54 protein-coding genes (2 of these 54 only partly in view) are annotated in these 56,274 nt (G+C 68.7%); 19 read left to right on the forward strand and 35 right to left on the reverse strand.

Features of this window, described 5'->3' with window-relative positions; genetic code table 11:
- The 11 genes from flgL to flgB form a co-directional block, all read right to left on the reverse strand.
- Positions 1–638, reverse strand: partial view of a flagellar hook-associated protein FlgL gene (flgL, locus tag TMZ1T_RS13890; protein WP_004305545.1) — the 5' portion only. 271 nt of this gene lie to the left of the window's left edge; only the first 638 of its 909 coding nucleotides appear in the window; its start codon is at positions 636–638; the stop codon falls past the left edge of the window.
- Positions 639–652: 14 nt separating this feature from the next.
- Positions 653–2,635, reverse strand: a complete 1,983-nt coding sequence (flgK, locus tag TMZ1T_RS13895; RefSeq protein ID WP_004305542.1) for a flagellar hook-associated protein FlgK — start codon at positions 2,633–2,635, stop codon at positions 653–655.
- An 81-nt stretch (positions 2,636–2,716) separates the two neighbouring features.
- The gene (gene flgJ, locus TMZ1T_RS13900; RefSeq protein WP_012585743.1) at positions 2,717–3,775 is read right to left on the reverse strand and encodes a flagellar assembly peptidoglycan hydrolase FlgJ; all 1,059 of its coding nucleotides are present in this window, start codon (positions 3,773–3,775) and stop codon (positions 2,717–2,719) included.
- Between the two features lie 10 nt (positions 3,776–3,785).
- The gene (locus TMZ1T_RS13905) at positions 3,786–4,910 is read right to left on the reverse strand and encodes a flagellar basal body P-ring protein FlgI (protein WP_004305536.1); all 1,125 of its coding nucleotides are present in this window, start codon (positions 4,908–4,910) and stop codon (positions 3,786–3,788) included.
- 10 nt (positions 4,911–4,920) lie between these two features.
- Positions 4,921–5,598: a flagellar basal body L-ring protein FlgH gene (locus TMZ1T_RS13910; protein WP_012585744.1), complete on the reverse strand. Its 678-nt coding sequence runs from the start codon at positions 5,596–5,598 to the stop codon at positions 4,921–4,923.
- Positions 5,599–5,606: 8 nt separating this feature from the next.
- A complete protein-coding gene (gene flgG / locus TMZ1T_RS13915) occupies positions 5,607–6,389 on the reverse strand; it encodes a flagellar basal-body rod protein FlgG (protein ID WP_004305533.1) in 783 nt (260 codons plus the stop codon).
- Positions 6,390–6,637: 248 nt separating this feature from the next.
- On the reverse strand, positions 6,638–7,378 hold the full coding sequence (gene flgF, locus TMZ1T_RS13920) for a flagellar basal-body rod protein FlgF (RefSeq protein WP_004305532.1): 741 nt from the start codon (positions 7,376–7,378) through the stop codon (positions 6,638–6,640).
- 32 nt (positions 7,379–7,410) lie between these two features.
- Entirely contained in the window at positions 7,411–8,763 is a 1,353-nt protein-coding gene (flgE, locus tag TMZ1T_RS13925) for a flagellar hook protein FlgE (RefSeq protein WP_004305529.1), read from the reverse strand.
- 15 nt (positions 8,764–8,778) lie between these two features.
- On the reverse strand, positions 8,779–9,453 hold the full coding sequence (locus tag TMZ1T_RS13930; RefSeq protein WP_004305526.1) for a flagellar hook assembly protein FlgD: 675 nt from the start codon (positions 9,451–9,453) through the stop codon (positions 8,779–8,781).
- A 50-nt stretch (positions 9,454–9,503) separates the two neighbouring features.
- Complete coding sequence (flgC, locus tag TMZ1T_RS13935) at positions 9,504–9,908, reverse strand: flagellar basal body rod protein FlgC (protein WP_012585745.1); 405 nt, start codon at positions 9,906–9,908, stop codon at positions 9,504–9,506.
- A gap of 11 nt (positions 9,909–9,919) precedes the next feature.
- Positions 9,920–10,324, reverse strand: coding sequence for a flagellar basal body rod protein FlgB (gene flgB, locus TMZ1T_RS13940; protein ID WP_004305521.1), 405 nt, complete (start codon positions 10,322–10,324; stop codon positions 9,920–9,922).
- A gap of 196 nt (positions 10,325–10,520) precedes the next feature.
- Here flgB and flgA point away from each other — a divergent pair, with 196 nt between their 5' ends.
- The 7 genes from flgA to parC all read left to right on the forward strand — a co-directional run bounded on the left by flgA (position 10,521) and on the right by parC (position 17,470).
- The gene (gene flgA, locus TMZ1T_RS13945; protein WP_012585746.1) at positions 10,521–11,249 is read left to right on the forward strand and encodes a flagellar basal body P-ring formation chaperone FlgA; all 729 of its coding nucleotides are present in this window, start codon (positions 10,521–10,523) and stop codon (positions 11,247–11,249) included.
- A 132-nt stretch (positions 11,250–11,381) separates the two neighbouring features.
- The gene (gene flgM / locus TMZ1T_RS13950) at positions 11,382–11,681 is read left to right on the forward strand and encodes a flagellar biosynthesis anti-sigma factor FlgM (RefSeq protein ID WP_004305515.1); all 300 of its coding nucleotides are present in this window, start codon (positions 11,382–11,384) and stop codon (positions 11,679–11,681) included.
- A gap of 14 nt (positions 11,682–11,695) precedes the next feature.
- Positions 11,696–12,187 (forward strand): flagella synthesis protein FlgN, encoded by a 492-nt coding sequence (locus TMZ1T_RS13955; protein WP_004305513.1) that lies wholly within the window; start codon positions 11,696–11,698, stop codon positions 12,185–12,187.
- 64 nt (positions 12,188–12,251) lie between these two features.
- Positions 12,252–14,240, forward strand: coding sequence for a DNA topoisomerase IV subunit B (locus TMZ1T_RS13960; protein WP_004305510.1), 1,989 nt, complete (start codon positions 12,252–12,254; stop codon positions 14,238–14,240).
- A gap of 88 nt (positions 14,241–14,328) precedes the next feature.
- Positions 14,329–14,580 (forward strand): type II toxin-antitoxin system Phd/YefM family antitoxin, encoded by a 252-nt coding sequence (locus TMZ1T_RS13965; protein WP_004305508.1) that lies wholly within the window; start codon positions 14,329–14,331, stop codon positions 14,578–14,580.
- Positions 14,577–15,029 (forward strand): PIN domain-containing protein, encoded by a 453-nt coding sequence (locus TMZ1T_RS13970; protein WP_012585747.1) that lies wholly within the window; start codon positions 14,577–14,579, stop codon positions 15,027–15,029. The genes TMZ1T_RS13965 and TMZ1T_RS13970 overlap by 4 nt, the downstream gene beginning before the upstream one ends.
- A complete protein-coding gene (gene parC / locus TMZ1T_RS13975; protein WP_012585748.1) occupies positions 15,026–17,470 on the forward strand; it encodes a DNA topoisomerase IV subunit A in 2,445 nt (814 codons plus the stop codon). The genes TMZ1T_RS13970 and parC overlap by 4 nt, the downstream gene beginning before the upstream one ends.
- Before the next feature lie 343 nt (positions 17,471–17,813).
- On the opposite strand, the gene motD is transcribed toward parC, so the two are convergent.
- The 23 genes from motD to had all read right to left on the reverse strand — a co-directional run bounded on the left by motD (position 17,814) and on the right by had (position 42,098).
- Positions 17,814–18,653, reverse strand: coding sequence for a flagellar motor protein MotD (gene motD / locus TMZ1T_RS13980; RefSeq protein WP_004305503.1), 840 nt, complete (start codon positions 18,651–18,653; stop codon positions 17,814–17,816).
- A 15-nt stretch (positions 18,654–18,668) separates the two neighbouring features.
- Positions 18,669–19,409, reverse strand: a complete 741-nt coding sequence (locus tag TMZ1T_RS13985) for a flagellar motor protein (protein WP_004305500.1) — start codon at positions 19,407–19,409, stop codon at positions 18,669–18,671.
- Between the two features lie 30 nt (positions 19,410–19,439).
- Positions 19,440–20,213, reverse strand: a complete 774-nt coding sequence (locus TMZ1T_RS13990) for an RNA polymerase sigma factor FliA (protein ID WP_004305488.1) — start codon at positions 20,211–20,213, stop codon at positions 19,440–19,442.
- 124 nt (positions 20,214–20,337) lie between these two features.
- Positions 20,338–21,123: a MinD/ParA family ATP-binding protein gene (locus TMZ1T_RS13995; protein ID WP_012585749.1), complete on the reverse strand. Its 786-nt coding sequence runs from the start codon at positions 21,121–21,123 to the stop codon at positions 20,338–20,340.
- A 2-nt stretch (positions 21,124–21,125) separates the two neighbouring features.
- Positions 21,126–22,595, reverse strand: a complete 1,470-nt coding sequence (flhF, locus tag TMZ1T_RS14000) for a flagellar biosynthesis protein FlhF (RefSeq protein WP_012585750.1) — start codon at positions 22,593–22,595, stop codon at positions 21,126–21,128.
- Between the two features lie 521 nt (positions 22,596–23,116).
- The gene (flhA, locus tag TMZ1T_RS14005; protein ID WP_004303043.1) at positions 23,117–25,219 is read right to left on the reverse strand and encodes a flagellar biosynthesis protein FlhA; all 2,103 of its coding nucleotides are present in this window, start codon (positions 25,217–25,219) and stop codon (positions 23,117–23,119) included.
- Between the two features lie 10 nt (positions 25,220–25,229).
- Positions 25,230–26,372, reverse strand: coding sequence for a flagellar biosynthesis protein FlhB (flhB, locus tag TMZ1T_RS14010; RefSeq protein ID WP_004303041.1), 1,143 nt, complete (start codon positions 26,370–26,372; stop codon positions 25,230–25,232).
- A gap of 207 nt (positions 26,373–26,579) precedes the next feature.
- Complete coding sequence (locus TMZ1T_RS14015; protein ID WP_012585751.1) at positions 26,580–27,047, reverse strand: DUF192 domain-containing protein; 468 nt, start codon at positions 27,045–27,047, stop codon at positions 26,580–26,582.
- 155 nt (positions 27,048–27,202) lie between these two features.
- On the reverse strand, positions 27,203–27,970 hold the full coding sequence (locus TMZ1T_RS14020; protein ID WP_004303038.1) for an ABC transporter ATP-binding protein: 768 nt from the start codon (positions 27,968–27,970) through the stop codon (positions 27,203–27,205).
- Positions 27,970–29,784, reverse strand: a complete 1,815-nt coding sequence (locus TMZ1T_RS14025) for a branched-chain amino acid ABC transporter ATP-binding protein/permease (RefSeq protein ID WP_004303036.1) — start codon at positions 29,782–29,784, stop codon at positions 27,970–27,972. The genes TMZ1T_RS14020 and TMZ1T_RS14025 overlap by 1 nt, the downstream gene beginning before the upstream one ends.
- Positions 29,781–30,818: a branched-chain amino acid ABC transporter permease gene (locus TMZ1T_RS14030; RefSeq protein ID WP_012585752.1), complete on the reverse strand. Its 1,038-nt coding sequence runs from the start codon at positions 30,816–30,818 to the stop codon at positions 29,781–29,783. Before TMZ1T_RS14030 ends, TMZ1T_RS14025 begins: the two co-directional genes overlap by 4 nt.
- Positions 30,819–30,932: 114 nt before the next feature.
- Entirely contained in the window at positions 30,933–32,081 is a 1,149-nt protein-coding gene (locus TMZ1T_RS14035; RefSeq protein WP_004303034.1) for an ABC transporter substrate-binding protein, read from the reverse strand.
- A gap of 186 nt (positions 32,082–32,267) precedes the next feature.
- Positions 32,268–32,978, reverse strand: a complete 711-nt coding sequence (gene fabG, locus TMZ1T_RS14040; RefSeq protein ID WP_012585753.1) for a 3-oxoacyl-ACP reductase FabG — start codon at positions 32,976–32,978, stop codon at positions 32,268–32,270.
- 75 nt (positions 32,979–33,053) lie between these two features.
- Positions 33,054–33,599: a GNAT family N-acetyltransferase gene (locus tag TMZ1T_RS14045; RefSeq protein WP_004303032.1), complete on the reverse strand. Its 546-nt coding sequence runs from the start codon at positions 33,597–33,599 to the stop codon at positions 33,054–33,056.
- A gap of 35 nt (positions 33,600–33,634) precedes the next feature.
- Positions 33,635–34,099, reverse strand: a complete 465-nt coding sequence (locus TMZ1T_RS14050; RefSeq protein WP_004303031.1) for a GNAT family N-acetyltransferase — start codon at positions 34,097–34,099, stop codon at positions 33,635–33,637.
- Between the two features lie 59 nt (positions 34,100–34,158).
- A complete protein-coding gene (locus TMZ1T_RS14055; protein WP_004303030.1) occupies positions 34,159–34,401 on the reverse strand; it encodes a YfhL family 4Fe-4S dicluster ferredoxin in 243 nt (80 codons plus the stop codon).
- Positions 34,402–34,426: 25 nt separating this feature from the next.
- Complete coding sequence (gene bcrD / locus TMZ1T_RS14060; RefSeq protein WP_004303029.1) at positions 34,427–35,275, reverse strand: benzoyl-CoA reductase subunit D; 849 nt, start codon at positions 35,273–35,275, stop codon at positions 34,427–34,429.
- 2 nt (positions 35,276–35,277) lie between these two features.
- Entirely contained in the window at positions 35,278–36,594 is a 1,317-nt protein-coding gene (gene bcrA, locus TMZ1T_RS14065; RefSeq protein ID WP_004303028.1) for a benzoyl-CoA reductase subunit A, read from the reverse strand.
- Between the two features lie 10 nt (positions 36,595–36,604).
- Positions 36,605–37,903 carry a benzoyl-CoA reductase subunit B gene (bcrB, locus tag TMZ1T_RS14070; RefSeq protein ID WP_004303027.1) on the reverse strand — a complete coding sequence of 433 codons (1,299 nt, stop codon included), beginning with the start codon at positions 37,901–37,903 and terminating at the stop codon, positions 36,605–36,607.
- 2 nt (positions 37,904–37,905) lie between these two features.
- Entirely contained in the window at positions 37,906–39,066 is a 1,161-nt protein-coding gene (bcrC, locus tag TMZ1T_RS14075) for a benzoyl-CoA reductase subunit C (RefSeq protein ID WP_004303026.1), read from the reverse strand.
- A 2-nt stretch (positions 39,067–39,068) separates the two neighbouring features.
- Positions 39,069–39,845: a cyclohexa-1,5-dienecarbonyl-CoA hydratase gene (locus TMZ1T_RS14080; protein WP_012585755.1), complete on the reverse strand. Its 777-nt coding sequence runs from the start codon at positions 39,843–39,845 to the stop codon at positions 39,069–39,071.
- Positions 39,845–40,978 (reverse strand): 6-oxocyclohex-1-ene-1-carbonyl-CoA hydratase, encoded by a 1,134-nt coding sequence (gene oah, locus TMZ1T_RS14085; RefSeq protein ID WP_004303024.1) that lies wholly within the window; start codon positions 40,976–40,978, stop codon positions 39,845–39,847. The genes TMZ1T_RS14080 and oah overlap by 1 nt, the downstream gene beginning before the upstream one ends.
- A gap of 52 nt (positions 40,979–41,030) precedes the next feature.
- Positions 41,031–42,098: a 6-hydroxycyclohex-1-ene-1-carbonyl-CoA dehydrogenase gene (gene had / locus TMZ1T_RS14090; protein ID WP_004303023.1), complete on the reverse strand. Its 1,068-nt coding sequence runs from the start codon at positions 42,096–42,098 to the stop codon at positions 41,031–41,033.
- A 318-nt stretch (positions 42,099–42,416) separates the two neighbouring features.
- Here had and TMZ1T_RS14095 point away from each other — a divergent pair, with 318 nt between their 5' ends.
- From TMZ1T_RS14095 to TMZ1T_RS14105, 3 genes are read left to right on the forward strand one after another with little or no spacing between them, the layout of a single operon-like run.
- A complete protein-coding gene (locus tag TMZ1T_RS14095; RefSeq protein WP_012585756.1) occupies positions 42,417–44,135 on the forward strand; it encodes a 2-oxoacid:acceptor oxidoreductase subunit alpha in 1,719 nt (572 codons plus the stop codon).
- A 2-nt stretch (positions 44,136–44,137) separates the two neighbouring features.
- Positions 44,138–44,977: a 2-oxoacid:ferredoxin oxidoreductase subunit beta gene (locus TMZ1T_RS14100; protein WP_004303021.1), complete on the forward strand. Its 840-nt coding sequence runs from the start codon at positions 44,138–44,140 to the stop codon at positions 44,975–44,977.
- Positions 44,974–45,513 carry a ferritin-like domain-containing protein gene (locus TMZ1T_RS14105; protein ID WP_004303020.1) on the forward strand — a complete coding sequence of 180 codons (540 nt, stop codon included), beginning with the start codon at positions 44,974–44,976 and terminating at the stop codon, positions 45,511–45,513. Before TMZ1T_RS14100 ends, TMZ1T_RS14105 begins: the two co-directional genes overlap by 4 nt.
- Before the next feature lie 239 nt (positions 45,514–45,752).
- Here TMZ1T_RS14105 and TMZ1T_RS14110 read toward each other — a convergent pair whose 3' ends face one another.
- Positions 45,753–46,406 (reverse strand): CBS and ACT domain-containing protein, encoded by a 654-nt coding sequence (locus tag TMZ1T_RS14110; RefSeq protein ID WP_004303019.1) that lies wholly within the window; start codon positions 46,404–46,406, stop codon positions 45,753–45,755.
- A gap of 345 nt (positions 46,407–46,751) precedes the next feature.
- Between TMZ1T_RS14110 and TMZ1T_RS14115 the strand changes: the two genes are divergently transcribed.
- The 9 genes from TMZ1T_RS14115 to paaK all read left to right on the forward strand — a co-directional run.
- Entirely contained in the window at positions 46,752–49,493 is a 2,742-nt protein-coding gene (locus tag TMZ1T_RS14115) for a molybdopterin-dependent oxidoreductase (protein ID WP_012585757.1), read from the forward strand.
- The gene (locus TMZ1T_RS14120; protein ID WP_004303017.1) at positions 49,490–50,140 is read left to right on the forward strand and encodes a 4Fe-4S dicluster domain-containing protein; all 651 of its coding nucleotides are present in this window, start codon (positions 49,490–49,492) and stop codon (positions 50,138–50,140) included. Before TMZ1T_RS14115 ends, TMZ1T_RS14120 begins: the two co-directional genes overlap by 4 nt.
- Positions 50,137–51,018, forward strand: coding sequence for a DmsC/YnfH family molybdoenzyme membrane anchor subunit (locus TMZ1T_RS14125; protein ID WP_012585758.1), 882 nt, complete (start codon positions 50,137–50,139; stop codon positions 51,016–51,018). The genes TMZ1T_RS14120 and TMZ1T_RS14125 overlap by 4 nt, the downstream gene beginning before the upstream one ends.
- A gap of 65 nt (positions 51,019–51,083) precedes the next feature.
- Positions 51,084–51,656 carry an NADH-dependent phenylglyoxylate dehydrogenase subunit gamma gene (gene padE / locus TMZ1T_RS14130; RefSeq protein WP_004303015.1) on the forward strand — a complete coding sequence of 191 codons (573 nt, stop codon included), beginning with the start codon at positions 51,084–51,086 and terminating at the stop codon, positions 51,654–51,656.
- The gene (padF, locus tag TMZ1T_RS14135) at positions 51,653–51,955 is read left to right on the forward strand and encodes an NADH-dependent phenylglyoxylate dehydrogenase subunit delta (RefSeq protein ID WP_004303014.1); all 303 of its coding nucleotides are present in this window, start codon (positions 51,653–51,655) and stop codon (positions 51,953–51,955) included. The genes padE and padF overlap by 4 nt, the downstream gene beginning before the upstream one ends.
- Positions 51,952–53,208 (forward strand): NADH-dependent phenylglyoxylate dehydrogenase subunit alpha, encoded by a 1,257-nt coding sequence (padG, locus tag TMZ1T_RS14140; RefSeq protein ID WP_012585759.1) that lies wholly within the window; start codon positions 51,952–51,954, stop codon positions 53,206–53,208. The genes padF and padG overlap by 4 nt, the downstream gene beginning before the upstream one ends.
- A 24-nt stretch (positions 53,209–53,232) precedes the next feature.
- Positions 53,233–54,489 (forward strand): NADH-dependent phenylglyoxylate dehydrogenase subunit epsilon, encoded by a 1,257-nt coding sequence (padH, locus tag TMZ1T_RS14145; protein WP_004303012.1) that lies wholly within the window; start codon positions 53,233–53,235, stop codon positions 54,487–54,489.
- 10 nt (positions 54,490–54,499) lie between these two features.
- Entirely contained in the window at positions 54,500–55,855 is a 1,356-nt protein-coding gene (padI, locus tag TMZ1T_RS14150; protein ID WP_012585760.1) for an NADH-dependent phenylglyoxylate dehydrogenase subunit beta, read from the forward strand.
- Positions 55,845–56,274: the beginning of a phenylacetate--CoA ligase PaaK gene (paaK, locus tag TMZ1T_RS14155; RefSeq protein ID WP_012585761.1), read on the forward strand. 890 nt of this gene lie beyond the right edge of the window; the window shows 430 of its 1,320 coding nt (coding positions 1–430); it begins with the start codon at positions 55,845–55,847; its stop codon lies beyond the right edge, outside the window. The genes padI and paaK overlap by 11 nt, the downstream gene beginning before the upstream one ends.

Genomic DNA, 56,274 nt, shown 5'->3' on the forward strand with positions numbered 1-56,274 from the left:
GCGCCGCTCACATCGCCTCCGCCTTCGAGGGCGGAGATGAACTCGCCCAGCACCTTGAACACCCCGTCGCCCTCGCTCCCGAACACCGACTCGCCACCAAAGCTGATCGGCATGAAGCGGGAGGACGAAACCTGCATGGTGCGCGAACCCTGATCGCCCTTGTAGTCGCTGCCGAGCGTGCCGGCAGTGACCGTCTTCTCGAACGGCGGCGTGTTCGACCGGTAGCCGGCGAACAGGTAGTCGCCGTTGGCGTCGCGCGTGTTGGCGATCGCCAGCATGGCATCGAACTGGCTGCGCAGGTCGGAGGCGATCGACTGGCGGTCGGACGGCGACAGTGCGGGATTGCCAGCCGCGAGCACGCGCTCGCGCGCGTACTGGATGATCTCGCCGGCTCCGTCGAGTTGGCCGTCGACCAGCTTGAGCGCATCGTCGGCATAGCCCTGGTTGGTGATGAACTGCTGGTTGACGCTCTTCGACTGGCTGACATCGAGCGCGCGCGCGGAGGCCACCGGATCGTCCGAAGGGGTGAGGATCTTGCGGCCGGTGGCGATCTGCTGGCCGGTGTGCAACAGCGCGGCGGACTGCTTTTGCAGGGCGATGACGCCCTGGTCGTAGATCATGTTGGTCGATACGCGCATGGTGTGCTCTCTCCTCAGCGGGCGATCGCCAGTATTTCGTCGAACAGGCGCTGCGCCACGCCCATCACCTTGGCCGCAGCCTGGTAGCTCTGCTGGAAGCGCACCAGGTTGGCCGCCTCCTCGTCCAGGTTCACGCCCGAGACCGCGTCGCGCGAAGCCTTGGCCTGGTCGAGCAGCGAGGTCTGGGTGCGTTCGCCGGCCTGCACCTCGCGCGTCTTGCTGCCGACCTTGGCCACCAGCTGCGCATAGGCGTTGTTGAGCGTGGCGGTGGCCTGGCCGCCGCTGCCGAACAAGAGCTTGTCGGTCTGCAGCGCGCCGAGCAGCGCAGCGTTGCGGTTGTCGGCGACGCCGCCCTTGTTGTCGGCGAGCGCGATGACATCGTTAGCGGCAGGGGTGCCGGAGATCTTGAGCTCGAGCCGGACGCCTCCGGGCCCCTCCAGCGTGAAGGACTCACCCGCGGCGCTGGTCGCCGGGTCGTAGGCCAGGGTCGCAGGCCAGCCGGCCGCCCCCGGCGCAGCCGCGTCGAGTTCGAAGCGCTTGTCCACCGCGTTGAAGGTGTACTTCAGGGCGGGCAGGCCGAGCTCGGTGCCGGCCGCCGCACTGCCGCGGCTGAGCAGCCCGGATTGCTCGATCCGCAGCGAGCTGCCGTCGCCCCTGGTCGGACTGGCCAGCACCGGCGCCGCGGCCGCGACGGCGCGCGGGTCCCGGTTCGCCACCTCGATCGCCCCCGCGGTGTAACGGGTGGGATAGACGAAGGCCGGCTCGGTCAGGGTGCTCCGCGCGCCGGTAAAGACGAGCCCCTGCGCCCGGATGGTGGTCGAACCGTCCGCCTCGGTCACGAGCTGCATCTGCGCGGCGGGCACGGCGTTGCCCGTGGCGAGGTCGGTGAGCTGGAAGGCCGCGCCGTCGTAGCGCAGCGAGTAGTCGCTGCCGGTGAGCGAGGAGACCTGCCCGGGGTCGATCCGGACGCTCAGGCCGCTGTCCGACGGATCGACGCGCACCCCGCCGATCCTGAAGAAATCTCCCCCCAGCCGGCCTTCCAGGTCGAGGCCGAGCGCGTGCTGGCTATTGAACTCGGTCGCCAGCGTGGTCGCCAGCAAGCCGAGGCTGCGCTGCGCCGAGGCCGTGCCCTCGCGGCGCGCCGCCAGCAGGCCGCCGAGCGTGCCACCACCGACGAGGCTCTCGGCGAGCGGCTCCACCACCCCCGAGTTGGCGCGCACCGTGATCATCGAGCGCCCGTTCTCGTCGAGCTGGTCGCCCAGTTCGAGCTGCTTGGCGCGATTGCCCATGACCAGGCTCTGCCCCGAACCGATGAAGACCGACGTCGAACCGTCGCGCTGCTCCACCGTGCTCACCTTGACCAGGCGGTTGAGCTCGGCGATCGCCTGGTCGCGCTGGTCGAGCAGGTCGTTGGCGGCCGAACCGGCGCCGCCGGTGCGCGAGATCACCATGCGCTCGTTGAGCTCGGCGATCGCGGCGGCGTAGCCGTTGATGCTCTCCAGCGTGCTGCGCATCTCGGTCTCGACGCCTTCCGCGATCTCCGAGATACGCCCGTCCAGGGTGCGGAAGCGCGCCGACAGGGTATCGCCGCTGGAGAGCAGCGCCTGGCGCGCGGCCACGTTGGTCGGGTTGGAGGTGACGTTCTGCAGCGCACCGAAGAATTCGTTGAGCGCGGGCGTGAGGCCGGTGTCGGCGTCGGCGAGCACGTTGTCGAGCTGGCTGATGAACTGGCTGTAGGCGGCGTATTCCGCACGCCGGCTGTCGGCGCTCAGCACCTGGCCCTCGAGCAGCTGGCTGTAACTGCGCGCCACGCCGGTGACGCCGGTACCGGTGCCGAAGAAGGCGCCGCCGCTGTATTGCGGGTCGCGCGCTTCCTGGGTGACGGTCTGGCGATGGAAGCCCGGCGTCGCCGCGTTGGCGATGTTGTGGCTGGTGGTGTTGAGGTAGGCCTGGGAGGCGCTGAGCCCGGTCAGTCCGATATTGAGCAAGGACGCCATGATGTTTCCCTGATGCGCTGGTTCGAGCCTCTACACGCAAGATCCTTGCCAGCGCTCGATACGCACCTCGACCGCCGGTCCTCAGCCCGCCATTGCCAGTGCACTGCGCAAGGTATTGCCGCCGATGATGCGGGTGAGCTTGTCGGCATACATCGGGTCGGTGGCGTAGCCGGCGTCCTGCAGGCCGCGCGCGAAGGCCGCCGCGTCGGTCTGGCCGAGCACGCCGGCGTAGCGCGGGCTGCGCGTCATCAGCTGGGCATAGTCGCGGAAGGACTCGGCATACGAGCCGTAGGAACGGAAGTGCGCAGCCTCGATGTAGGCCTGGCCGTCGGCGTACTCGGTGACCTCGCGCGCGACGGTACGCCCCGGCCACGCACTGCCGGCCTTGATGTTGAAGAGGTTGTGGCTCGGGCTGCCGTCCTCGTGACGCAACTGCTTCTGTCCCCAGCCGGTCTCGAGCGCCGCCTGGGCGACCATGAATTCAGCCGGGATGCCGGTGCGGCGGCTGGCTTCCTGCGCGTGCGGCCACACCTCGGTGACGAAGTCCTGCGCGGACTTCGATACCGCCCCGCCGGCATCGCGCGCGCTGCGCACCGCGGCGTCGAGGCGGGTCTGCAGCGCAGCACGCTCGTACACCGACAGCGCGGAGAACTCCCCTGCGGTCGCGGCGGCGCCCAGCGCGGGCACGCGCGCCTCGGCCGGCAAGGCGGCAAGGCGCGGGGCGGCAGCACTTTCCGCATCGCGCGCGAGCACGGCAGGAATTGCCGGGCGGCGACGCACGTCGGCAAGGTCGAAGCCGGTCTTGCCGGCCTCGCCTGCCGCGTCGGGCCGCACCGCAGCCTTGCCGCCAAGCTGGCGGTAGAGCATCTCGGACAGGCCGGTGCCGCCCGACTGCGACATCTCCAGTGCCATCTGCTGGTCGAGCATGCCCTGCCAGGAGCGCGTCTGCTCGCTGTCCATCATGCCGTTCTGGCCGGTGGTCGCACGCATGGACTTCATGACCATCTGCAGGAAGAGCCCCTCGAACTGCCTGGCCGCGGCGCGCAGGGCCGCGTCCGAGCCGCCCTCGCTGCGCGCCAGGCGCTTCAGGTCGCCGAGCGAATTGGGATCGAGCGCGTTGAGCTGGACGCCCTTGTTCATGGCAACTTCCTCAGATGACCTCGAGTTCGGCGCGCAGCGCGCCGGCCGCCTTCATGGCCTGCAGGATGCTGACCAGGTCCATCGGCTTGGCGCCCAGGGTGTTGAGCGCCTTCACCACGTCGGCGAGGTTGGCGCCGCCGCGCACGTTGAAGAGCGCACCGCCCTCCTGGGCGACGTCGACCTGGCCGCGCTGGGTGACCACCGTCTGTCCGCCCGAGAGCGGCGGCGGCTGGCTGACCTGGGTCTCGATATTGACCGTGACCGTGAGGTTGCCGTGGGCGACCGCACAGTTCTGCAGCGTCACGCGCTGGTTCATGACCACCGAGCCGGTGCGCGAGTTGACGATGACCTTGGCGGCCTGCTGCACCGGCGTGACCTCGAGGTTCTCGATGTGGCCGAGGAAGGCGACGCGCGCGCTGGAGTCGGTCGGCGCGCGCACCTGGATGCTGCGCCCGTCGAGCGCGCTCGCCGCGCCCGGATAGACCAGGTTGATCGCATCGACGACCCGGCGCGCGGTGCCGAAGTCGGCGTCGTTGAGTTCGAACAGCACCGCGTCGCCCTGGCCGAGTGCGGTCGGGACCGCGCGCTCGACGGTCGCGCCGCCCGGGATGCGTCCGGCCGACAGGTGATTGATGACCAGCGAGGCGCCCCCGCCTTGCGCGCCCGCGCCGCCGACCGCCATGTTGCCCTGGGCAATGGCATAGACCTGGCCGTCGGCACCCTTGAGCGGCGTCATCACCAGAGTGCCGCCGCGCAGGCTCTTGGCGTTGCCGATCGAGGACACGGTGACGTCGATCGCCTGCCCGGGACGGGCGAAGGCCGGCAGGTTGGCGGTGACCATCACCGCGGCCACGTTCTTCAACTGCAGGTTGGTCCCGGGCGGCAGGCTCACGCCGAGGTTGCCGAGCATGTTGACGATGCTCTGCACGGTGAAGGGAGTCTGCGTGGTCTGGTCGCCCGAACCGTCCAGGCCGACGACCAGCCCGTAGCCGACGAGCTGGTTGTCGCGCACGCCGGCCACCGAGGCGAGGTCCTTGATGCGCTCGGCCGCGGCGTACGCCTGCGCCGGATGCAAGATCAGCACGGCGAGGGAGACGACCGCGGCGCGCAGCAGAAGGGAGGCGAGACAGGACATGGCGCGGCCCTCAGAACGGCATGATCGCCACGAAGAAGCGCTGCAGCCAGCCCATGGTGTTGGACTCGTCGATGAAGCCGCTGCCGCGGTACTCGATGCGCGCATCCGCCACCTGGGTCGACTGCACGGTGTTGGCGGTGGTGACGGTGTTCGGGTTGATCACGCCCGAGAAGCGGATGAACTCGTTGCCCTGGTTGATCGCCACCATCTTCTCGCCCGACACCAGCAGGTTGCCGTTGGGGTAGACGTCGATCACGGTGACCGTGATCGTGCCGTTGAAGACGTTGTTGGCCGCGGCCGCGCCCTTGCCGTTGAAGTCGGACTCGGCATCGGCCTCGAGCTCCAGGCCGTTCAGGCCGCTCAAGGGCAGGCGGTTGATGGGGCCGATGCCGGCGCTCATGTTGCCGTTGCGGGTGGCGTTGGCGTTGGCGCTCTTCTCCGCGGTGTTGCGCTCGACCAGGTTGATCGTGATCGTGTCGCCGATGCGGCGCGCGCGCCGGTCCTCGAACAAGGGGCGTGCCTGCACGGTCTGGTAGATCGCGCCATTGCCGGGCAGCGCGGTTGCCATCGCCTCGGGGCGCACGCTCATCGGCTGATGCACCGCAGACGGCGGGGTGGTCTGGATCGCGGCGCAGCCCGACAGCAGCGCGAGCAGGCCGACGGCGATCGAATGGCTGGCGAGCTTCATCGTGCGCCTCACAGCTGGGTCAGCCGGCCGAGCATCTGGTCGGAGGTCGAGATCGCGCGCGAGTTGAGCTCGTAGGCGCGCTGGGTCACGATCATGCTCACGAGCTCCTCGGCGACGTTGACGTTGGAGACCTCGACATAGCCCTGGTTGAGCACGCCCGCGCCGTTGGTGCCCGGCTGGGTGGGCGTGGCCACGCCGCTCGAGGCGGTCTCGTAGAACAGGTTCTCGCCCGCGGCCTGCAGGCCGCCCGAGTTGATGAAGGTGGCGAGCTGGATGGCGCCGATTTCCACCGGCGCGGTCTGCCCGGCCTGCAGCACGCTGACCGTGCCGTCCTTGCCGATGGTGATCGAGAGCGCGTCGGCGGGGATGTTGATGTTGTCGGCCAGGGTGTAACCGCTGGCGGTGACGACGTTGCCCTGACTGTCGAGCTGGAAAGCGCCGTCACGGGTGTAGGCGGTGGTGCCATCGGGCATGGCGACCTGGAAAAAGCCGTTGCCCTGCACCGCGACGTCGAGCGAGCCACCGGTCTGCTGCAACGTGCCCTGGGTGAAGATGCGCTCGGTCGCCACCGGCTTGACGCCGGTACCGATCTGCAGGCCGCTGGAGATCTGCGTCTGCTGGGTCGACTGTGCGCCAGGCTGGCGGATGGTCTGGTAGAGCAGGTCCTCGAAGATCGCACGCTGACGCTTGAAGCCGTTCGTGGAGACGTTGGCCAGGTTGTTGGAGATCACGTCCAGCGAGGTTTGCTGGGCATCCAGCCCGGTACGGGCGGTCCACAGGGAGCGGATCATGATGGGTTCCTTTGCCTTGCGTTGCCGGGGCGGCAGGATTTGCCGTGCGGGGTTGGAATACCCAGCTGAAATTGCCGCCGTGCTGCCGCTTTTTCGATGGGATCAGTCTAGGCCGGTGCCGTCACCGACCATCCTGCGATAAGCAACGCAAAAACCGTGCTAATCGAAGCGGCCGGGTGCGCAAAAAAGGCCGGGCGCCCCACGCTACCCGGCCCGCGCAGCCCGGCTCGGCGGGGAGCGCGCCTCGATCAGCCCTGGCCGCCGATGACCCGCGCGGCCGAGCGGTCGTTCTGCTCGGCGGTCGACAGCATGCGGGTCTGCATCTCGAACTGACGGGCGAGCGAGATCATCTGCACCATCTGGTCGACCACGTTGACGTTGCTGCCCTCGAGATAGCCCCCGGCGACGCGCACATTGGGATCGACCGGCGCGGGCGCCCCGCCCTGCAGGCGGAAGAGGCCGTCGTCGCCACGCACCAGCTGCGCCTCGGGCGGATTCACCAGCTTGAGCTGCGCGACCACGTTGACCACACCCGGCTGATCGGGCTGCAAGGCCGAGACCGAACCGTCGGCACCGATGGTGATCTCGTTGTCGGGCGGGATCGTGACCGGCCCGCCGTCGCCCAGCACCGGCCTGCCGTCGCGCGTCTGCAGGACGCCGTTGGCGCTCACCGCGAGGCTGCCGTTGCGGGTGTAGGCCTCGCTGCCGTCCGGCATCTGCACCGCCAGCCAGCCTTTGCCGGCGAGCGCGACGTCGAAGGGCCGGCCGGTGAACTGCAGCGGCCCCTCGGTGAAGTCGTTGGCGACGCTGGCGTCGACCGTGAAGGCGCGCGTGCGCAGCGCCTCGGTCTGCACCTCGACCGCGCGCAGCTTGTGCAACTCTGCGCGGAAACCCGTGGCGTCGACGTTGGCGAGGTTGTGCGCGACCGCCGCCTGCTGGTCCATGGTGCCCTTGGCGCCGGTCATCGCGGTGTAGATCAGGCGGTCCATCGCTGGCCTCTCGTGTCAGGCGGGTTTCAGGATCAGCGCAGGTTCACCAGGGTCTGCAGGACCTGGTCCTGCGCCTTGATGGATTGCGCGTTGGCCTGGTAGTTGCGCTGCTGCACGATCATCTGCACCAGCTCGTTGGTGAGCTCCACGTTGGCGTCCTCGATCATGCCCGCCGAGACCACGCCCGCGACCCCTTCGCCGGCCTTGGACGGCGCAGTGAGGCCGGATTCGGTGGTCGCTTCCCAGAAGTTGTTGCCGATCGACAGCAGCGCGTTCGGATTGCGGAAGGTCTGCAGCGCGAGCTGGGCGAGTTCGCGCGTCTCGCCATTGGTGTAGCGACCGGTCACGATGCCGTCCCGTCCCACGCTGACTCCGGCGAGCTCGCCGCCGGTGTAGCCGTCCTGGGTGAGCTCGGTGATCAGGTAGGAGCCACCGATCTGGCGCATGTCGCTGAAATCGACGTGGAAACGGATGCGGTCCGCACCCGGCGTGTAGGAAGCCGGGATCGCCAGCGGATTCGCAGCCGTCGGCCCGACGATGGGCGTGTTCACCGTACCCTTCTCGTTGAAGGTCAGGCTCCAGATCACGCTCGGGTCCTCGATCGAGCCATCGGTCCCGACCCCCAAGGGATAGCCGCCGTCCACGCTGGTGAAGACCTTCCAGGTGTTCTCGTTCGTGTTGACCGGATCGTTCGGGGTCGGGGTCACCTTGGCGAAGTAGTAGGTGAGCTCGTGCGACTTCCCGAGGCTGTCGTACGCCTTGATCGAGGTCGAGAAATTGTAGGTGCGCGCGTCCTGCCAGTTCTCGCCCGCAGGGAGCGGAAACGTGAAGGTCGAGCCGAACAGCTGTGGGTAGCGCTGGGCTGCGCTCAGGTCGTTCGCATCGAGGTTTCCGCCGATCTCCACCCGGCTGGTCGGCATGGGCTGGGAACCGACGATCGGCACCTGGACGTCCTTGAGGCCGCCGATCGGCGTGGGCAGGGCGCCCGGGGTGACCGGACTCTGGAAGCCCTTGAGCCTTTCGCCGGTGGGGGTGCGGATGAAACCCTCCTTGTCGAGCTCGAACTGGCCGTTGCGGGTATACACGTCCGGGCCGTTCTCGCGGCTGACCACGAAGAAGCCGTCGCCGTTGATCGCCAGGTCGAGCGGGTTGTTGGTGGTGGTGAGGTTGCCCTGGGTGAAGGTCTGCCGCACCGCACCGAGCGTGGCGCCCACACCCACCTGCTTGCCCGAGATCGAGCCGGTCAGCGAGGCCGCAAAGACGTCCGAGAAGATCGCGGAGCCGGTCTTGAAGCCGATCGTGTTGGTGTTGGCGACGTTGTTGGAGATGATGTCCAGGGCCTTGGAGGAAACGCTCAGGCCGCTCAAACCTTGCTGGAAAGACATGATCGGGGCTCCGGATCAGAGAATCTGCTTGATGTCGTCGTACTTGAAGATGCCGAGCGAGCCGACCTGGAAGTCGGTACCCGAGGCGCCGCGGATCACGCTGGTGACCGGGCCGAACTCGAGCGTCCGACCCGTGACCTTCTTGCCCTCGGCGAGCGCGCTCAGCTCGACCGTGTAGGCGCCGTCGACGGCACGCGAACCGTCGCTGGCGGTACCGTCCCAGATGAAGTTCTGGCTGCCCGCCTTGACGTCCGCGAGCTCGATCTTCTTGATCTCGAGGCCGGCGGCGTCCTTGATCGACAGCACCACGCTGTCGGCCGCGGCATCGAGCTCGAAACCGCCTACCGCGCCGGCCTCGGTGAGGGTCAGCTTCTTCCCCTCCACCAGCACGCCGCGCCCGACGAGCGCGGCAGCCTGCATCGAGTCGTAGGCGCTCTGGCCATCGACGAAGCTCTGGAACATCTTGTTCAGGCGCTCGATGCCGTCGACCGTGCTCATCTGTGCGAGCTGCGAGGTGACCTCCGCATTCTCCATCGGGTTGAGCGGATCCTGATTCTTCAGCTGGGTGGTGAGCAGGGTGAGGAAGCGCGAGTTCATGTCGCCGGAGGCCGAAGCCTTCGACTCCTCGCGCGTGTTGATCTTGGCGAGCACGCTCGCCGCGATGTCCTGGTTGTTCGTTACGCTGCTCATTCCTCTCTCCTGCTGTCGGCGTTTTCCGCGTCACGGCGCCTGCGGGGTGCTTACTGGCCGATCTGCAATGTACGCTGAAGCAAGGTTCGTGCCGTGCTCATCACCTCGGCGTTGTTCTGGTAGGAACGCGAGGCGGAGATCATGTTCACCATTTCCTCGACCACGTTGACGTTGGGCATCTCGACGTAGCCGTCGGGGTTGGCGGCAGGGTTGTTGGGCTCGAAGACCAGCCGCAGGGGCGCGGCGCTCTCGACCACCTGGGTCACCTGCACGCCGACCGCCGCCGGGCCGGCGACCGGGCGCGCGGCGAACACCACCTGCTTGGCGCGGTAGGGCTGGCCGTCCTCGGAGATGACGCTGTCGGCGTTGGCAAGGTTGGAGGCCGTGGCATTGAGGCGCAGCGACTGCGCATTGAGCGCCGAGCCGGCGATCTGGAAGACGTTCAGCATGCTCATGGCGGCTCTCCTTACTGGCCGGTGATCGCGGTGTTCATCGAGCGCAGCATGCCGTTGATGAAGGTCACGCTGGCCTCGTAGTGCAAGGCGTTCTCGGCGAAGGCGGCGCGCTCGACGTCCATGTTCACCGTGTTGCCGTCCACCGCGGACTGCAGCTCGCTGCGGTAGCCGGTCAGGCTTTCGAGCGCAGGCGCGGGTGCGCTGCCGATGTGGCCCGCCTGCGTTGTCGCCATCTGCACACCCTCCCGCGAGGCATTGAGCGCGCCCTGCAGCGCGGCGCGGAAATCCACGTCGCGCGCCTTGTAGTGCGGCGTGTCGGCGTTGGCGATGTTCGAGGCGATCAGCTGCTGGCGGTGCGCCTGCAGGTTCAGCGCGGTCTGGTGGAACTGGATCTGCCGGTCGAAAAGGGTCTTCATCGCTGTGCTCCCGGGACGGTGCGCCCGGACGTTCCGGACGCAGTTTCCATGCCAGCGATGGTAGGCGCGGGCCGGCAAGACCCTGGCGCCGATAAGGGGGGCAAAGCCCGGCCAATTTCGCCGCCACCCGCCGGCAAGGATTGCCGGCGGACGCTGCCGGTTGCCAGGCCGGCGGGGGTCATGGTGCAATCCCGCCATGACGACTCCCCTCCACCGCAGGCTCGCCGCAGGGCGACTGCGCGGCCCGGCCGCAGCGCTGTGCGCGGCCCTCGTGCTGCTTCCCTCCCCCGCCGCGATCGCCCAGCACGCCGAGGGGGCGGTCGAGGCCCGCGTGCGCCAGTTCCTGCAGCGCCAGGTCGCCGGCCTGCCCGGCGAGGTGTCGATCGAGCTCGCGCCGCTCGATCCCAACAGCCAGTTGCCCGCCTGCGCCGCGCTCGAACCCTTCCTGCCCGCGGGCACGCGCGCGTGGGGACGCTTCAGCGTCGGTGTGCGCTGCGACTCACCGGTGACGTGGACCGCCTACCTGCAGGCGCGCGTCGCCGTGGTCGCCGACTACCTGATCGCCGCCCGCCCGCTGCGCGCCGGCCAGGTGCTCGGCCCCGCCGACCTCGGGCAGCGCAGGGGCGACCTCACCGCGCTCCCCGACAATCTCCTCACCGACCCCACCCAGGCCAGCGGCCACCACACCCGCATCGCGGTCGCCGCCGGCAGCCCCTTGCGCGGCGACATGCTGCGCGTACCCCACGCGGTGCGCCAGGGCCAGACCGTGAGCGTGCTCGGCGTGGGCGCGGGCTTCCGGGTGGCGAGCGAAGGCCGTGCGATGAACAACGCCGCCCCGGGTGAGAAGGTGAGGGTGCGCCTGGCCGACGGCCAGGTCGTCACCGGGACCGCACAGGCGGGCGGCGCAGTGGCGCTGGAGTTCTGAGGCGGCTGCGTGCCGAACGGAGACGGCCGCGAGCGGATGGCCGAGCGTGAAAGATTTCATGCTTTAATCGCTCAAGTTCCACGCCATCGCGCCGAAGAGAACGTCAGAGTCACTCTGTATGGGAACTGCGCCATGAAAATCGAAAGCTCGGGCAAGGCGATTGCCCCCTCCACCGCAGCGGAGGCCCGCCCACGCAGCCCCGCGAGCCCCGGCGCCACGGTCTCCGCCGGCAGCGAAAAGGTCCAGCTCTCCTCGCTGTCGTCCAGCCTCGCCAAGGCCGAGGCGAGCATCGCCCAGACCCCGGTCGTCGACGCGCAGCGCGTCGAGGAGATCAAGCAGGCGATCGCCAACGGCGAATTCAGGATCGACGCCGGACGCATCGCCGACGGGCTGATCGACAGCGTGCGCGAGATGCTCGCAGGCCAGCGCTGAACGCTTCACCGCGCATGAACCGTCCTGCCGTCCCGCCCTCCTCCGCCGACCGCCAGCGCCTCGCGCTGCTGATCGAAGCGGAAGCGATCCAGCTCGGAGAGTTCGTCGAGCTGCTCGCGCGCGAGGAGGCGCTGCTGATCGCCGGGGAGGTCGATGCACTGGTGGTGCTCTGCCAGGACAAGAACGAACGCTACCGCCGCCTGCAACGGCTCTCCGACGACCGCAGCCTGCTGCTCGGCCGCTTCGGCCAGGCGGTCTCCGACACCGTGATCCGCGACTGGCTCGCCGGCTTGCCGCGCGTGCTGGCGCGCTGGGACGAGGTCCTCGGCTTGGCCCGCACGACGCGCGAGCGCAACGCCCTCAACGGCAAGCTCATCACCGAGCGCATGGCGCACAATCAGGCCGCGCTCAGCCTGCTGCTCTCGGCCGCCGACCAGCCGCCGCTCTACGACGCCGAAGGCCATACCCGCGCCATTGGCGGCGGGCGCATGCTCGGCAGCGCCTGAACATACATACAGCCCTTCGCTCTGCTATCCTTGCGCCCTTCGCAAGTTCGAACGGGCAGTCAGCATGGCCGGCACGCAAGGCACTCCAAAGCAGTACGACGAATCCTCCTTCCGCGTCCTGAAAGGGCTCGAGCCGGTGCGCGAACGCCCCGGCATGTACACCCGCACCGACAGCCCGGCGCACATCATCCAGGAGGTGATCGACAACGCCGCCGACGAGGCGCTCGGCGGCTTCGCGAAAAAGATCCACGTCACGCTCCATGTCGACGGCTCGGTCACCGTGGCCGACGATGGCCGCGGCATCCCGGTCGGACTGCACCCCGAGGAAGGCGTCCCGGTGGTGGTGCTGGCCTACACCCGGCTGCACGCCGGCGGCAAGTTCGACAAGCGCGAGGGCAACTCGGCCTATGCCTTCTCGGGCGGCCTGCACGGCGTCGGCGTGTCGGTGACCAACGCGCTGTCGACCCGGATCGAGGTCGAGGTCAGGCGCGAGGGCAAGATCCACCGCATCGACTTCTCCGACGGCGGCGAGACGATCGGCCCGGTGCGCGTCGAGGGCGACTGCGGACGCCAGACCGGCACCCGGGTGCGGGTGTGGCCGGACGGCAAGTACTTCGAATCTCCGCGCGTGCCGATGAACGAGCTCGAGCGCCTGCTGCGCTCGAAAGCGGTGCTGCTGTCGGGGGTCGCGGTGCGGCTCGACATCGAGCAGGCGAACGGCCCGGCGCTGACCAAGACGTGGTCCTACCCCGACGGCCTCGCCGGTTATCTGAAAGAGCTCGCGGGCGATGTCGAGCCGGTGGCGCCGATCTTCACCGCCGAGAAATACGCCGCCAAGGACGATCCGACCTTCGCCGCCGGTGAAGGCGCGGCGTGGGCGCTGGCATGGTTCGAATCCCCGGTGCCGAGCGAGTCCTACGTCAACCTGATCCCGACCGTGAACGGCGGCACCCACGAATCCGGCCTGCGCGCCGGCGTGTTCGAGGCGATGAAGTCCTTCATCGACCACCACACCCTGCTGCCGCGCGGCGTGAAGCTGCAGCAGGAGGACGTGTGCGGGCGCATGAGCTTCGTGCTCTCGGCGCGCCTGCTCGACCCGCAGTTCCAGGGCCAGGTGAAGGAAAAGCTCAACTCGCGCGAGGCGGTCAAGCTCGTCTCCAGCCAGCTGCGCGACCCCTTCGAGATCTGGCTCAACAACCACGTCGAGGCCGGCCGCGCGATCGCCGAGCTTTCCATCAAGCAGGCGCTTGCGCGCCAGAAGAGCGCGCAGAAGGTCGAGAAGAAGAAGACCTCGGGCGTGGCGGTGCTGCCCGGCAAGCTGTCGGACTGCGAGTCCGAGGACCTCGCCGACAACGAGCTCTTCCTGGTCGAGGGCGACTCCGCCGGCGGCTCGGCCAAGATGGCGCGCAACAAGGAGACCCAGGCCATCCTGCCCTTGCGCGGCAAGGTGCAGAACGCCTGGGAGATCGACCCGGATCGCCTCTTCGCCAACGCCGAGATCCACGACATCGCGGTGGCCCTCGGCGTGGACGCGCACACCGCCGACAGCCCGATCGACCTCTCCGGGCTGCGCTACGGCAAGGTCGTCATCATGTCCGACGCCGACGTCGACGGCGCCCACATCCAGACCCTGCTGCTGACGCTGTTCTTCCGCCACTTCCCCAAGCTCATCGAGCGCGGCCACGTGTATGTGGCGCAGCCGCCCCTGTACCGCATCGATGTCCCGGCACAAGGCAAGAAGCGCCCGCCGCGCCGCCTCTACGCGCTCGACGAGGGCGAGCTCGCCGCGATGCGCGAGCGCCTGGAGAAGGAAGGCTTCAAGCCCGACGCGATCGAGATCGGCCGCTTCAAGGGCCTGGGCGAGATGAACCCCGACCAGCTGCGCGAGACCACCATGGACCCGGCCACCCGTCGGGTGCTGCCGGTGAAGGTGCGCAGCGGCGCGCTGCAGGACACGCTGAAGATGTTCACCCTGCTGATGGGCAAGGGCGAAGCCTCGGGGCGGCGTGCGTGGATGGAAGAAAAGGGCGACAGCGTCGAGGCGGATGTCTGAGTCCCCCAAGGCAAATCGAATTGCCCGACGCCATCACCCGGAATAAAGTAGTGATATTCACTACACCGATGCAAGCTACGGACCTGCCATGCACACCATTTCCGCCGCCGAAGCGAATCGACAGTTCTCCAGCCTGCTCCGCCAGGTCAGCCAGGGCGAGACCATCACGGTCCTGTCCCACGGCCGTCCCGTCGCCACGATCAGCCCCGCCACAGAAGCGGGCGAATCCGGTCACGACCGTGCCAACGCACGCGCCCGTCTGCTCGCCCGCCTCAATCGGGAACCTGCCGCAGGCGAACGAAGCTGGAACCGCGACGAACTCTACGACCGCGACCAATGAAGATCGCGCTGGACACCAACATCCTCGCCTACGCAGAGGGCGCCGGAGACGACGCGCGTTGTGCAGCGGCTCGTGCGCTGATCGCGGATCTCGCGGCGAGCGAGGTGCTGATCCCGGCGCAGGCCTTGGGTGAGTTGCACCGGGTCCTCACCGGCAAGCTCAGGCGCGACGCCGAGACAGTGCGCGGCGCCCTGCTCGACTGGTCCGATGCCTACGAGGTGGCCGATTCGACCTGGCCGAGCTTCCAGGCCGCCATCGACCTGGCCTGCGATCACCGCATGCAGATCTGGGATGGCCTGGTCCTTTCGGTGGCTGCGGAAAACCGTTGCCGCCTGCTGCTGAGCGAAGACCTGCAGCACGGCTTCACCTGGCGCGGCGTCACCGTTATCAATCCTTTCGAGCATGTCGCGCACCCGCTACTGCTCGCAGCATGCAATTCGAGCTCATGAGCACAGACACTCCCGACCTCTTCGACGCGCCTGGCGTGCCCGAATCCGTCGCCCCCTCGACCCCGGCCGGCGCAGCCCCGAGTGCTGCCTCGACAACTCGGGGCGCAGCGCCTGCGACCGCCTCCGACGCAGACATCCCCCCGCCCCCTGCCCCGCCCGCCGACCCGGAACCCGAGCCCGAGGACGACGGCACGCTGGCGCTCGACCGCTACGCCGAGCGCGCCTACCTCGCCTACGCGATGAGCGTGGTGAAGTCGCGCGCGCTGCCGCAGGTCGAGGACGGCCTGAAGCCGGTGCAGCGCCGCATCCTGTTCGCGATGAACGAGATGCGGCTGTCGTCCACCTCCAAGCACGTGAAGTCGGCGCGCGTGGTCGGCGACGTGATCGGCAAGTACCACCCGCACGGCGACTCCAGCGTCTACGACGCCATGGTCCGCGTGGCGCAGGACTTCTCGCTGCGCTATCCGCTGGTCGACGGCCAGGGCAACTTCGGCTCGCGCGACGGCGACTCGGCGGCGGCGATGCGCTACACCGAATGCCGCCTGACCCCGATCGCCGAGCTGCTGCTGTCCGAGATCGACCGCGGCACGGTGGACTTCATCCCCAACTACGACGGCGCCTTCGAGGAGCCGCAGCTGCTGCCCGCGCGCCTGCCCTTCGTGCTGTTGAACGGCGCCTCGGGCATCGCGGTGGGCATGGCGACCGAGATCCCGCCGCACAACCTGCGCGAGGTGGCCGAGGCCACCTGCCACCTGATCCGCCACCCCGAGGCCACGCTCGACGACGTGCTGGCCATGCTGCCCGGCCCCGACTTCCCCGGTGGTGGCCAGCTCATCTCCACGCCCCAGACCATCCGCGAGGCCTACGCGACCGGCCGCGGCAGCCTGCGCCTGCGCGCGCGCTGGAAGATCGAGGAGCTCGCCCGCGGCCAGTGGCGCGCCATCGTCGAGGAGCTGCCGCACGGCGTGTCCGCCGCACAGGTGCTGTCCGAGATCGAGACCCTGACCAACCCGCAGCCGCGCGCCGGCAAGAAGGAGGTCTCGCAAGAGCAGAAGAACCTCAGGCAGCTCGTGCTCGGCGCGCTCGACACGGTACGTGACGAGTCCAGCGACAAGGCGCCGGTGCGCATCGTGCTGGAGCCCAAGTCGAGCCGGCAGAACCGCGACGAGTTCATGGCGGTGCTGCTCGCCCACACCAGCCTGGAGACCTCGGCCTCGGTCAACATGACCATGATCGGCCGCGACGGTCGGCCGCAGCAGAAGAACCTGGTGCAGATCCTGCGCGAATGGATCGACTTCCGCTACGTGACCGTCGAGCGCCGCACCCGCCACCGGCTGGACGAGGTCGATCGGCGCATCCACATCCTCGAAGGCCGCATGATCGCCTTCCTGCACATCGAGGAAGTGATCCGCGTGATCCGCGAGTCGGACGAGCCCAAGCCGGCGCTGATCGCGGCCTTCGGGCTGTCCGACGTCCAGGCCGAGGACATCCTCGAGATCCGCCTGCGCCAGCTTGCGCGCCTGGAAGGCTTCAAGATCGAGAAGGAGCTCGCCGAGCTCAAGGACGAGCGCGCCGGACTGCAGCACCTCCTCGACAGCCGCGCGGCGATGACCAAGCTGATCCTCAAGGAGATTCAGGACGACGCGAAGAAGTACGGCGACGACCGCCGCACCCTGGTCGAGGCCGTGGCCGCGGTCGCGCCCGCGGAGATCTCGGTACCGGACGAGCCGGTCACCGTGATCGTGTCGAAGAACGGCTGGGTGCGCTCGCGCCAGGGCCACGGCATCGACCCTGCCGGCATCGCCTACAAGGCCGGCGATTTCGGCTTCGCGGTGCTCGAGACGCGCACCACCTGGCCGCTGATCGTCATCGACGGCAACGGCCGCGCCTACACGGTAAAGGTGTCCGAGCTGCCCGGCGGGCGCGGCGACGGCGCGCCGATCACCACGCTGGTGGAGTTCCAGGACGGCGGCAAGCTCGCACAGGTCGTCACCGACACGCCGGATTCGGTGTACTTCTTCGCCAACAGCGGCGGCTATGGTTTCCTGTGCAGCGTCGCCGACGCCAGCAGCCGTCAGCGCGCGGGCAAGGCCTTCATGAGCCTGGAAAAGGGCGAGAAGGTGCTGGCGCCGGCCAAGGTGTTCGGCGACTGGATCGCGGCGGCGTCCGAGAACGGCCGCATCCTGGTCTTCCCCCGCCCCGAGATGAAGACCCAGAGCGGCGGCCGCGGCGTCATCGTGATGGCGCTCGACGAAGGCGAGGCGCTGGCGGCGGTGGCGGTGCCGGCCGACGATGCGGTGCTCGCCGTCGAGGGCAGTGGTCGCGGCGGCAAGGCGTTGACGATCGAGCTCAAGCCCGCCCAGCGCGAACCGCTGCGCCACCGCCGCGCACGCAAGGGCGTGCCGCTGACTCCGAAGCTCAAGCCCGAGCGCATGCGCTGACCGTTGCGCCGATCGCGACTCGCGTCGCTCCTACGGCGCACCGACGCGCCTCGTATCTCGCGTGGGAGCGACGCACCGATGCACCTCGGCGTCTCTCGTGGGAGCGACGCACCAATGCACCTCGGCATCTCTCGTGGGAGCGACGCACCAATGCACCTCGGCATCTCTCGTGGGAGCGACGTACCAATGCACCTCGGCGTCTCTCGTGGGAGCGACGCAAGTCGCGATCGCAGCGGCGAAAAAGGCACGGCGGGAATCGTTGCGCCGATCGCGACTTGCGTCGCTGCTACAAGATCCGCAAGGAACCGGACACGCCGTGGGGTCTCACCCCGACCGGCTGCCATCAACCCTGCGGGGCCTCCGGCAGGATGGAGCGGATGGGGTCGTCGGGCGGGATGGTGGTCGGGCCGGCATTGCCTTCGGGGTCGGCCATGCGCGACTCGATCAGGATGGTGACGCGACGGTTGCGGCCGCGGCCCTCCTCGTCCGCGTTGTCCGCGACCGGGCGCTGGTCGGCATAGCCGGCGGCGGTCAGGCGCGCCGGGGTGACGCCGTTGTCGATGAAGAGCCGCGCCACCGTCGAGGCACGCACCGCCGAGAGCTCCCAGTTCGACGGAAAGCGGAAGGTGCTGATCGGCACGTTGTCGGTGTGGCCCTCGACCGTGATCGGGAACTCCGCCGGCGCCAGCACCCGCGCCACCGCCTGCAGCGCCGACACGGCATTGCTGCCGAGCGCGGCCTCGCCCGGCGCGAAGAGCAGGCTGGCGTTGATCTCGACGCTGACGCCGAAGGCGCCCTCGGTGACCTTCACCTGGCCGGACCCTGTCAGCGGCGAGAGCACGCGGCGGATCTCGTCGGCCACGTTGCGCATGCGCTGCGCGGCCTGCTGGCGACGCTGCTCCACGACAGGATCCACCGCCGGGGGCGCCGGCCGGGTGATCGCCTGCGAAGGCACGACGCTGACCTTGGGCAGCACGATCTGTTCGCCGCTCTCGTTCACATTGACGTTGCGGAAGGCCTGCACGAGCGAGTCGGAGAGCACGCGGTACTTGCCCTCGTTGACCGACGACAGCGAATACATGACCACGAAGAAGGCGAACAGCAGCGTGATGAAGTCGGCATAGGACACCAGCCAGCGTTCGTGGTTGTCGTGTTCCTCGTCGAGCTTGCGCCTGCGCCGCATGATGTCTCCCGGCGCTCAGGCCACGTAGCCCTGCATGCGGCTGGCGATGATGCGCGGGTTGTCGCCGTTGGCGATCCCCACCAGACCATCGACGAACATCTCGCGCTGGGTGGTCAGGGTGACGATGTGCGCGCCCAGCTTCTTGGCGATCGGCAGGAACACCAGGTTGGCGAAGCCCACGCCGTAGATCGTGGCGACGAAGGCGACCGCGATGCCGGCGCCCAGCCGCGAAGGGTCGGAGAGGTTCTCCATCACGTGGATCAGGCCCATCACCGCGCCCAGGATGCCGATCGTCGGCGCATAGCCGCCGGCCGCCTCCCAGATGCGCGCCGACATCTTCATCTGGTTCTCCCACACGCCGATCTCGACCTCGAGCACCTCGCGCAGGCGGTTGGGCTCGATGCCGTCGACCAGCAGCTGCAGGCCCTTGCGCATGAAGGGGTCGGACAGCGCCTCGATCTGGTTCTCCAGGCTCAGCAGGCCCTCCTTGCGCGCGGTCTGGCCCCAGTTCGCGACCTGCTCGATGATCGTATCGAAGGCGGGCGCCGGCGGCACGAAGACCCAGCGCGCCATGCGCATGCCCTGCATGAAGACGCGCAGCGGGCTCTGCAGCATGACCGCGCCGAGCGTGCCGCCGATCACGATCATGAACGCGGTGGGCTGGAACAGCGAGGACAGGTGACCGCCCTCGATCACCTGGCCGACGAGGATGGCGGCGATTCCGAGGGTGAGGCCGACGAGGCTGATCTTGTCCATGGTATCCGGGGGCGGCGCGAGCGGCCCCGATCAGCGGCCCGCGGCCGCGTTCTTGGGTGGGCGCCCGCGCCGGCGCGCGACCGGCATCGCCGTGCCGCCCTCGAAGACGCAGGCGCGCAGGCGAGCCACCGCCTGGCTGTGCAGCTGGCACACGCGCGACTCGGTGACGCCGAGCACCTCGCCGATCTCGCGCAGGTTGAGCTCCTCGTCGTAATACAGCGCCATCACCAGCTGCTCGCGCTCGGGCAGGTGCTCGATCGCCCCGACCAGGCGGCGGCGCAGGTCGGTGTCCTCGAGCAGGGTGAGCGGATCGTTGCCCTCCTGGGCGAGATGGCGGTCGAGATAGTCGTCGTCTTCCTCGCGGTTGAAATCCTCGAGATAGACGAGCTGGTGGCCGCGCGCGTCCTGCAGCATGCGCTGGTAATCCTCCAGCGGCAGGTCGAGCGCGGCGGCGAGCTCGCTCTCGGAGGGCGGGCGGCCGTTCTGCTGCTCCAGGCTGTGGATCGCCGCCTCGATGCGGCGCATGTCGCGGCGCAGGCTGCGCGGCAGCCAGTCGTTCTCGCGCAGGCCGTCGAGCATGGCGCCGCGGATGCGCTGCACCGCATAGGTCTCGAACTGGGCGCCGAGGCCCTGCTCGTAGCGGCCGAGGGCATCGAGCAGGCCCATCATGCCGTTCTGGATCAGGTCGTCCACATCCACGCTGGCGGGCAGGCGCGACATCAACTGGTAGGCGATGCGCTTGACCAGCGGGGCGTAGTTCTCGACGAGGCCACCCTTGTCGAGCTTACCGTGTGCGTCGTACATGCATCGGGCCTGTGGGTTCTGGCAGCAGACGGGACCGTCGGACCCCGCCCGCGTGGATAGGAGTTGTGCATTTTCCCGTAGCATCGCCGCCTTTACCAGCGCGATCTGTCACGTCGGCGGCGCATCAGGCGCGCATGACGCCGGCACGCGCCATGGCGCCGACCCGGCGCAGGAAGGCCGCGCCCGCATCGTGGGTCGAAGCCTGCAGCGGCTGCTGCAGGCCGCCGGCGATCTCGTCGCGTTCGAGCTCGCCCACCCACGCGAGCGGCACGCCCACGTGGCGGCGCACGAGCGCATCGAGACTGCGGAAGAAGGCGGTAGCGTCCGCCCGCCCGCGCGCGCGGCACACGGCCACGTGCACCGAGCCGGCTCCCGCGGCGGCAAGGCCCTTGATGGTGTGGTAGGCGTCGGTGGCGCCGCTCGCGCTCGCCTCGGCGACCACCAGTCGGCGTGGCGCGGCGAGTACGAACGGAGACGGCTCCGCGGCCTGTTCGCCGCTCGCGTGCACCAGAACGAAGCCGGCGTGGCGGTGCAGGATGCGCAGCGCCTCGATCAGGCAGGCACGGCGCGGATCGTCGAGCAGGGGCAGCGCGAGCGCCGCGGCCGCGGCCGGCACGCGGCCCACCAGGCCCGGCACCGGCTGCACGATGTCGGCGAGCGTGCTGCGGCCGTCGAGCAGCTGCAGCAGGTCCACGCCCTCGCCCACGCCGAGCGCGCCGCACAGCCTGGCGCCGCCCTCGGCCTCGTCCAGCACCAGCACACGCTCGCTGCGCCCGGCGATGCGGTGGGCGGCGAGCGCGGCGTTGTCGGCGGCGCGGCGACCGCCCGCATACAGCGCCACCACCTGGGGCGGCGCGCGGCGGAACAGCCTGCGCAGGCCGGCGGCCTGGTCTTCGCGTCCGTCGAGCATGCTCAGGCCCCTCCCGCCGCGAGCAGCATGCCGGCCTCGTCGCCCTGCAGGTGCCAGGGCGAGGCGCTGCCGTGCTCGCGCAGCGCGCGATGCAAGAGGTAGGCACGGTTGGGCAGGTGCAGGTCCTCGGGTACGCGCTGGCCGTTGGTGAGGTAGCGGATGTCGAGCTCGTGGCGCACCGCGACATCGAGCGCCGGCGCGAGCGAGGCGGCCTCGTCCACCTTGGTGAAGATGCAGCCGGCGAGGTCGCCGCCGGCATAGGCGCGCACCACGTCGTCCAGGGTGTCGCCGCGCGCGGTGGCGTTGAGCAGCAGCAGCCGGCGCACGTCGCCGGCGCCGGAGAGCATGGCCGCCTGCTCGGCCACCATGCGGTCGCGCTGGCTCATGCCCATGGTGTCGATGAGCACCATGTGCTTGTTGCGCAGGCCGGCCAGGGTCTGGCGCAGGTCGGCCGCGTCGCGCACCGAGAACACCGGCACGCCGAGGATACGGCCGTAGATGCGCAGCTGCTCCTGGGCGCCGATGCGGTAGCCGTCGGTGGTGATCAGCGCGAGCCGGCCGGCGCCGTGGCGCACCACGCAGCGGGCGGCGAGCTTGGCGGTGGTGGTGGTCTTGCCGACGCCGGTGGGGCCGACCAGGGCATACACGCCGCCACGGTCGAGCAGATCCTCGTCCGAGGCGCAGGCCCGCATCAGGCGATCGAGGGCGGCACCCACGGCCTCGCGCGCCTCGATGCGGTCGGCGTCCTCGTGCACGGCCTCGACGAGCTTGCGCGCGATCGCCGCGGAGAACCCGGCCTCGAGCAGCTCTCCGAGCATGGCCGCGCGCGCCGGCGCCTGGCGGCGCGTCTCGCCCCAGGCGAAGCCGGCGAGCTGACGTTCGATCATGCCGCGGATGCCGGTGAGCTCGGCCATCAGGCGGGTGTTGGTCTCCTGCAGTTCGCGCACGCGCGCGCTGCCGAATTCGTCGGCGTCGGAGCGCGCGGCACGACCGGAGAACACCGCCGGACCGCTCGGCGCCGGGCGGGCGGCGGTCTGGGCCGCGGCCGCCGCGCGCAGCACGCCGTCGCGGCTGCGCAGCGCGTAGTCGGCGGTCTCGATGCGTGGCGGATTGAAGGCGCGCACCACCGTCGCCGGCTCGGCGGCCGGCTGCGCGACGGGACGGGAAGCGTTGCGCGCGGCGCTGGCCGCCAGCGCGGAAAGGCTCACGCGGAAGTCGGCGTCGTCGGCGCTGCGCGCCGCCGCGGCCGGCATCTCGACCGCTGCCGGCCGGACCTCCCCACCCGCACGCGCCACCACCGCCGCCCGATTGGCCGCCTGCAGCGCGCCGACCGCCTCGCCCGGCAGCGCGAGGATCTCCACCCCGCCTTCGACTGCGCGGTTGGACAGCACGATCGCATCCGGACCGAGGGCTTCCTTGAGCGCGCGGAGCGCCTCGCGGGCGGTGGGGGCAAAGTAGCGTTTGACGTTCATGGCGAATCTCCCGGTGGCCGTCGTCGACCACTGCTTGATGAGGATTATCGCGATGCCGGGTCAAGCGCCTGGGGTGGAATAAAGCGGGTTTCCGGGGTCAATTCGGGAGACGGGGAGCGCGCACCGGCGGCAGCGATCTTGGCCCCGCAGCCGTGCCGGGAAGCGCGAGCATTGTCCGCAGGCGCGCCGCGAGTCGCGATCGCGGCGCACGGAATCCGCTCCGACACGGACGAACCGCCTGATCGCGACTCGCGTCGCGCCTGCGGAGGAGACGCCGAACGCGGTGGTTCTTCGTAGGAGCGACGCGAGTCGCGATCGCGGCGCACGGAATCCGCCTCGACACGGACGAACCGCCTGATCGCGACTTGCGTCGCGCCTGCGGAGGAGACTCCGCACGCAGTGGTTCTTCGTAGGAGCGACGCGAGTCGCGATCGCGGCGCACGGAATCCGCTCCAACACGGACGAACCGCCTGATCGCGACTTGCGTCGCTCCCACGGCGACTCCGCAGGCGCGTGGGTGCTCAGCCCTGCGCGCCCACCATCGCGGTGACACGGATGGTGCGGTTCTCCGGCACCTCGCTGTTGGAGACGACCTTCAGCGACGGCACGGCGCGGCGCAGGAAGCGCGACAGCAGCAGGCGCAGTTGCGCGGGCACCAGCAGCACCGGCGGCAAGCCGACATCCTCCTGGCGCTGGGCGATCTGCGCGGTCTGGCGCAGCAAGGTATCGGCCAGGCCCGGTTCGATCGCCCCGCCCTCGCCGCCCGCAGCCATGGCCTGCATCAGGATGCGCTCCAGCCCGGGCTCGAGCGCCATCACCTGGACCTCGGCATTGCCCGGGAACAGGCCCTGCAGGATGGCGCGGCCGAGCGCCTCGCGCACCCGGGTGGTGAGCTGGGCCGGATCCTGCACGCGCGGCGCGTTCTCGGCGAGCACCTCGATGATGCTGCGCATGTCGCGGATGTTGACGCCTTCCTCGAGCAGGTTCTGCAGCACGCGCTGCACGGTGCCGAGCGGCAGCAGCTTGGGCACGAGGTCCTCGACCAGCTTGGGCGATTCCTTGCCGAGGTGGTCGAGCAGGGCCTGGGTCTCCTGGCGGCCGAGCAGCTCGGCGGCGTGGTTGAGGATGACGTGGTTGAGGTGGGTCGCCACCACGGTGCTCGCGTCCACCACGGTGTAGCCGAGCGCGTGCGCCTGCTCGCGCATCGAGGCGTCGATCCACACCGCGGGCAGCCCGAAGGCGGGGTCGGTGGTCTCGCGTCCGGCAAGCGGGCCGGACACGCGCCCCGGGTTGATGGCGAGGAACTGGCCAGGATAGGCATCGCCACTGCCGACCTCGACGCCCTTGAGGGCGAGCCGGTAACCGTTGGGCTTGAGCTCGAGGTTGTCGCGGATGTGCACGGGCGCGGACAGGAAACCGACCTCCTGGGCAAACTTCTTGCGCAGGCCGCGGATGCGCTTGAGCAGCTCGCCGTCCTGGCCCTTGTCGACCATCGGGATCAGCCGGTAGCCGACCTCCAGCCCGAGCACGTCCACCTGCGAGACGTCGTTCCAGCTCGCCTCCAGATTGTCGGCGGCGGGCATCGGCACCTGCGCCGCGGCCTCGGGCGCGGCGGCGGCCGCGGCTTCCTCGGCGATGCGCTTGCGCCGCATCCAGGCCATGCCGCCGAGCGTGGCCGCGAGCAGCAGGAAGACCAGGTTGGGCATGCCCGGAATCAGGCCGAGCACGCCGATGATCGCCGCGGTCAGCACCATGACCTGCGGATTGGAGAACAGCTGGCCGATCACCAGCCCGCCGACATCGCCCTCGTCGCCCACCCGCGACACCACCAGACCGGCCGCGACCGAGACGATCAGCGAGGGGATCTGCGCCACCAGGCCATCGCCGATGGTGAGCAGGGTATAGGTGTGGGCGGCGTCGCCCACCGCCATGTCGTGCTGCATGATGCCGACGAAGAGGCCGCCGATGATGTTGATCGCCAGGATGATGATGCCGGCGACCGCGTCGCCGCGCACGAACTTGGACGCACCGTCCATGGCGCCGTAGAAGTCCGATTCCTGCGCGATCTCCTTGCGCCTGCGCTTGGCCTCCTTCTCGTCGACCAGGCCGGCGTTGAGGTCGGCGTCGATCGCCATCTGCTTGCCCGGCATCGCGTCCAGGGTGAAGCGCGCCGACACCTCGGCGATGCGGCCCGCGCCCTTGGTGATCACCACGAAGTTGATCACGGTGAGGATGATGAACACCACCAGCCCGACCGCGGTGTTGCCGCCAACGAGGAAGTTGCCGAAGGCCTCGATCACCTTGCCGGCGGCATCCGGTCCGGCGTGACCCTCTAGCAGCACGATGCGGGTGGAGGCGACGTTGAGCGACAGGCGCAGCAGCGTGGTGACCAGCAGCACGGTGGGAAAAACGGAGAAGTCCAGCGGCCGCGTCGAGTACATCGCCACCAGCATCACCATCACCGAGATCGCGATGTTGAAGGTGAAGAAGACGTCGAGGAGGAAGACCGGCAGCGGCAGCACCATCATCGACAGGATGACGAGGATCAGCAGCGGCGCGGCGAGCGGGCGCAGGTTGGCAGGCGCGAGCAGCTGGCGCAGCTTGAGGGTGTCGTTCAGGGCCATGGTTCAGGCTTCATTCCGCGGGCACGCCGGGATCCATCCCGACGGGCACCGGCAAGGCAGTGGGGGCGGCAGGCGGCAGGCCGCCCTGCTTCATCCAGGCGTCGAGCTGATAGACATAGGCCATCACCTCGGCGACCGCGGTGTACAGCGCGGCCGGGATCGCCTGCTCGAGCTCGCAATGCTTGTATAGCGCGCGCGCAAGCGGCGGCGCCTCGAGCAGCGGGACTTCGCTCTCCTTCGCGATCTCGCGGATCTTGAGGGCGAGCTCTCCCCGCCCCTTGGCGACCACCACCGGCGCGCCCATCTTCGCGGCGTCGTACTTGAGGGCGACGGAGAAATGGGTCGGGTTGGTGACCACCACGTCGGCCTTGGGCACCTCGGCCATCATGCGACGGCGCGCCATCTCGCGCTGCATCGCGCGGATGCGGCCCTTGATCATCGGGTCGCCTTCCTGCTCCTTGCTCTCGCGCTTGACCTCTTCCTTCGTCATGCGCAGCTTCTTGTGGTACTGCCAGAGCTGGAAGGGCACGTCGATCGCGGCGAGCAGGCCGAGGCTGAGCACGATCAGCAGGGTGGCGAAGACGATGGTGGCGGAAAAATCCGCCATGCCGGTCTCGAGGGGCTCGACCATCAGGCTGAACAGGTGCTCGAACTCGTACCACAGCACCAGGGCGGCCACGCCGCCGACCAGTACGGACTTCAGGATGGCCTTGAACATCTCGACCAGCCCGTGCAGCGAGAACATGCGCCCCAGCCCCTGCAGCGGGTCGAGGCGGTCAAACTTGAGCCCGAGCACCTTGGGTGCGAAGACCAGACCGCCGAGCACCATCGGCGCAGCCACTGCGGCGACCATCAGCGCGACGAAGAGCGGCATCAGGGTGAGCAGCGCGCCGCCGAGCATGCGCTCGAGCATGTCGAGCATGACGTTCTCGTCGAAGGCGGCGCGGCGGTCGAAGGCGAAACCGTCGCGGAACAGCCCCATCACCCGCCCCGCCATCCAGCCCCCGAGCAACAGCAAGGTCGCCGCACCGGTCATGGTGACGAGGAAGGTCGACAGCTCCCGCGATTGCGGGACCTGGCCTTCCTCACGCGCCTGTTCCAGCCTGCGTGACGAGGGGTCTTCTGTCTTCTCGAGGTCGCTGTCTTCGGCCACGGCCGGCTCCGTCCGCCGTCGCGCCGCACCGCAGGAATACGGGCGCGCGGCGACGTGTGCGGATTATCGGCCGATGCCGGCAAGGGCCGGACGCAGAAAACGTGGTGGAAAGCGGCGCAATTCGGCGCTTTGTGCGAGCGCCGCCGAGACCGCGCCGATCATCCCGGCCGTGTCCCGGCGCGGGCTTTCGATCCGCCCGGGCGCCCTTCAGCGCGGCGCGGGCAGGCGGTCGATACCGCGCAGCAGCGCACCCGCAGCGATCCCGCGCTCTTCGAACCAGCCGGCGTTCATCTCGAGCGCGAAGCGCGCCGGCGCGGCCGCGCAGTGGTTGACCTCGGTGCGCGGCGCCATGCGCTCGATGTTGAGGATCTTCCCCCTGGCATCGATGAAGGCGACCGAGAGCGACAGATGCGTGTTGCGCATCCACATGCAGTGCGCACCCTCCTCCGGAAACACGAACACCATGCCGCGATGCAGCGGCATCGCCACGCGGTGCATCAGCCCGGTCTGGCGTGCATCTGCGGTATGGGCGACCTCGGCCTCGATGCGGTACATGCCGGCCCCGAGTTCGGCCACCGGCAGGCTGGCGCCCCCCCCCTGCGCCGCGGCGGAGAAGGCGGCCGCGCACAGGACCGAGGCGATCGAGGAACGGAGAACGGAGGAGCGTTTCTTCATCGCGGAACAGGCCCGAAAAAGCATGGAGGCCGCGAGTTTAGCGCGCGCCGAGGAGTAAGGCGCGAGACGTGAGGCGCAAGGAGCGGAACCGCCACAGCCGGGAAGTCCGCGAGCGCCCCCGGACCCACCGCGCCTCGCACCTCACCCCTCACTCCTTACGTCGCCAGCATCTCCTGATGCTTGCCGCCCACGCCGAGGTAGGCATCGATCACGCGCCGGTCGCCGGCGAGCTCGGAGGCGGGGCCCTCCATGGCGATCCCGCCGGTCTCGAGCACGTAGGCGTAGTCGGCCACCTGCAGCGCAGCCCGGGCGTTCTGCTCGACCAGCAGGATGGACACCCCGCGGCTGCGCAGTTGCGTGACGATGCGGAAGATCTCGCGCGTGATCAGCGGCGCCAGCCCCAGGCTGGGCTCGTCGAGCATCAGCAGCTTGGGCTTGGCCATCAGCGCGCGACCGACCGCCAGCATCTGGCGTTCGCCGCCCGAGAGGGTGCCGGCCATCTGCGTGCGACGTTCGCGCAGGCGCGGGAAGAGCGCGAAGATCTCTTCCATGGTCTGCGCGTGGTCGCGCAAGCCCATGCGGTAGCGCTGGAAGGCACCCAGCACGAGATTGTCCTCGACGCTCATCTCGCCGAAAAGCTCGCGCTTCTCCGGGACCAGGTTCATCCCGCTCGCGACCATGGTCTCGACCTCCGGCGCCACCATCGCCACGCTGTCGAACTCGATGCGACCACGCGAGGGCAGCAGCCCCATGATCGCCGACAGCATGGTGGTCTTGCCGGCACCGTTGGGGCCGATCACGGTGACGATCTGGCCCTCCCCGACCGTGATGCTGGCGTCGGTGAGCGCCTCGACCTTGCCGTAGGAAACGCACAGGCCTTCGACCCGCAATACCGGGCGATCGCTAAGGTTCTTCGTCGCCATCAGTCTTCTCCTCCGAGATAGGCCGCGAGCACGGCCGGGTCGCGCTGCACGTCCTCCGGCAGGCCCTCGGCGATCTTCTCGCCGAACTCCATCACCACCACGCGATCGACCAGGCCCATCACGAAGTCCATGTCGTGCTCGACCAGCAGCACGCCCATGCCTTCGCCGCGCAGCTTGCGCAGCAGGTCGCCGAGCGCTTCCTTCTCCTTGTAGCGCAAACCGGCGGCAGGCTCGTCGAGCAGCAGCAGGCAGGGGTCGGAGGCGAGCGCACGCGCGATCTCGAGGATGCGCTGCTGGCCGAGCGCGAGGCTGCCGGCCTCGTCGAACATGTGCTCGCCCAGGCCCACGCGCTCGATCTGGCGCGCAGCCTCGGCGAGCAGGCGCGCCTCCTCGGCGCGGTCCATCCGCCACGCCGCCGACAGCACGCCGCTCGTGCCGCGCATGTGGGCGCCGATGGCGACGTTCTCGAGTACGCTCATGGTGGGCAGCAGGCGCACGTGCTGGAAGGTGCGGCTCATGCCCATGCGCGCGATCGCGCGTGAGCCCTTGCCGACCACCGACTCGCCGAGGAAACGGACCTCGCCCGAGGTCGGCGTATCCACGCCCGAAACCTGGTTGAACATCGTGCTCTTGCCCGCGCCGTTGGGACCGATCAGGGCGAGGATCTCGCCCGCCCGCACCTCCAGGCTCATGTTGTTGTTGGCGAGCAGGCCGCCGAAGCGCCGCGTGACCGCCTTGGCCTCGAGCAGCAGGCTGCCGGCGGCCGGCAGCTCGCGCCGCGGTAGCGCCAACGCATCGCGATCGACCGCCCGACGCTGTGCCGCGACCGGGATGAAGCGCTTGAACCCCGACACCAGGATCGGCCACAGCCCGCCGCGTGCCTTGTGCAGCACCAGCACCATCAGCACACCGAAGAAGATCACCTCGAAGTTGCCGCTGGTGCCGAAGAGCTTGGGCAGCAGGTCCTGCAGCCACTGCTTGAGCACGGTGATCACGCCCGCGCCGACGAGCGCGCCCCAGACGTGGGCCGCACCGCCGACGACCGCCATGAACAGATACTCGATGCCGATGTGCAGGCCGAATGGCGTCGGATTCACGAAGCGCTGCATGTGCGCGTACAGCCAGCCCGAGGCGCAAGCGAGCAAGGCGGCGAGGATGAAGATCACCATGCGCGAGCGCGCGGTGTCGACGCCCATCGCCTCGGCCATCACCATGCCGCCCTTGAGTGCGCGAATCGCCCTGCCCTCGCGCGAGTCGAGCAGGTTGCTGGTGGTCAGCACGCCGGCGAGCACGAAGAGCCAGACCAGGTAATACACCTCCTCGCCCTGGCGCAGCTCGTAGCCGAACAGCGAGATCGGCGGGATGCCGGTGAGGCCGGTGTGGCCGCCCAGAAAGCCCATGGTGCCGAACAGGAAGTACAGGCTCAGGCCCCAGGCGATGGTCGCCAGCGGCAGGTAATGCCCGGACAGGCGCAGGGTGAGCTTGCCGATCAGGAAGGCCACCACGACGGTGAGCACCAGCCCGACGAGCAGGGCGAGCCAGGGCGAGCCGCCCGCCCAGGCCAGCCAGCCGGGCAGTTCCGCCGAGGTGGTGAGCAGCGCGGTGGTGTAGGCGCCGAGGCCGACGAAGGCGGCCTGGCCGAAGCTGGTCAGGCCGCCCACACCGGTGAGCAGCACCAGCCCGAGCGCGACCATGGCATACAGGCCGATGTAGTTGAGCAGCGTGACGTAGAAGGCCGACAGCACCAGCGGCGCCACCGCCAGCAGAGCGACGAACGCGGCCATCACCAGGCGCGGAGAGAGCGCGGGTTTCATTCCTCTTCCTCCACGTGGTGGCTGGTCAGGGAGCGCCAGACCAAAACCGGGATGATCAGCGTGAACACCAGGACCTCCTTGTAGGCGCTCGCCCAGAACGAACTGAAGGATTCGAGCAGGCCGACCAGCACCGCGCCGAAGGCTGCGAGCGGATAGCTCGCCAGCCCGCCGATGATCGCGGCGACGAAACCCTTGAGGCCGATCAGGACGCCGCTGTCGTAGTAGATCGTCGTGATCGGCGAGATCAGCACGCCCGACAGCACGCCGATCAGCGCGGCGAGCAGGAAGGTGAGCTTGCCGGCGAGCGCGGGCGGGATCCCCATCAGGCGGGCGCCGTTGCGGTTGATCGCGGTGGCGCGCAAGGCCTTGCCGTAGATCGTGCGGCCGAAGAACAGCGCGAGCGCGACGATCAGCACGACCGAAGCCGCAATCACCCAGATCGTCTGCCCGCTCACCGTCAGCGGGCCGACTTCGAAGCTCGCATCCGAGAGCGGCGGCGTGCGGTAACCCTCGGCGCCGAAGAACAGCAGGCCCAGGCCCACCATCGCGACGTGGGACGCGACCGAGACGATCAGCAGCACCAGGACCGTGGCCTCGGCGATCGGCTGAAAGACGATGCGGTACATCATCGGTCCGAGCGGCACCACCACCAGCATGGTGAGCAGGATCTGCACCGCGAGGCCGAGTTCGGTTAGCGGCAACAGGCGCAGCAGGGCAAGGACCGCAAGCGGGTAGCCGATATTGACCGCGAGGACGCTCGGCAGCTTGCGCGCCTGCCCGGCACGCAGCGCCCCGAGTCCGTCGAGGGCGGCGACGGCGACCCCGGCACCGAGCAGCAGCCAGGCCGTGGCGGGGAAGACACCGTTACCGATCATCGCAAGCGTGAGCGCGCCGTAGGCGACGAACTCTCCCTGCGGGATGAAGATCACCCGGGTGACAGCGAACACCAGTACCAGCGCGAGCGCTAGCAGCGCATAGATGGCGCCGTTGGTGATGCCGTCCTGACCGAGGATCAGTGCAATCTGAAAATCCATGGACGCGAGCCTCCGCGCGCCCCGGCCGGGAGCCGAAGCGCGATCGAGTGGACCGACTGATGGGAACGGCGCGGTCGCCGGGCCGCAAGCCCGGCGACCGCGCGGGAGCACCGCTTACTGGACGAGCTTCCAGGCGCCCTTCTGGATCTGCACCATCACGCGCGCGCGCTGGTCGAGGCCGAGGTGGTCGTTCGGACCCATCGTGAACACGCCGTGGGCCCCGGGGACCTCCTTCATGTTCTCGAGCGCGTCGCGCAGCGCCGCACGAAACTCGGCGGTGCCGGGCTGGGCCTTCTTGAGCGCCGCGGGAACGGCCGCCTGCAGCATCACGCCGGAATCCCAGGCGTGGGCGCCGAAGGTCGACACGCTGCCCTTGCCGTGCGCCGCCTCGTAGGCCTTGATGTAGGTCATCGCGCTCGCCTTGACCGGGTTGTTGTCGGGCAACTGCTCGGCGACCAGCACCGGACCGGCGGGCAGCAGCGTGCCCTCGCAGTCGGCGCCGCAGACGCGCAGGAAGTCGTTGTTCGCCACACCGTGGGTCTGGTAGACCTTGCCCGACCAGCCGCGCTCCTTGAGCGTCTTCTGCGGCAGCGCCGCCGGCGTGCCCGAGCCCGCGATGAACATGGCGTCGGGCTTGGCCGCCATCATCTTGAGCACCTGCCCGGTAACCGAGGTGTCGGTGCGGGTGAAGCGCTCGTTGGCGACGATCTTGATCCCGCGCGCCTCGGCGACCGACTTGAACTGCTCGTACCAGCCCTCGCCATAGGCGTCGGCGAAGCCGATGAAGGCCACGTTCTTGACGTTGTTGCTCGTCATGTGGGAGACGATCGCGGTCGACATGTGGGAGTCGTTCTGCGGCGTCTTGAACACCCAGCGCCGCTTCTCGTCCACCGGCTCGACGATGCGGCTGGAGGCCGCCCACGCGATCATCGGGGTCTGCGATTCGGCGGCGACGTCGATCATGCCGAGCGAGTTGGGCGAGGTGGTCGAACCGAGCACCACGTCGACCTTGTCCTCGGAGACCAGCTTGCGGATGTTCTTGACCGCGCTGGTGGTGTCCGAGGCGTCGTCGAGGACGACGTAGGTGACTTTCTGCCCGGCGATCTCCTTGGGCATCAGCTCGACGGTGTTGCGCTCGGGGATGCCGAGCGAGGCGGCCGGCCCGGTGGCCGAGACGGTGATGCCCACCTTGAGCTGGGCATGAGCGGCGCCCGCCGCAAAGGCAAGACCGAGCGCGACGAACAGCGTCTTCTTCAGTTTCATGGTATCTCCTCCGGTCGTTATGGATTAGGCGACCAGCCTGACCATGACGGGCCGCCCTTCTTGCCACCCGATGAAACCCGATACCTGCAGTTCCACGAAAAGCGCCTCAATGGTAGACGATTCCGGGCCCTGCGGGCGTGATGCATGCTACGCGCAAAGCGGCTTCCCAGGCCGCTTTGCGATGTTTCAGACGTACTGCCCGGCGTCCACCCGGATGACCTCGCCGGTGATCATGCGCGCCATGTCCGAGAGCAGGAAGACGACGGCTGCGGCGATATCGTCCGGGGTGGCGAGCTCGCGCATCACCGACTCCTGCAGCGCGCGCTCGAGCACCTCGGCCGGCAGCGCGCGCGCCATCTCGGTCATCACCATGCCGGGCGCAACCGCGTTGACGGTGATGCCCTTGGGGCCGAGTTCGCGCGCCGCGGTCTTGGTGAGGCCGATCATGCCCGCCTTCGCCGCGGTGTAGTTGGCCTGGCCGAACTTGCCGCGCAGGCCGTTGATCGAGGTGATGTTGACGACCCGGCCGCGGCCGGCCGCGATCATGCCCGGCGCGCAGGCGCGCAGCATGTGGAATGCGCCGCTCAGGTTGACGTCGAGCACCGAGCGCCATTCCTCGTCGCTCATCTTGAGCAGGCTGCGGTCGCGCGTGATGCCGGCGTTGTTGACCAGCAACGTCGCCGGCTCGGGCAGCTGCGCCACCGCGTCGGCCACCGACTGCGCGTCGGCCACATTCACCCGATGCAGCACGCCCGCCGACTCGTTGCTGTCGGTCATGTCGAAGACATGCACGCGCGCGCCGGAGGCGACCAACGCGTCGGTGATCGTGCGTCCGATCCCGCGCGCGCCGCCGGTGACGATCGCCACCTTCCCAGCCAGTTCTCCGCTAAAACCCATGAGCCGCTTCCCCTCTGGATGTGCATATGCCCGGAGCCCGCTTGCGCGGCCCCCGGGCCGGTTGATGCCGAGCGCTCAGACGAGCGGGCGCGACAGCGAGAGCTGCTGGCCGGGACGGAAGCCGCAGCGGTCGAGGAAGCGCAGCAGGTCGAAGCGGTTCCACTCGACCTCGGTGCGCACCGACTCGACGTGCAGCGAGGTCAGGTTGGCGAGCAGCTGCGACACCAGCGCACGGCCGACGTGCTTGCCGCTGGCCGCCGCATCGACGCCGATGGTGTCGATCACGGCAGCAGTGGCCGCGCGGCCGAACTCGCCGAAGTCGACCCGCGCCATCAGGAAGCCGGCGACCATGCCGTCCTGCTCGGCGACGACCGAGACGCGGACGCCGGACTCGCCGAGCGCCTCGTCGAACTTGCGCCGGTAGTAGGCGCTGCGGTCGTGGCCTGTGGTGCGGCGGTCGATGCGCACGACGGCGTCGAAGTCGGCCGCGGTCAGCGAGCGCACCGGGATGCGGTCGCGCGACAAGGCTTCGGCGTCATCCTGGCTGGCGTCGCTGTAGTCGGGCTCGGTGTTGAACTGGTCCAGCAGTTGCTTGGTGGTGGGATGCGGACGCGTGGTCATCGCTGATCTCCAGGTTGTCGTTTCCGGACGTGAACTCAGAAGTTCACGTATTCGGTCGGGCGCTCGAGCACCAGCCGCGGCGACAGGCGGAAGCCGGCCGCGGAGAAGAACTCGACCAGACCGGGACGATCCCATTGCGCCTGGGTGCGCATCTCGCTGGCGCCGCGTTCGCGCGCGCTGCGGTCGAACTCGCCGACCAGCTTGCGGGCGAGGCCCTGGCGCTGGGCCGCGGGGTCGATCGCCACGGCGTCGAGCACCGCGACGCGTTCCAGGCCGCCGAATTCGCCGTCGAGCAGGTGGCCCAGCAGGAAACCGGCGACCTCGCCGCCACGCTCGGCCACGCAGGAGAAGAATCCCGTGGGGCTCTGCTGCTCGGCCTGGAGGCGGCGCTCGAAGAAGCCGGCGCGGCTCTCGCCGCCATTGGTCGCGTCGAGGCGGGTGACCGCCGCCAGGTCGCCGGCGGCCAGCGGCCGCAGCTTGATTTCGGTATTCGCAGTCATTGCGTCTCCCTGAGATGACTGGGGCGGGAGGGCCGCCATCGGCCCCCTCCGCCGGTGGATCAGTGCAGGCTGTCGTACTTGGCCTGCAGTTCGTCCTGCGATTCGCGGTAGTCCGGGTGATCCTTGATGCAGTCGGCCGGGCAGACGAGCTTGCACTGCGGCTCGTCGAAGGCACCGACGCACTCGGAGCACTTGCCCGGATCGATCACGTAGATCGGGTTGCCGGCGGTGATCGCCTCGTTCGGGCACTCCTCGACACAGGCATCGCACGCGGTGCAGTCGTCATTGATGAGCAGGGCCATGATGGCTTCCTCCTGTAGGCTGGTTTCAGGCCGCGGCGGCGAGCTGCTGCCCGCCCAGGCGCGCGAGTTTCTCGTGGCGGAAGGCACCCCACAGGGCCGCGCCGATCGCACCGGCGAAGGGCGAGTCCGGGTGGTTGAACGCAGTCACGTTCATCTTCTGCTCCTTGACCGACTCGTTGAGGGTGTTGAGCAGGCCCTCGTCGAGCGCCAGGCCGCCGGTGCAGAGCACCACGCCCTCGCGCGCGCCGATCGACTTGAGCAGCTTGGCCAGGCGACCGGCCATCGAGATGTGGATGCCCTTCAGGATGTTGGGCGCCGTGATGCCGCGCGACACCATGTTGATGACGTCGGTCTCGGCCAGCACCGCGCAGATGCTCGACACCACCTCGGGGTTGTCGGCCTGGTTCGACAGCGAGCCGATCTCGTCCTGGGCGATGCCGAGGTAGCGCGCGATGTTCTCGAGGAACTGCCCCGAGCCCGAGGCGCACTGGCTGGTCATCTTGTAGGTCTCGACCTTGCCGCGCTCGTCGTTGCGGATCGCCCGCCCGTGCAACGCGCCGATGTCGAGCACCGCGCGCGCTTCCGGGTTGAGGTAGACCGCGCCACGCGCATGGGTCGTCATGGAGTAGAAGTGGCCGGTGTGGAAGTGGAGGCTCTCGCCCTCGCCGGTGGTGGCGACGTAATCCACGTCGGACGCCTTGAGGCCGGCCTCCTCGAGGAGCGCGTGGTAGGCCTCCTCGGCGAGCTTGAAGGGATCGCGCTGACGGATGCGGTCGTTGCGCTTGCCCAGCCACTCGGTCTTGTCGCCCTCGACGCGGAAGAGGACGGTCTTGACGGCGCCGGTGCCGATGTCGATGCCTGCGGTGATGGTCATTTTCAAGCCTCCACGACGGCGCGACGGGCGAATTCGGAAGCCCCAAGCGCACCGGTATAGATCGAATCGGGGTCGATGTTGATCTTCACCTCCCCGTAGTTTTCCTTGACGAGCTGGCGCAACTCCTTGACTGCGGCCTCGTTCTTGGCCACGCCGCCGGTGAAGGTGAACTCGTCGGTGATGCCGCCCGAGCGCGAGATGATCGACATCGCGCGCAGCATGATGGCGCGGTGCAGGCCGGCGAGGATGTCCTCGCGCTTGTCGCCCAGCGCCAGGCGGTCGCGCAGCTCGGCGCCGGCGAACACGGTGCAGGTCGAGTTGATGCGGATCGACTTGGTCGCCTTCATCGCGAGCGGGCCGAGTTCGTGCAGGCCCATGTTCATCTCGTCGGCGACGTAGCCCAGATAGCGGCCGGTGCCGGCGGCACAGCGGTCGTTCATCTGGAAGTTCACCACGATGCCCTTCTCGTCGATCTGGATGCCCTTGGTGTCCTGGCCGCCGATGTCGAGCACCGTGCGGGTCTTCGGATACATCAGGTGGGCGCCCAGGCCGTGGCAGAGGATCTCGGAGCGGATGTGCTCCTTCGGGAAGGGCAGGCGGACGCGGCCGTAGCCGGTGCCGACCACATAGCGCTCGACCATGTCCACATCGAGCGCCGCATCGATCGGCGCGCCGAGCGCGGCGGTGTCGAGGGCGCTGGACATCTCCCCACGAACCCGCTCCATCGCGGTGCGGAACTTGCGGTTCATGTCACCCGAAGGCGGACGGTTCTCGACCTCGATGATCGACTTGTCGTACATGTGCAGCAGGGTGTCGAAGGGGATCCCGGCATCGCGCGCCACTTCCTCACCGATCTGCATGAAGCGCGAACCGGCCAGATCGCGGAAGAAGTCCGATTTGCGCTGCGCCGTGGGTGCGAACAGCTTGTCGGCTTCTTCCTCGCGCAGGCGGCGGAAGACTTCGGTCAGCGCACCGACGATCACTTTTTCCTTGCCGGCGAAGCGCGGGCCTTCGACGTTGGCGATGCAGGTCTGCTCGAGGTCGCCGAGCTGCTCGACGAACTGCTCGCGGCGGAAGTTGCGCGTCAGGCCGGCGAGGATCTCGTCTACCCGACCGGCGACGGCCGGCACCTTCTCGAGCTCGCGACGGATCAGGCTCAGGCGCGCATCAATGAACGCCTCGAGCTTGGAGACGCGTGCGGCGGTGTCATAGTTCGAGCGCGAGTTGGTGATGCCGCGACCGAGCACCTGCCCCTTGTCGTCCATGACGACCGCCTTGGTCGTGGTGGACCCCAGATCAATTCCGACGAAACATTCCATGGTTCGCTCCTTACGCGGCTGCCAGCGACGCGCCGCTGCGTTTCTGATCGACCATCTGGAAGTAGCTTTCCAGACGGTTCTTGACGTTTGCGTGGGAGAAGTAGCGCGGATCGACGAGGTCGGTCTCGATGAACGCCGCCGGCTTGCCGGTCCGCTTCTCGATCTCGCGCATCATCAGCAGCTGACCCGCCGAGAAGCTGTTGCAGCTCTTGATCGAGTTGATCAGCAGGCCATCGGCCTGGTAGTCGTTCATGTACTTCTCGAGCAGTTCGACGCGCTGCGGCAGGTTGTTGTTGGTGTAGCAACCCAGGCAGTAGTCGGCCAGCGTGCCCAGCGGATCGTTCGGGTCGTGACGGAAGCCCTGGTCGTAGAGGCCGCCCACCTTGGTGTAGGAGCTCGCCACCACCACCGCGCCCTCGTCGTAGAAGAGCTTCCAGAACTCGCGGAAGCTGGTCCAGTTCGGCGGACCCTCGACGACCAGGCGGTACTTCTCTTCCTTCATGTCGCCTTCGGGCGTGATCGGGCCCTTGCCCTCGCGGATGCGCTGCTCGATCTCCTTGCGCACCAGGTCGTAGTACTCGACCGCGTCGGTGGTGCCGCGGAAGGCGGTGAACATCGGGCCGATGTAGTACACGCCGCCGAAGTAGGCATCGATCGGCGAGGGACGGTTCTTCGCGCTCTCCAGCACCCAGACCAGGTTGTCCTCGGCCTTGGCCGAGTTCTTCAGGTATTCGCGCAGGCGGTCGATGTCGAACTTGACGCCCGAGACCTTCTCGAACATCGGGATGACTTCTTCCTTGAGCTGCTTGACCACGAAGTCACGCATGTTCTTGGTGATCTTGCCGTCGCCCTGATACGGGATCTGCAGCATCACCGTCGGACACTTGTACTCGTGGCGCAGCAGCTCGAACCACTTCATGAAGGTGAAGCAGCCGGTGTAGGACAGCAGCAGCATGTCCGGCGCGGGCATCGGCTTGCCGTTGGGCGCGATGTTGCCGCGGCCCATCATGCCGATGTCGGCCTTGACGTAGGTGCACACGTCCTCGGAGTGGCCCGCCTTCTCGGCGTCCATGATCATGCCGCCGGAAACCTTGCGCATGCCGTTCTGGATGGCGTTGGTCTCGGGCAGGTTGTTGACCATGTCGAAGCACATGATCAGCTCGTTCAGGTTGCCCGGGACGAAGGTCGACACGACCTTCTCGCCCGACTCCTTGGTGCCGGTGAGACGATCGTAGTTGCCGGCGATCATCTCCTTCTGCTTCACCATCGAGGGTTCTTTGATGACTTCGGGGGAGGTGGCTGCGCTCATGATTAGCTCCAGAGTTTGATGGAGTCGGCGAAGGTGCCGGCCTGCTCGCGGATCGGCTGCATCTGGCCCGAGTTTTCCGCGTACTTGAACGAGATGTAGGGGACGTTGTGCTCGGAGCAGCGGTCGGCCAGCATCGGCCGCTCGAGCAGGGCCGGGTCGCAGAAGCTGGGCGCGGCGAAGATGACACCCTCCGCGGCGTTGCTGCGAACCTGCTCGAGCAGGTACTTGCCCTTGTCCTCTTCCTTGTCGTCGTACTTCGCGGCGGTGGCGATCGACTCGTGCAGGAAGGCGAGCGACAGGTTCTGCATCGGATCACCGCCGGTCGAGACCGGATTGCGCAGCCAGCGATGCACGATCATGTAGTCGTCATCGACGATGTAGCAGCCGGCGAGCTCGATCGACTTGATCAGGTTGAGCGGCGGCTGCTCGCAGAACGAGCCGTTGATGACCACGCGGCAGTTGTCGCGCTTGGATGCCTTCACATTCTCGGCTGCGGCGAGGTATTCGCTCAGCATCTGGTTGTGCTCTTCCACCGGCAGCACGAGGCCGGCGCGCATCAGCAGATAGACTTCGGACGAGGGCACCTTCCACGGCTCGCGGGAACGCATGCCGTACACCGCCTGCACCAGCCTGCGGTTCTCGTTGTAGACCGCGATCGAGGCACGCAGCGCGTCGTCGGTGATCTTGCGCCCGGAGAGGTGCTCGAGGCCTTCACGCAGTTCGTTCAGCTCGTTGGTGTAGTAGCTGCCACCGACGTCGTCGCGATAGTTCTGCGGCACGTCGAAGTAGCGCACGTACTTGCCCGGGAACAGCAGCTTCCACATGCCGGACAGGTTGCGGATCACGTCGCAGATGCTGGGAAACAGCATGCCGTCGACGAAATCCATGCGCTTGGACAGCCCCAGCTCGATGGTCGAGCGTGGGATGCGACAGATGTAGCTCTGGTAGTAGGCGTCGCCGTGGATCACCTCCAGGCCGTCGCCTCCGCCCATGATGCCGAGCGGGAGCATGCCCGCGGCGTGGATGATCTCGCGCGGCACATACACCGGCATGTAGGCGATTACCTTGCGCGAGGGGTCGGCCTCCTTCCACTTCCTTGCGGCGGTGAAATCGAGGTCTTCGTAGAGCGCTTCACAGCGCGCGATGATGTCTGCCGTACTCATGGTCAACGGTTCTCCCAGTTTGCAGAACGCTTCTCAAGAAAGGCCCGTAGACCTTCCACCGCATCGTGGCTGGCCATCAGCTCCTCGAGATACATGGCCTCCACGGTTTCCAGTTTTTGCTTGATCGCCGGCACCCGGTCGCAGCGTGCGGCCCGAACCGCGAAACGCAGCGAGCTGGCGCTCAGCGCAGCAAGATGTTCGTCGTACCACTTCAGCGCGGCCGCCTCGGGGTCGTCGGCCAGCACGTCGGCCAGGCCGATGCGGAACGCCTCGGCGCCGTCGATGCTGCGCCCCGAGAACAGCAGCTCCTCGGCACGCGATTGCCCGACGCGCGGCGGCAGCAGGCAGGAGGCCGCAGGCGCGAACACGCCGAGGCGGATCTCCGGCTGCCCCAGGCGCGCATCCGGCGCCACGAAGAGCAGGTTGCCCGCCGCCGCCACCTCGAGCCCGCCGCCGAGGCACTGGCCGCGGATCGCGACCAGGATCGGCACCGGGCTGTCGAGCATCTGCCGCACCAGCGCATGCAGGGTCTTCAGCATCTGCGCGCACTGCTCGGGCATGTGCTCGTCCACACTGGCGCCGAAGCTGAAGTGCGGGCCCTCGGCATCGAGCAGCACCGCGCGCAGCGCGGGCGAACCGAGGTGGGCGCCGAGCGCCTGCTGCAGCGCGCCGATCATCGCGGCATCGACGATGTTCGCCTTGGGCCGCGCCAGGCGCAGGCGGAGCAGGCCGCCGTCGCGCTCCAGCCAGGCCTTGAGCGGGTTGATCGCCTCGCCCATCACTTCGCCCCCGGCATCAGGCTTTCGATCAGCTCGGGCGTCCAGGGCGTGCCGACGGCGAGCGCCTGGCGGAGGTCGGTGAACTCGATCTCGCGGCCGGTCTCCTTGGTACCCTCGTTGAAGGCGCGGAAGCCGGTGCGGGCCTCGTTCATCATGTTGAGCGCGAGCCAGGCGCGGCTGTTCTCCTTGTTGCGGTTCCAGGCATCGAGCTTGGGCTTGCGCAGCTCCTCGAAGCTCTTGGTCAGGCACTCGGGGAAGGTGGAGATCAGCTTGGCACACAGCTTCTCGACCGCCTCGTCGAGCAGGGAAAGGTCGATCTCGCCGCGCTTGAGCAGCTCCTTGCCGGCGGCCAGTTCGTCGCCGGTCTTGAACTCGCCGTGGATGATGCGGCCGAACTCGTCGAGGTAGCGGTCGGTGATGACCAGCGGGTTGGCGACGAACTTGCCATCGATCTTGAGCGCGGGGACGATCTGCGAGGAAATGCCGAGGCGGTAGGCCTTGTGCGCCGAGAACGGCTCGCACAGGGTGCCGGACACCATCGCCTGCTCGCAGCCGATCATCACCGGCAGGAAGTCGGTCGCACCGCCGATCGCGGCCGAGCCGTGCTTGGGGCCGGCCTGGCCGAAGTTGGCCAGGTCCTGGGCGACGGTGAAGTCCGCCGCCATGCCGATCTCCTGGCCGCCACCGATGCGCATGCCATTGACGCGGCACACCACCGGCTTGTCGCAGCCCAGGATCGCCGACACCATGTCGTTGAAAAGACGCATGTACTGGCGGTATTCCTGCGGGTTGCCGGCGTAGTACTCGGCGTATTCCTTGGTGTTGCCGCCGGTGCAGAAGGCCTTGTCGCCGACCGCGGTGAACACCACCGTGGCGACGTCGCGGGCGCAGGACGCGGCACGGAAGGCAAGGATCAGGCCCTTCACCATGTCGGTGGTGTAGGAGTTGTACTGCTTGGGGTTGTCCAGCCAGATCCAGGCGTTGTACAGGCCCGGCACCACCTCGCCCTGGAGATTGCGCGCGGGGCGCTTCTCGTAGATCACGCCCGGCACCACCGTCTCGGGCACCAGGTTATGGTCGACCAAGTGCTTGGGCGCAGTCTGATCGATCACGCGTTGCGTCGTTTCTTTCATCTCGTATGGCTCCTCTGTCTGCTCTCTTGTCGGATTGGTAGGGGGTGCGGGATCAGGGGGTCAGGATCGCGCGGCGGCTGAGCTTGTGCGCGTGAGCCGCCTCGAAGACCTCGTTGATCTGCGCGAGCGGGTGGCGCTCGACGAAATTGGCGAGGTTGATGCGGCCGTCGAGCACCAGGTCGAGCGCGGCCGGGTAGTACTCGGGCAGGCAGCCCCAGTTGCCGAGCGCGCGGGCATGGAAGGCCATCAGGTTGGAGAGGCGAACCTCGACCTTGTCCATCGTGAAGCCGACCACCGCGAGCGTCGCGCCGTGATTGATCAGGCTATAGGCGTTGGTCTGGCCGGCACCGCTGCCCGAGCATTCGAAGATCTTCCAGCGCGTGGTGCGCAGGCCGTTGGCCTTGGCGTGCGCCTCGATCGCCTTCTTGAGGTCGCGTCCGGTCACCTCGCGCGCATTGAGCGTCAGCGCCGCACCGTACTTCGACATCAATTCGAGCTTGGCCGGATCGACGTCGATCGCCACCACGCTCGCACCGAAGGCGTTGGCGATCTGCACCGCGTAGCCGCCGACGCCGCCCACCCCGATCACGATCGCGACGTCGCCAGGCTCGACTCCGGCCTGCGTGACCGCCTGGTAGGGCGTGGTGACCGCGTCGGCCACCACCGACACGTCGGCGAGTTGCAGTCCGGCGGCGGCGAGGCGCTTCTCATCGACCGCGCACAGGCCGCGCGCCGGCACCACGATATGGGAGGCGAAGCCGCCCTGGATGTCGTTCCCGGGCATCACCTGGGCGCGGCAGATGGTGCCGTGTCCCGACGTGCAGAGCTCGCAGGTCCCGCACGGCATCACCGCCGGCACGACCACCGCGCGGCCGACCCACTGCCCCGCCGCGCTGCCCGCGCCCACCACCCGGCCGCTGATCTCGTGGCCGAGCGCGAGCGGCAGCGGCTGGTTGGTGCGCACGCCGTCGTAGTAGTAGCCGAGATCGGTGTGGCAGACGCCGCAGCCGGCGACCTCGACCACCACCTGGTCGGCGGCCAGCTCGCCGATCTCGAACTCGGTGCGGACCATCGGCCGACCCGGCTCCACCATCATCCAGCGATACGGTTTGGTGCTCATCTACCCACTCCTTCCGTTTACGTTCGCGTCAACTTTGATCGATCTGATTGGCGACTGGATCGACTGCTTCCTGCCGCCGCGTTGGATGCAAAGTTAAATCAGGCCGGCAGGAGGGCAGTTGACCAAAGTCAACAGATTGACGTTTGCGTCAACGTAAACTTCGACACATCGGAGGTGAGCGCTGCGAAGGCGGCGCTGCAACCCAACCAGCCTCCGGTCGGCGCCGTGCCCGCTTCACCCGAGGGGGACGCGCGCATGGGCCCTGAACAGGACCGCGCCGGCACCCGCCGGTCGAAGGTCGAACATTGGAGAACGAGGATGACAGCCCGATCGGTATCGATAACATTCGCCGGCAGCGGCGGCGCGGGGGTGATGACCGCAGGCAACATGCTGCTCGACGCCGCCGGCCGTGCCGGCTGGTATGCCTACATGACCCGCTCGTCGGGCGCGCAGATCCGCGGCGGCGAGGCCGCCGCGATGATGCGTCTGTCTACGTCGCCGGTGCAGTCGCACGACGATCAATATGATCTGCTGGTCGCCATCGACTGGGAGAACGTCGGGCGCTTCTCCGCCGAGATCCCGATGACCGCCGATAGCCTGGTCGTCGGCGATCCCGACGGCGGCGAATTCCCCGAGGCCATCCGCGCCAAGGGCACGCGGTCGGCAGACATCCCGTTCAAGAAGATGGCCAAGACGATCGAGGGCGGGCGCCCCAACATGATCGCCCTGGGCGCGGTCGCCGGCCTCGTCGGCCTTCCCGAGGACGCCGTGCTCGGTGTGGTCCGCGACTCGCTCGCCAAGAAGGGAGAGGCCGCGCGCACCGCCAGCGAGGCATCGGTGCGTGCAGGCATGGCCTTCGCGGCCGACCTGCCGCCCTGCCCCCGCCTGGCCACCGCCCAGGGCCAGAGCGAGCGCCTGTGGAGCATCACCGGCAACGAGGCCGCCGGTCTCGGCGCGGTGCGCGGCGGCATCCGCTTCGTCGCCGCCTATCCGATCACCCCGGGCACCGAGGTGCTGGAGTGGCTCGCACCCAACCTCGCCAAGCTCGGCGGCGTGCTGGTGCAGGCCGAGGACGAGCTCGCCTCGATCAACCAGATCATCGGCGCTTCCTACGCCGGCGTGCCCTCGCTGACCGCGACCTCCGGCCCCGGCCTGGCGCTGATGACCGAATCGCTCGGTCTCGCGGTCGCCTCGGAGACCCCGATCACCGTGGTCAACGTGATGCGTGGCGGCCCCTCCACCGGCATCCCGGTCAAGTCCGAGCAGAGCGACCTCAACATCGCGCTCTACGGCCTGCACGGCGACGCCCCGCACCTGGTGGTGGCGCCCAACTCGCTCGCCGACTGCGCCTTCGCCACCCAGTGGGCGGTCCATCTCGCCGATACCCTGCAGACCGCCGCGATCGTGCTCTCCGACCAGTCCCTCGGCCAGAGCCGGGCGACGATCTCGCCGCCCGCCGATCCCGGCTTGCGCGCGGTCCGCCTGATGCCCGAGGGCGAGGCGGCCGAACGCTACCGCCGCTACACCAACACCGCCTCGGGCGTCTCGCCGATGGCCGTACCCGGCATGAAGGGCTACCAGTACACCGCCGACGGCCTCGAGCACAACGAGTTCGGTACCCCGTCCAGCGGCGCGGCCGACCACAGCGCCCAGCTCGACAAGCGTCTGCGCAAGCTCGCCCTGCACGACTACGGCACGCACTGGGCCGACATCGAGGGCGACGGCGACATCGCCGTGCTGACCTGGGGTTCCACCACCGGGCCGGTGCGCGAGGCGCTCGAGCGCTTCCGCGCCAGCGGCGGGCGTGCCCGCCTGGTGTCGATCCGCCTGATCTCGCCGGTGCGCCCGGAACAGCTCGCCGCCGCGCTCGCGGGCGTGGCGCGCGTGCTCGTGGTCGAGCAGAGCCATGGCGCCCAGTTCCACCGCTACCTGCGCGCCCACTACGACCTCCCGGGGAGCGTGCGCGCCTTCCACCGGCCCGGCCCGCTGCCGATCCGTCCGAACGAAATCTTCCGCCAACTGGCCGACTGGAGCTGAACATGGAAGCCACATCCACCTGCCCGAGCTACTCCGCGCGCGACTACAAGTCCGAGGTCAAGCCCGTCTGGTGTCCGGGCTGCGGCGATTACTCGGTGCTCGGCTCGATCACCAAGGCGCTCGCCGAGCTGTCGATCCCGCCCGAGCGCGTCGCCCTCGTTTCCGGCATCGGCTGCTCCTCGCGCCTGCCCGCCTACACCAACGTGTTCGGCTTCCACGGCGTGCATGGCCGCGCCCTGCCGATCGCCACCGGCATCAAGGTATCCCGCCCCGAGCTCACCGTGATCGCCTCCGGCGGCGACGGCGACGGCTTCTCGATCGGCGGCAACCACTTCATGCACGCCTGCCGGCGCAACGTCGACATGACCTACATCGTCATGGACAACGAGGTCTACGGCATGACCAAGGGCCAGGCCTCGCCGACCACCGCGCCCGACTGGGAGAAGAGCAAGCTCACCCCGCAGGGCACCGGCATCAACCCCTTCCACCCGCTGGTGATCGCACTCGCCGCGGGCGCGAACTTCATCGCCCGCGGCTTCTCCGGCGACCAGAACGGCACCGCGAAGCTCATCACCGAGGCGATCCGCCATCCCGGCTTCTCCTTCGTGCAGCTGCTCAGCCCCTGCGTCACCTTCCGTCCCGAGCAGCGCGACTGGAAGGACATGGTGCATCCCGCCGCGGTCGACCCGACCGACGACCCCGCGCGCGCCGCGCGCCGCCTGATGTCCGACGATGGCTTCAACGTCGGCGTGCTCTTCCGCGGCAGCCGCAAGCCCTTCCAGCCCGGGCAGCCGGCGAGCGTCGATTCAGTTGCAGATCTCGAGAAGGAGTTCGTGTTATGAGCAAACCCGATCCGCAGGAAACCGGCATCCACTCGGTGGAGCACCTGCTGGCCCATGCGCTGGCGATGGAAGTCGAGGCGGTCGAGCGCTACGAGGCACTCGCCGACCAGATGGAGACCCACAACAACCGCGACGTCGCCGTGCTCTTCCGCAAGCTGGCCGAGATCGAGAAGCTGCACGTCGACAACGTCAACGACATCAGCGAGGGACACACCCTGCCCCACATCGCACCGTGGGAATACTCCTGGGAAGCCCCCGAGAGCCCGGAGGCGCCGTCGGTGTCGGCAGAAGGCCTGCATTACATGATGCATCCCTACCAGGCGATCGCGATGGCGCTCGAGGCCGAGCGCCGCGGGGTGGACTTCTACGACCGCCTCGTCGCCCAGTCCGAGCGCGAGGACATCCGCAAGCTCGCCGCCGAACTGTGCGAGACCGAGCGCGAGCACGTCACCCTGCTCGAAGGCTGGCTCGCCCGCTTCCAGCCCCCGCCCAAGGGCTGGAACGAGGACCCCGATCCGCCCTTGCTGCAGGGGTGAGGAGCAAGGGGTAAGGCGCCAGGAGCGATGCGCGCGCTGGGAGACCAGCGCGCGCATCGGCTTTTGGAGGTCGGGCGAAAGATGCCTGCGGAGAGGATGAAGGGAAATCCCGAGCGAAGGATCTCGAGCTGCGCCCGTCCGCCGTCGACCGACGACACTGCGACCGGATGTGACGAGGCGCCAGGCCGAGAGGTCTTCACCCCCCCAGGCCTGACGCCTCACATCTCACATCTCACATCTCACGCCGTCTGATCGACGCTCAGCTCGTAGCCCGCCTCGCGCAGGCCCTGCACGACCGCGCCGGCATCCTTGGCCTCGAAGCGGATGGTCGCGGTGCGCAAGCCCTCGGACTGCGGCGTGCGCGGCGACACCACCGAGACGATGTAGCCGCCCTGCGCATTGACCGAGGCGAGCAGCGCGGCGAGCTGGCCGGCGCGATCCTGCAACTTCACGGTGATCCGCGTCGCACCCTCGACCCAGCAGCCGGTGATGTCGAGGAAGAAATCGAGCAGGTCCACGCTGGTGACGATGCCCACCAGGCGCCCGGCGTCGTCCACCACGACGAGGCAGCCCAGCTTCTTGGGCCGCATCATGCGCGCGGCCTCCTCGATCTGCGTGCGTGGCGAGCAGCTCACCACCGACTTGTGCATGATGTCCGCCGCGGTGATCTTGGACAGCAGGTACTTCACCTCGCCGACGTCGAGCGTCGTGATCATGGACGGCTGGGCGCGCTGCACGTCGCGATGCGAGATGATGCCCAGCACCTTGCGATCCTGGTCGATCACCGGCACGTGGCGCACCTTCTTGAGCCGCATGATCTCGGAGACCTGCGAGAAAGAGGCCTCCGGACCGACGTGCAGCACCTCCCGGGTCATGATGTTTTCGACGAACATGGGTCACTCCAGTTGGAAGAAGAAACAGCGGTAAACAGCGGGTTCGAGACAGCACAAGAGGAATAGCGGGCACGCGACGCGGCCCCGGCCGGACACGGACCAGCGCGCATGCGGTCGCCGGATCTGCGGCTGGAACGCAGTTTATCGGAAACCCACATCCCCAAGCAGCGCCTATAGTTAACGCTAACGTTAACTCTACACAAAAAAATTACGTTCACGTCAACGTTACTGTTTGACAAATATCAACCGACCGGTCAGTCATAAGTTCTAGGATTCATCCCATAAGCCAAGAAGGGGGAGCGGGCGGCCTCAGCCTCGCCCGCACACCACCGGAGGAGACACCTGATGACCGTCAGCAGCCCACAGGGCACAACCAAGGTCGCCACCTACTGTTACCAGTGCGTGGCGGGGCCGGACCTGCTCAAGGTGAAGGTCGAGGACGGCGTGGCGACCGCCGTCGAGCCGAACTTCGACGCCGAGGACGTGCATCCGGCCGCGGGCCGGGTCTGCGTGAAGGCCTTCGGCCTCGTGCAGAAGACCTACAACCCGAACCGCGTCCTGCAGCCGATGAAGCGCACCAACCCGAAGAAGGGGCGCCACGAGGACCCGCGTTTCGTGCCCATCTCCTGGGATGAGGCGCTCGACACCATCGCCGCCAAGCTGCGCGGCATCCGCGAGACCGGCCTGCTCGACGCCTCGGGCTACCCGCGCGTGGCGGCGAGCTTCGGCGGCGGCGGCACGCCCACCGCCTACATGGGCACCTTCCCCGCCCTGCTGGCGGCCTGGGGCCCGGTGGACATGAGCTTCGGCAGCGGCCAGGGCGTCAAGTGCTACCACTCCGAGCACCTCTACGGCGAGCTCTGGCATCGCGCCTTCATCGTCTGTCCGGACACGCCGCGCAGCAAGTACATCCTGTCCTTCGGCAGCAACATCGAGGCCTCGGGCGGCGTATGCGGCGTTTGGCGCCACGCCGCCGCACGCGTCGAGCAGGGCGTCAAGCGCGTGCAGGTCGAGCCGCACCTGTCGGTCACCGGCGGTTGCTCCGCCGAGTGGCTGCCGATCAAGCCCAAGACCGACGCCGCCTGCATGCACGCGATGATCCACGTGATGCTGTTCGAGAACGCACGCTCGCGGCTGGACATCGATTTCCTCAAGCACATGACGGCGTCGCCCTACCTGGTGGCGCCCAATGGCTTCTACCTGCGCGATCCCGACACCCGCAAGCCGCTGGTGTGGGACCTCAAGTCCGGCAAGGCCGTCGTCTTCGACACCCCCGGCATCGATCCCGCGCTCGACGGCGACTTCCTCGCCTCCGGCCTCGAGGTGCTGCCCGACCAGGAACTCGTCACCCATGAGGCCGCGCCGGTGCGCAGTGCCTTCGGCAAGCTGCTCGACCACGAGCGCACCTTCACCCCGGAGTGGGCGCAGGGCATCTGCGACGTACCGGCGGCGACCATCCGCCGCATCGCCAACGAATACCTCGACCATGCCGAGATCGGCGCGACGATCGAGATCGAGGGCCGCACCCTGCCCTATCGCCCGGTGGCGGTCACGCTCGGCAAGACGGTGAATAACGGCTGGGGCGGCTACGACTGCTGCTGGGCGCGCACGCTGATGGCCTGCCTGGTCGGCGCGCTCGACGTGCCCGGCGGCACCATCGGCACCGCGGTGCGCCTGAACCGCCCAGCCAACGACCGCCAGAGCAGCGCCAAGCCGGGCGTCGACGGGTTCATGGACTATCCGTTCAACCCGACCGACAAGGAAAACTGGATCTCGCGCCCGCAGATCCGCAACGCCAACCGCACCCTGGTGCCGCTGGTGGCCAACTCGGCGTGGAGCGCCGCGCTCGGCCCCACCCACCTGGCCTGGATGCAGCAGCGTCACGGCTTCGAGAGCTTCCCCGAGCCCACCCAGCCCGACGTCTGGTTCTTCTACCGCACCAACCCGGTGATCTCGTTCTGGGACACGCCCCAGGTCGCCGAGGCGGTGGCGAAGTTCCCCTTCGTGGTCGCCTTCACCTACACCCGCGACGAGACCAACCACTTCGCCGACATCCTGCTGCCCGACTGCACCGACCTCGAAGGCCTGCAGATGCTGCGCATCGGTGGCACCAAGTACGTCGAGCAGTTCTGGGACCACCAGGGCTTCGCGCTGCGCCAACCGGTCGTGCCGACGCAGGGCGACACCCGCGACTTCACCTGGATCAGCACCGAACTGGCCCGCCGCGCGGGCATCCTCGAGCCGTACAACAAGGCGATCAACCGCGGCGCCGCAGGCGTGCCGCTGAAGGGGCCGAACTACGATTTCTCGCTGCAGCCCGACCACGCCTACGGGGTCGAGGAGATCTGGGACGCAAGCTGCCGCGCGGCCAGCGCCGAGCTCACCGAAGGCGCCGAGGACCACGGGCTGGAGTGGTGGAAGGAGCACGGCTTCCGCACCATCGAGTATCCGCGCCTGCAGTGGTATCTCTATCCCCACCTGGTCGACCAGGGGCTGCGCTTCGAGATGCCCTACCAGGAGCGCATCTACCGCATCGGCGAGGAGCTCGGCCGCCGCCTGCACGAATCCGGCATCGACTGGTGGGACCGCCAGCTCACCGAATACCGCCCGCTGCCCGAGTTCCACGACTTCTCCCACCTCATCAAGCACGCGGTGATCTCCAACCTGGGCGGGCGCGACGAGGACTTCCCGTTCTGGCTGCTAACCGCGCGCAGCATGCAGTACTCCTGGGGCGGCAACGTCAGCCTGCAGATGGTGCGCGAGGTGGCCGCGAACGTGAAGGGCCACCGCGGCGTGATCATGAACCCGACGGCCGCACGCAAGCTCGGCATCGAGGACGGCGACCTCGTCGAGGTGCGCTCGCCGCTGCGCGAGACCCGCGGTCGCGTCGTGCTGCGCCAGGGCATCCGCCCCGACACCCTGCTGATGGTGGGTCAGTTCGACCACTGGATCACGCCCTACGCGAAGGACTTCGACGTCCCCAGCATGAACGCCCTGGTGCCGATGCTGATGGACCTGACCGACGCCACCGGTTCGGCCGCCGACATCGTGCCGGTGTCGATCAAGCGCATCGGAGGTGCCCAATGACCCGCTACGCCATGGTGGTCGACCTGCGCCGCTGCGTCGGCTGCCAGACCTGCACCGCCGCCTGCAAGCACACCAACGCCACCCCGCCGGGCGTTCAATGGCGCTGGGTGCTCGACGTCGAGGCGGGCGAATTCCCCGACGTCACCCGCAGCTTCGTCCCGGTGGGATGCCAGCACTGCGACGAGCCGCCGTGCGAGACGGTGTGCCCCACCACCGCCACCAAGAAGCGCGCCGACGGTCTGGTCACCATCGACTACGACCTGTGCATCGGCTGCGCCTACTGTTCGGTCGCCTGTCCGTATAACGCACGCTACAAGGTCACCCGCGACACCCCCGCCTATGGCGAGGGCAAGATGGCCAACGAGGTGAAGCGTACCGACCCGGCGCGCATCGGCGTGGCCACCAAGTGCACCTTCTGCTCCGACCGCATCGACTACGGCCACGCCCACGGCCTCGTGCCCGGCGTCGATCCCGACGCAACCCCGGCCTGCGCCAACGCCTGCATCGCCAGCGCGCTCACCTTCGGCGACATCGACGACCCCGACAGCAAGGCCTCGCGCCTGCTGCGCGAGAACGAGCATTTCCGCATGCACGAGGAGCTCGGCACCGGCCCCGGCTTCTTCTATCTCTGGGAGAAAAAGCAATGAGAGGCGTCGAACCCGAACTGCAGCCCTTCTGGGACGAACGTGCCGCGGGCAACTTCATCGGCGGCGGCACCGGCGCCGGACTGCTGCTGTGGAGCGCGATCGCGGCCAGCGGCCACGGCACCGCGATCGGCTTGCCGCTCTTCCTCGCGCTCGCCTTCATCGGCGTCGGCCTGTTCTGCGTGTGGATGGAGATCGGTCGTCCGCTGCGCGCGCTCAACGTCTTCTTCCACGCGCGCACCTCGTGGATGACCCGCGAGGCGATCGTCGCCGGCCCGCTCTTCCTGTGCGGCCTCATCGCGCTGCTCAGCGGCTGGTTGTTCTTCGCCTGGCTCGCCGCCCTGATCGGCCTCGTCTTCCTGTACTGTCAGGCGCGCATCCTGCAGGCCGCGCGCGGCATCCCGGCCTGGCGCGAGCCGGCGCTGCTGCCGCTGATCGTGGTCACCGGGCTCGCCGAAGGCGCGGGCATGCTCGCGCTGCTCTCGCCGCTGCTCGTCCGCTCGCCCGGCGCCGAGTTCGCCTTCCCGCTGCTGGTGCTGGTCGTGCTGCGCTTCTGGCTGTCGCGGCGCTACGCCGCCCATCTCGCCCGCCCGAACAACGCCCCCCTGAAGACGCTGCGCGCGCTGCGCGAGAACGATCGCCACTTCCTCCTCCTCGGCCACACCCTGCCGGCGGCGGTGCTGCTGATCGCGCTCTTCGCCGGCGGCAGCTTCGGCACCGCACTGCTCGCGCTCGCGGGCATCGCGGTCGCCGCCAGCGGCTGGCTGTTCAAGCTCGCGCTCATCACCCGCATCGCCTACACCCAGGGTTTCGCGCTGCAGCACGTTCCCGCGCGCACCCCCGGCTATTCGCACCCCGGCGTCAAGCCGGGCTGGAACTGAACCCCTCCCTCCACCCCGGGGCGGCGGACCATGCCGGACCGCCGCCGAAATCAGGAGCAAAGCGCATGTACGAGGTCAGGATCCATGGTCGTGGCGGGCAGGGCGCGGTGCTTGCGGCCCAGCTGCTCGCGACCGCACTCGTGTTCGACGGCAAGTACGCCGTCTCCATTCCCGCCTTCGGCTTCGAGCGCCGCGGCGCGCCGGTGGTGTCCTTCATCCGCGCGAGCGAACAGCCGATCCGCCAGCTCACCAACATCTACGCACCCGACTGCATCGTCTGCGTCGATCCCGCGCTCGCCCGCACCGTGAACATCTTCGCCGGCCTCAAGCCCGGCGGCACCCTGGTGCAGGCGACCTCGCGCCCGCTCGCCGAGATCGACGTGCCCGACAGCGTCGGCACCGTCGGCCTGTGCGACGCGGTGCGCATCGCCACCGAGATCTTCGGCCGCCCGATCACCAACACCCTGATGCTCGGCGCCTTCGCGCGCAGCACCGGCCAGGTCTCGCTCGAGGCGCTGAAGAAGGTGATCGAGCAATCCGATTTCCGCGACGCCGGCCTGCGGCAGAACCTCGACGCCCTCGAGCGCGGCTATGCGGAAACGACCGTGCACACCCTCGAACGGAGGATCACAGCATGAGCGAACGCCACCAACACTACCCGGCCTGGCACCTCAAGGAGGCCGGGGTTCCCGACGACCTCTGTCCGGTCGCCACCGAGCAGAGTCCGATGTTGCCGGGCGACTGGCGCAGCTTCCGCCCGGTCGTCGATCGCGACAAGTGCGTCAAGTGCGCGGTGTGCTGGCTCTACTGTCCGGTGCAGTGCGTCGAGGAGCACGCCGCCTGGTTCGACTTCGACATGAAGACCTGCAAGGGCTGCGGCATTTGCGCGCACGAATGCCCGCAGCGGGCGATCACCATGATTCCGGAGGCGCAATGAACACCACCACGCTCGACACCGCTCCCACCACCGAAAAGCGCCCGGCACCGCAGCTGATGCTGTGCGAGGGCAACGAGGCCGCCGCGCTCGGCGTCGCGCTCGCCCGCCCCGACATGGTCGCGGTGTACCCGATCACGCCGCAAACCTCGCTGGTCGAGAAGCTCGCCAAGCTCATCGCCGACGGCAGGATGGACGCCGACATCGTCGATGCCGAGGGCGAGCATTCGGTGCTGTCGGTGCTGCAGGGCGGCGCGCTCGCCGGCGCACGCACCTACACCGCGACCTGCGGCCCCGGCCTCGCCTTCATGTTCGAGCCCTACTTCCGCACCTCGGGCATGCGCCTGCCGCTGGTGATGACCATCGTCACCCGCGACGGCATCACCCCGCAGTCGGTGTGGGGTGGCCACCAGGACGCGATGACGGTGCGCGAGGCGGGCTGGATCCAGATGTACTGCGAGACCGTCCAGGAAGTCCTCGACACCACGGTGATGGCCTTCCGCCTCGCCGAGCATCACGACGTGATGCTGCCGGTGAACGTCTGCCTCGACGGCAACTACCTCTCCTATGGCACCTCGCGCATCGAGATGCCCGATCAGGCCGAGGTGGACGACTTCATGGGACACAAGGACGTCAACTGGCACGTCGCCCTCGACCCGCTGCGTCCGATGGCGGTCGACCCGCTCACCGGCGGCTCGGGCGGCAACGGTCCGGAGACCTTCGTGCGCTACCGGCGCGGCCAGTGCGCCGGCATGAAGAACGCACTGCACGTGATCACCGAGATGCACGAGGACTGGGCGCGCCGCTTCGGCGAAGCCCACCGCTTCGCACCGCTGGTCGAGGAATACCGGCTCGACGACGCCGAGTACGCAATCATGACCCTGGGCAGCATGACCGGCGCCGCCAAGGACGCGGTCGACGAGGCCCGCGCGGCCGGCGAGAAGGTGGGCCTCATCAAGATCAAGACCTTCAGCCCCTTCCCGGTCGAGGCGCTGCAGCACGCGTTGCGCGGCGTGCGTGCGCTCGGCGTGGTCGACCGCTCGGTCAATTTCCGCTGGAACTGCGGCCCGATGTTCCAGGAAACCCTCGGCGTGCTCTACCGCCTCGGCCGCCAGGTGCCGGCGCAAAGCTTCATCGGCGGCCTGGCCGGCGCCGACCTCACCGTCACCACCTTCCGCCGCGTCATCGACGAGACCCGCGCCCTGCTCGAGCGAGCGCCCTCCGACGAGCCGGTGTGGCTCAACGCCAAAGACTGAGCGCCAAGGACCGAGGAAACCGCCATGCACACCACCGACTACCTGATCGCCGGCAGCAGCCACGCCGCGCTCGAGGCCATCAACGCGATCCGCATGCACGACGGCGACGGCAGCATCACCGTCGTCACCCGTGATCCGCACCGCCCCTACTCGCCCACCGTGCTGCCCTACGTGGTCTCGGGGCGCTCGACGCCCGAACGCGTGTTCCTGCGCGACGACGACTTCTTCACCGCGAACAAGGTCGATTACCGCAGCGGCTGCGCGCTCGCCGGCCTCGACCCCGCGGCGCATCAAGCGCGCCTGGCCGACGGCAGCACCATCGGCTACCGCAAGCTGCTCCTCGCCACCGGCGCCAGCCCGATCGTGCCGCCCATCCCCGGCATCGAGCGCGTCGACTACCACGTGCTGCGCACGCTCGACGACGCCACCCGGCTGCGTGCGGCGATGGCCGCGTCGAAGAACGCGGTCGTGCTCGGTGCCGGCCTGGTCGGCATGCACGCCGCCGAAAACCTGGTCAAGGCCGGGGCCAGCGTCACCATCGTCGAGATGAGCAAGCAGCTCACCTCCGGCTACTTCGACGAGGTCGCCGCCGGCATGATCGAGCAGGCCTTCCTCGGCAACGGCGCGAAGATCCGCACCGGCCACCGCGTCGTCGGCCTCGAGCCGAGCGCCGACGGCGCCACCCTGAAGCTCGACAACGGCGACACCATCCCCACCGACCTGCTGCTGGTCGCGGTCGGCGTGCGCCCCGAGCTCGGTTATCTCGACGGCAGCGGCATCGCCACCGAGCGCGGCATCCTGGTCGACGACACCATGCGCACGAGCGCAGAGGACGTCTGGTCCGCCGGCGACTGTGCGCAGGCGCGCGGCTTCTTCACCGGCACGCCGGTGATGAACGCGATCCTGCCCGACGCCACGCTCCAGGGCCGCATCGCCGGCATGGCGATGGCGGAAGATCCCGGGCTCAAGCCCTACGCGGGCGGTCTGCCGCTCAACACCTACCACTTCTTCGGCCGCCACGCGATCTCGGTGGGCAGCGCCGCGGTCCCCGAGGGCGGGCGGGCGCAGGTGCGCTTCGACGCCGCGAGCGGGCGCTACCTGCGCGCGGTGTTCGACCGCGACGAGCGCCTGACCGGCATCTTCGGGGTGAATGAATTCTTCGATGCCGGCGTGATGGCCCAGCTCATCCTGCGCCGCACCGATCTCGGACCGCTGCGCGAACGCTTCTTCGCGCAGCCGCTCGCCACCGGCCGCGAGCTCATGTCGCAGCTCTGGCGCTAAGGGGAAGATCATGGGACAAGCCTACTCCACCATCGCCTTCGACCCCGCCAAGTGCGACGGCTGCGGCAAATGCATGACGGCGTGCGCGAGCGTCAAGTTCGACTCCACCGACACCACGCGCTCGCTGATCCAGATCGTGCGCAGCGGCGGCGCCCGCATCGAGCCGCCCCGCCCGGGCGAGTTCGAGCTCGCGCTGTGCCGCCAGTGCGCCGATCCCAAGTGCGTCACCGTGTGCCCGGCGGGCGCGCTCGGCAAGAACGGCGCCACCGGCGTGATCGACTGGGACGCCTCGAAGTGCGTCGACTGCCTGCTGTGCACCATCGGCTGCACCTACGCCGGCATCGCGCTCGACGAGCACAGCGGCCGTGTCAGCAAGTGCGACACCTGCGAGGGCAAGCCGGCCTGCGTGCCCGCCTGCCCCACCGGCGCGCTGCGCCACATCACCACCGCGCGCATCTACAACGAGGTCGGCAGCTGGGAAGACCTGTTCGCACCCGGCCTGGCGGGCTGCCAGGGCTGCAACACCGAGCTGCTGATGCGCCACGCGCTGCGCCGCGTCGGCCCCGACACCGTGCTCGCCACCCCGCCGGGCTGCGTGCCCGGCATGGGCTCGGTGGGCTTCAACGGCACCACCGGCACCAAGGTCCCGGTCTTCCACCCGCTGCTCACCAACACCGCGTCGATGCTCGCCGGGGTCAAGCGCCAGTACGAGCGCGTCGGCCGCAAGGTCACCGCGATGGCGATCGCCGGCGACGGCGGCGCCTCGGACGTCGGCTTCCAGTCGCTCTCGGGCGCGGCCGAGCGCGGCGAGCGCATCCTCTTCATGGTGGTCGACAACGAGGGCTACATGAACACCGGCATGCAGCGCTCGAGCTGCACGCCCTACGGCGCATGGACCTCGACCACCCCGATCGGCGCACATGGCCGCGGCAAGACGCAAGACGCCAAGAACCTGCCGATGATCATGGTGAACCACCGCTGCGAATACGTCGCCACCGCGTCGACCGCGTACATGGAGGACCTCTACGAGAAGCTCGACAAGGCCCTCGCCGCCTCCGAGCGGGGCTTCGCCTACCTGCACGTGTATTCGCCCTGCACCACCGGCTGGCGCTTCCAGAGCGCGCTCAACATCGAGGTCGCGCGCAAGGCGGTGGAGTCGAACTTCGTCACCCTGTGGGAATACACCCCCGAGGCCGGGCTGCACTTCACCCGCCCGGTGGACAAGCCGCTGCCGGTGGCCGACTACCTCAAGGCCATGGGGCGCTTCCGCCACCTCAGCCCGGAGCAGGTCGAGCACATCCAGAACAAGGTGGCCGAGAACCTGCGCTTCGTGCGCAAGATCGCGGAGCAGGCCGATGAGCAATGAGAAGCCGTCCCCCCCGGAGCAGATGAGCCGCCCCGAGCTGCAGGCGCTGCAGCTCGAGCGCATGCGCTGGTCGCTGCAGCACGCCTGGGACAACGTGCCGCACTACCGGCACGCCTTCGAGGCCGCCGGCGTGCGGCCATCCGACCTGCGCGGCCTGGCCGACCTGGCGAGGTTCCCCTTCACCGCCAAGCAGGACCTGCGCGACAACTATCCCTACGGCCTCTTCGCGGTGCCGATGGCCAAGATCGTGCGCGTGCATGCCTCGTCCGGCACCACCGGCCGCCCCACCGTGGTCGGCTACACCAAGGGCGACATCGAGCGCTGGGCCGCGGTCATGGCGCGCTCGCTGCGCGTGGCCGGCGCGAGCTGCGAGGACATCATCCTCAACTCCTACGGCTACGGCCTCTTCACCGGCGGCC

This window comes from Thauera aminoaromatica, from assembly GCF_000021765.1.
Lineage (GTDB): Bacteria > Pseudomonadota > Gammaproteobacteria > Burkholderiales > Rhodocyclaceae > Thauera > Thauera aminoaromatica.

Coding starts and splice junctions, on each gene's coding strand:
- TMZ1T_RS14020 (WP_004303038.1), bottom strand. CDS start 27,970: ATGGCGACGAAGAACCTTAGCGATCGCCCGGTATTGCGGGTCGAAGGC.
- TMZ1T_RS14110 (WP_004303019.1), bottom strand. CDS start 46,406: ATGTTCGTCGAAAACATCATGACCCGGGAGGTGCTGCACGTCGGTCCG.
- TMZ1T_RS14100 (WP_004303021.1), top strand. CDS start 44,138: ATGGAAGCCACATCCACCTGCCCGAGCTACTCCGCGCGCGACTACAAG.
- flgF (WP_004305532.1), bottom strand. CDS start 7,378: ATGGACCGCCTGATCTACACCGCGATGACCGGCGCCAAGGGCACCATG.
- TMZ1T_RS14015 (WP_012585751.1), bottom strand. CDS start 27,047: ATGAAGAAACGCTCCTCCGTTCTCCGTTCCTCGATCGCCTCGGTCCTG.
- flgM (WP_004305515.1), top strand. CDS start 11,382: ATGAAAATCGAAAGCTCGGGCAAGGCGATTGCCCCCTCCACCGCAGCG.
- motD (WP_004305503.1), bottom strand. CDS start 18,653: ATGCGGCGCAGGCGCAAGCTCGACGAGGAACACGACAACCACGAACGC.
- TMZ1T_RS13960 (WP_004305510.1), top strand. CDS start 12,252: ATGGCCGGCACGCAAGGCACTCCAAAGCAGTACGACGAATCCTCCTTC.
- TMZ1T_RS14080 (WP_012585755.1), bottom strand. CDS start 39,845: ATGGGCGAGGCGATCAACCCGCTCAAGGCCTGGCTGGAGCGCGACGGC.
- flgB (WP_004305521.1), bottom strand. CDS start 10,324: ATGAAGACCCTTTTCGACCGGCAGATCCAGTTCCACCAGACCGCGCTG.
- TMZ1T_RS14045 (WP_004303032.1), bottom strand. CDS start 33,599: ATGACCACGCGTCCGCATCCCACCACCAAGCAACTGCTGGACCAGTTC.
- padF (WP_004303014.1), top strand. CDS start 51,653: ATGAGCGAACGCCACCAACACTACCCGGCCTGGCACCTCAAGGAGGCC.
- TMZ1T_RS13930 (WP_004305526.1), bottom strand. CDS start 9,453: ATGAGCAGCGTAACGAACAACCAGGACATCGCGGCGAGCGTGCTCGCC.
- TMZ1T_RS14035 (WP_004303034.1), bottom strand. CDS start 32,081: ATGAAACTGAAGAAGACGCTGTTCGTCGCGCTCGGTCTTGCCTTTGCG.
- bcrC (WP_004303026.1), bottom strand. CDS start 39,066: ATGAGTACGGCAGACATCATCGCGCGCTGTGAAGCGCTCTACGAAGAC.
- TMZ1T_RS14105 (WP_004303020.1), top strand. CDS start 44,974: ATGAGCAAACCCGATCCGCAGGAAACCGGCATCCACTCGGTGGAGCAC.
- oah (WP_004303024.1), bottom strand. CDS start 40,978: ATGAAAGAAACGACGCAACGCGTGATCGATCAGACTGCGCCCAAGCAC.
- TMZ1T_RS13970 (WP_012585747.1), top strand. CDS start 14,577: ATGAAGATCGCGCTGGACACCAACATCCTCGCCTACGCAGAGGGCGCC.
- bcrB (WP_004303027.1), bottom strand. CDS start 37,903: ATGAGCGCAGCCACCTCCCCCGAAGTCATCAAAGAACCCTCGATGGTG.
- TMZ1T_RS14025 (WP_004303036.1), bottom strand. CDS start 29,784: ATGAAACCCGCGCTCTCTCCGCGCCTGGTGATGGCCGCGTTCGTCGCT.
- bcrA (WP_004303028.1), bottom strand. CDS start 36,594: ATGGAATGTTTCGTCGGAATTGATCTGGGGTCCACCACGACCAAGGCG.
- TMZ1T_RS13955 (WP_004305513.1), top strand. CDS start 11,696: ATGAACCGTCCTGCCGTCCCGCCCTCCTCCGCCGACCGCCAGCGCCTC.
- flgE (WP_004305529.1), bottom strand. CDS start 8,763: ATGTCTTTCCAGCAAGGTTTGAGCGGCCTGAGCGTTTCCTCCAAGGCC.
- TMZ1T_RS14115 (WP_012585757.1), top strand. CDS start 46,752: ATGACCGTCAGCAGCCCACAGGGCACAACCAAGGTCGCCACCTACTGT.
- TMZ1T_RS13990 (WP_004305488.1), bottom strand. CDS start 20,213: ATGTACGACGCACACGGTAAGCTCGACAAGGGTGGCCTCGTCGAGAAC.
- padH (WP_004303012.1), top strand. CDS start 53,233: ATGCACACCACCGACTACCTGATCGCCGGCAGCAGCCACGCCGCGCTC.
- TMZ1T_RS13985 (WP_004305500.1), bottom strand. CDS start 19,409: ATGGACAAGATCAGCCTCGTCGGCCTCACCCTCGGAATCGCCGCCATC.
- TMZ1T_RS13905 (WP_004305536.1), bottom strand. CDS start 4,910: ATGTCCTGTCTCGCCTCCCTTCTGCTGCGCGCCGCGGTCGTCTCCCTC.
- fabG (WP_012585753.1), bottom strand. CDS start 32,978: ATGGGTTTTAGCGGAGAACTGGCTGGGAAGGTGGCGATCGTCACCGGC.
- TMZ1T_RS13965 (WP_004305508.1), top strand. CDS start 14,329: ATGCACACCATTTCCGCCGCCGAAGCGAATCGACAGTTCTCCAGCCTG.
- TMZ1T_RS14095 (WP_012585756.1), top strand. CDS start 42,417: ATGACAGCCCGATCGGTATCGATAACATTCGCCGGCAGCGGCGGCGCG.
- padI (WP_012585760.1), top strand. CDS start 54,500: ATGGGACAAGCCTACTCCACCATCGCCTTCGACCCCGCCAAGTGCGAC.
- had (WP_004303023.1), bottom strand. CDS start 42,098: ATGAGCACCAAACCGTATCGCTGGATGATGGTGGAGCCGGGTCGGCCG.
- flgJ (WP_012585743.1), bottom strand. CDS start 3,775: ATGAACAAGGGCGTCCAGCTCAACGCGCTCGATCCCAATTCGCTCGGC.
- TMZ1T_RS14050 (WP_004303031.1), bottom strand. CDS start 34,099: ATGACTGCGAATACCGAAATCAAGCTGCGGCCGCTGGCCGCCGGCGAC.
- TMZ1T_RS14120 (WP_004303017.1), top strand. CDS start 49,490: ATGACCCGCTACGCCATGGTGGTCGACCTGCGCCGCTGCGTCGGCTGC.
- TMZ1T_RS14125 (WP_012585758.1), top strand. CDS start 50,137: ATGAGAGGCGTCGAACCCGAACTGCAGCCCTTCTGGGACGAACGTGCC.
- TMZ1T_RS13910 (WP_012585744.1), bottom strand. CDS start 5,598: ATGAAGCTCGCCAGCCATTCGATCGCCGTCGGCCTGCTCGCGCTGCTG.
- flgG (WP_004305533.1), bottom strand. CDS start 6,389: ATGATCCGCTCCCTGTGGACCGCCCGTACCGGGCTGGATGCCCAGCAA.
- flgA (WP_012585746.1), top strand. CDS start 10,521: ATGACGACTCCCCTCCACCGCAGGCTCGCCGCAGGGCGACTGCGCGGC.
- TMZ1T_RS14055 (WP_004303030.1), bottom strand. CDS start 34,401: ATGGCCCTGCTCATCAATGACGACTGCACCGCGTGCGATGCCTGTGTC.
- flgK (WP_004305542.1), bottom strand. CDS start 2,635: ATGGCGTCCTTGCTCAATATCGGACTGACCGGGCTCAGCGCCTCCCAG.
- TMZ1T_RS14030 (WP_012585752.1), bottom strand. CDS start 30,818: ATGGATTTTCAGATTGCACTGATCCTCGGTCAGGACGGCATCACCAAC.
- padE (WP_004303015.1), top strand. CDS start 51,084: ATGTACGAGGTCAGGATCCATGGTCGTGGCGGGCAGGGCGCGGTGCTT.
- parC (WP_012585748.1), top strand. CDS start 15,026: ATGAGCACAGACACTCCCGACCTCTTCGACGCGCCTGGCGTGCCCGAA.
- flgC (WP_012585745.1), bottom strand. CDS start 9,908: ATGAGCATGCTGAACGTCTTCCAGATCGCCGGCTCGGCGCTCAATGCG.
- flhA (WP_004303043.1), bottom strand. CDS start 25,219: ATGGCCCTGAACGACACCCTCAAGCTGCGCCAGCTGCTCGCGCCTGCC.
- flhF (WP_012585750.1), bottom strand. CDS start 22,595: ATGAACGTCAAACGCTACTTTGCCCCCACCGCCCGCGAGGCGCTCCGC.
- bcrD (WP_004303029.1), bottom strand. CDS start 35,275: ATGACCATCACCGCAGGCATCGACATCGGCACCGGCGCCGTCAAGACC.
- padG (WP_012585759.1), top strand. CDS start 51,952: ATGAACACCACCACGCTCGACACCGCTCCCACCACCGAAAAGCGCCCG.
- TMZ1T_RS13995 (WP_012585749.1), bottom strand. CDS start 21,123: ATGCTCGACGGACGCGAAGACCAGGCCGCCGGCCTGCGCAGGCTGTTC.